Below are 57,671 nucleotides of genomic sequence, written 5' to 3' on the forward strand. Positions count from 1 at the left end.
TTAAGAAGGAATCATTTTAACTGAAGAACAACTTACAGCTTTAGAAAAAGTTAAAGAACAAAGGGAAGCTCATGGTGAAATTGAGACACAACATCCAGGTTATTTGGGTTCTCAAGATACCTATTATGTGGGCAATATCAAAGGTATAGGGCTAATTTATCAGCAGACTTTTGTTGATACTTATTCGAGAGTTGCAATGGTTAAACTTTACACGGACAGAACAGCTATTACAGCTGCAGACCTCCTCAACGATAGAGTTATTCCATTTTTTGATGAGCAGAAAATTCCATTATTACACATTCTAACTGATAGGGGTACAGAGTATTGTGGCAAGCCAGAAAATCACGCTTATCAGTTATATTTGGGAATCGAAAATATCGATCATTCTAGAACCAAAGCCAACTCTCCACAAACCAATGGCATATGTGAAAGATTTCATAGAACCATGCAAGATGAGTGTTACAATATTATCTTTAGAAAGAAAATCTACAATTCTTTGGAAGATCTACAGATTGATGTTGATTATTGGTTGCGTTCTTATAATGAGACAAGGCCTCACTCGGGTAAGTATTGCTATGGCAAAACACCTATGCAAACGTTTTTTGATAGTAAATATATTGCTTTTCAGAAAAACATTAGTAGCATTAAACAAGAGCCTGATATTAGTTTTGACTACCTCAATTCTTCTGTCAGTTAATTCTTGTCTGTCACATTAAATCTTGTCTTTTACAGGCAATTTTATTAATAAATTAAGAAATTACAATAAGTTGGCAAAAAATTGCTACACACTATGCCTTTCCGTGTAATCTTTAAATGCACCTCTGTTAGAGTCAAAATATAGCTTCACACTGCCAATTGGCCCGTTTCTCTGTTTTGCAATAATGAGCTCTGCAACATTTCTAATTTTCTCCATTTTCTCTTGCCATTCTCGATGTTTGTTACTCCCTTCGCTTGGCTGCTTTCTTAGTTCATAATATTCTTCTCTATAGAGAAACATTACTATATCTGCGTCTTGCTCTATGCTTCCTGAATCACGCAAATCAGAAAGTTGTGGTTTTTTGTCATCTCTCTGCTCAACAGAACGAGAGAGCTGAGATAGTGCAACAACGGGAATATTCAGCTCTTTTGCAATTGCTTTCAAACCCTGCGTCACTTCCGAGATTTCTTGTACTCTATTTTCATTACTTCTTTTTGTTGTTCCTCTGATTAGCTGCAAATAATCAATGAATACCACTTCTACATTATACAATTGATATAACAAACGTATTCTAGTACGAAGGGCACTAATTGATAGCGCAGGGGTGTCATCTATGATGAAAGGCAGTTCAGATAACTCTGTACTAGCATTGATAAATTCATGCAATTCAAAATCACTAATTCTCCCGGTTAATGCCTTATAATAACTAATCCCTGAATCTATAGTGATCAACCTTGCGGTTAATTGTTCTGCTGACATTTCAAGTGAGAAAAACGCTACATAGTGTTGTTTATCTGCTCTTTTTTGCAACATCTTACAAGCATTAAGTGCAATGTTTAGTGCCAATGCTGTTTTACCCATAGAAGGCCTTGCAGCTAAAATTAATAAATCAGATTTTTGTAGGCCACCAAGAAGCTGATTTAGATCTTGAAGTCCGGTTGTAACGCCCAGCGCTTCTGGATTATTTTTCAGTGTGCTGATCTTCTCAACTACGTCTTTAATTGAACTTGCAAGTTTTATATATGTTTTCTCACCTTGTTTTTTTACTGCTAAGTTGAACAATTTTGTCATTGCTTGTTCAATTTGCGCCTGTGCAGGATTTTCAATATCGTAGTTGTAGCTATCACCAACTATTTCTTGCCCGAGCTTAATTAAACATCTCCTTAAGTAAGTATCACGGATTATTCTAGTCAAACTATAGATATCAAGTGCAATACTTGCCTTTGCTGCAAGCTTTGCTAAGTACTCTACCCCACCACACTCGGTAAACGCTTGGTCGTTCTCAAAAAACATTTTGAGGCTTAGTTCATTAGCAACTATACCGTGTTTCCTGGTTTTGGATATCTGCGTAAAAATACTTTGATGTAATGGATCATAGAAATTCTCCGCTGTGATTGTGTCTTCAACCGCATCACAGATTCTATTATCACGAATCATTGCACCAATAAGCATCTGTTCAGCTTCTAGATTATGCGGTAATTTACATATTTCCTTGTCTACACTTCTTGAACTGAGGAGACTAGCTAATTCATTCATTTTAAGTTTTGAGAGTAACTGTTGATTATTGTAGAATATTTAGTCCTCATTTGAAAGATGTAAAGGCAAAAAAATTTGACTAATTCCGTGTTGCCTATAGCATTAAAACTTAATGCCCCTGTGGTGGAATGGTAGACACGGCAGACTCAAAATCTGTTGCTTGCAAAAGCATGCTGGTTCAAGTCCGGCCAGGGGCACGTTAAATATTGGAAAGTGTATATATGTTACATAAATTTTTTGATCGTTTATTTTCTATTTTTTCTTCTATAAATGTTATTCAAAAGGTAAAGAAAGATGAAAATGGGATATGTTATGTAACGGGCCTCAGGCGCTATATATCAGTATTGCTTGATTTAATTATTATCGTTTTGTTCTTGCAGTTTTGCAGCCAAGCCTTAAATCAGCTCTTTATGAACTCAGAGGATAGCAAAATATTAAGTCAAATTGCTGCAAAATCCCCAATGCAAGCACCACTGTCTGCGGAAGAAAAGACAACGCAGAGTAGACTTATAAAATTACTAATCCTAAATCAAATAGTCCAGTTTATTATGCTCTTTTGCTATGTAACATATATGTTGGTAAGGTTTGCTGCTACACCTGGAAAACTATTACTTGGGCTTAGAGTTGTGGATGCACAAACTTTCGAAAAGATGACTCTAAGACAAGCAACAAAGAGATTTTTTTCCTTTATATTGTCAGCTGCACCATTATTCTTGGGCTTTTTATGGTCAAATTTCAACAAACGCTGTCAAACTTGGCACGACAAGATCGCAGGCACAGTGGTTGTCACGAGTAAAAGCCTTAGAAGGCAGAACTAAAAACTAAAGAGCTCAAATGAAAGAAGGTAAACTCTAAAGTATACATTTAGTAGCGCTTTCTATGAGAGAAATCGTATTATCTATTCCATAAAGCTTTATGAAAGATCCCATTCTTGGACCGGTTTTTTGGCCAAGTAACGTTTCATATAATAGCTGAAACCAGTCACGTAAGTTGGTATAATCATATTTTTTTCCAATAGAAAATACCTGAGATTGAATTTCTTCAGCAGTAACAGTTGTAGATAGAGAATGTAAAGTGTCCTTCAAATCTAGTAACGCTTCTTTCTCTTTTGCATTTGGAGTTTTATATGATTTTGTTGGTTTGATAAAATCGTGGTAATACTTTACTGCAAAGTCTGAAAGTCTATCAAGCATTTTATTATTTTCTGGTGTGACGTTCGGTGCATAAGAGGATATAAAACCCCATAGGATCTCTTTGTTTTCAGCATTACAAGCCGCTGCTAGGTTTAAAAGTAGTGAGAAATTTATGCCTGAAGTTTCTATATTGGGAACATTGCCCTGGTGGATATGCCAGGCAGGGTTACATAACCTTGCTTCTGATGGCAATTTTATCGTTAAAGCTTGCTTGCGCTCCTCAAATACATTCGAGTATTCTGCGGTGCTCACCTGCACTTCTCCTAGAAATTTCTCATCATAACCAGGTTCTGTATGAAATTTACTATTTGTGTTTTCCCCGTTGTTCTCGTTGTAACGTCTTATAAATTCTAAATATTCATCAGTTGATTTTGGTATCACATCAAAATATAAACGTTTAGCTTTTTTAGGGCTCTGAAAAATGTACAATGCTAAACTCTCTGTTGGTGCGTAAGTTAACCACTCTTCAATTGAAATGCCATTTCCTCTTGATTTTGATATTTTCTTTCCTTCTTTATCAAGGAAAAGCTCGTAGCAAAACAGAAGTGGTGGCTTTTCTCCAAGTATTTCACATATTTGACTTGAAAGCACAGCAGATGGAGTTAAATCTTTTCCGTGAGCTTCATAATTTACTCCAAATGCGGCCCACCTCATTCCCCAATCAGGTTTCCATTGCAGTTTACATTTTCCTTTTGTCACTGGAACTTCTATTTTTTCCCCGTTTGGGTCTTCATACGTGATTGTTCCTTTATCTGTATTTGTTTCAATTACTGGAACTTGTAAAACTTGGGAAGTTTTTGGGCATATCGGCAAGAATGGACTGTAAGTCTGCTGCCTTTCTTCCCGAAATGATGGAAGCATTACGTCCATCACTTTATCATAATTTTTCAGCAGGAGTAAAAGTTTTTCATCGTAAACGCCAGATTTATAACACTCTGTTGCACTCCTAAATTCGTATTCAAATTCAAACAAATCAAGAAATTTACACAACAACGAATTCATGTGATGACCATAACTCTCATGAGTGCCAAATGGATCGGGTATCACAGTCAATGGTTTATTTAAGTGCTCCCTTAGCATCTCTTGATTTGGCACATTATCTGGTATTTTTCGTAAACCATCCATATCATCTGAAACTGCAATGATTTTGGTTTTTATACCAGGAGCTATTTTTTTTAATGCATTTACAACAACTGTAGTGCGAAAAACCTCTCCAAAGGTTCCTATGTGGGGTAAACCAGAGGGTCCATAACCAGTTTCAAATATTATTTCTTTTTTATTAGGAAACTCTTGCAATATTTTTTCTGCTTCTTGAAATGGCCAACTTGTCATTATCTGGGTTAAATTATTAATCAATGTATCTTAACTTAAAGTGCTACTAGTTTCAATGGATTTTAATATAATGATATAGTATTAGTGTTAGAGCTATTATTAGAAGGTTAAAGATATGTCCACAGGTAGTATACAAACAGATCAATTATTTAAAGGTCTTACAAGACCTGCAATGCTCTTTGGTGTGAGTTATATGTTTGCAATATTAAACGTCCTGATTTGTCTGCTAATTTTCATTAATTCAAATGATTTGAGAGTGATTCTCTTAATGTTACCAGGTATACATGGACTTGGCTATATAGCTTCTGCAAAAGAACCGTTGTTTATTGAATTATTTATGGTAAAATTAGGAAAGTGCTCGAAATGTTTAAACCGTTTTTATCATGGAGCCAATTCTTATGATATTGCTTAATGTTGTGTGATGCTGAGGTTTAGGGCTATTCAATCAAAGAGTAAATCTACTCTGAGCAGGGAAGTTCACGCTGCTGAATTTATTCCTTATTCTTGCTATTGGAATAGCACAACCTTGATGACAAAAGAAAATTGGTTGGTTAAGGTTATAAAATTAAGTGGCTTTGCATTTGAAACCGCCGATGACGAGGATTTAGTAATACAAAATAATATCAGGAATCAGATGCTCAGAAGCATTTCATCTCCGGCATTTAGTTTGTATTTTCATACTATCAGACGTAAAAAAAATATTTTTTCTGATGAATTTGCAAGTCAAGGTTTGCCGAATTTTTTCGCTAATCACGTAAATCTAAAATGGAGAGAAAAACACGCAACAAGGCAATCATTTATTAATGACCTATACATTACGATTATCCGTAGAGCAGACACAAAAGGAGTAGAATTTTTGTCATATCTACTAAAAAAATTCGGACATGTAACTTCAAAACATGCTTGGGAAAGTGATATGCGTGCCACGTATGAAGATTTAGAGGAAACGACAAATCGTGTAGTGACAAGCCTTAGAAATTATTCGCCTAAAATTCTTGGAGTAAAAGAAACTCCAGATGGTTTGTTCTGCGAAATAATGGAGTTTCTATCTAGAATCGTAAATTGTGGCTTCGTTACAAATACGCTTTTTCCGCTAAGAACTGAAATATCAAGATACTTACCAGTACATAGGTTATTCTTTGGCCGTAAGATGATACAGGTTGTGACTCATAATGAGAGTAAATATGCTGGAGTAGTTAGTATCAAAGAATATGGAAATCATACTTCTGCAGGAATGCTTGATTCGTTTTTACAACTTCCTTACGAGTTTATAATTACGCAATCTTTTCAATTTATAAACAGGCAAATGGCGATTGGAAAAATGCAGATACAGCAAAATCGAATGATACAGTCTGCAGATAAAGCTATTTCTCAAATAGCAGAAATTTCTCAAGCGCTTGATGACGCAATGAGTGGTAAGATTGCATTTGGTCAACATCACCTGACTATTTTATGTATAGAAAAAAGTCCTAAATCATTGGATAACGCTCTGTCGTTGGTAGAGTCAGAGCTTTCTAATTGCGGTGTTTACCCTGTCCGTGAGAGAGTTAACCTTGAACCAGCATTTTGGGCGCAAATTCCTGGTAATTTCGATTATATAGTGAGAAAAGCTACAATAAGTAGTCTTAATTTGGCTGGATTTGCATCTCAACATAATTATCCTACTGGTAATAAATTCAATAACCACTGGGGAGATGCCGTTACAGTTTTCGACACGACATCTGGTACTCCATTTTTTTTCAACTTTCATATAAGGGATGTTGGACACACTATGATAATTGGCCCAACTGGTGCTGGTAAAACTGTTTTAATGAATTTCTTATGTGCTCAAGCAATAAAATTTTCTCCAAGGATATTCTTTTTTGACAAAGATCGCGGTGCAGAGATTTTCTTAAGAGCACTTGGTGGTATCTATACTGTAATAGAACCAAGAACTAAAACAAATTTTAATCCTTTGCAACTTGATGACACCTCTGACAATAGAACATTTTTAATGGAGTGGATAAAGTCTTTAATTTCGGTATATAATGATAAATTTACTTCAGAAGATATTGTACGAATTAATGATGCAATTGAAGGAAATTTTAAATTAAGAAAAGAAGACAGGTTCTTGAGAAACCTTGTACCGTTTTTAGGACTTGCAGGTCCTGATACTCTAGCTGGGGCAATATCTATGTGGCATGATAATGGTTCTCATGCTGCAATATTTGACAATAAAGAAGATTTGCTAGATTTTTCACGAGCAAGAGTATTTGGTTTTGAGATGGCTAGCTTACTCAAAGATCCTGTTGCCCTTGGACCAGTATTGATTTATTTATTTCATAGGATTAGTATATCTCTTGATGGCACTCCATCTATTATCGTTCTTGATGAGGCATGGGCATTAATAGATAATCCAGTTTTTGCACCCAAGATAAAAGACTGGTTGAAGGTACTGAGAAAACTAAATGCTTTTGTGATTTTTGCTACTCAGAGTGTTGAGGATGCAAGTAAAAGTGCTATTAGCGATACGCTTGTACAACAAACAGCGACACAGATTTTTTTACCAAATCTGAAAGCTACTAGTGTCTATCGGGATGTTTTTATGTTAACTGAACGTGAATATATATTAATTAAGCACACAGATCCAAGTACTAGATTCTTTTTGGTGAAACAAGGAGTTAATGCTGTGGTAGCTAGAATAGACTTAAAAGACCTGGATGATATAATCAACGTATTATCCGGACGTGCAGAAAGTGTTCTATTGTTACACGATATATTAAATGAAGTTGGGGACAACCCAAAAGTATGGTTGCCTATATTTTATCAGAAGGTAAAAAATGTTTAAGACTAAGCTGTCATTGCTATTAATTGCGATATTTTTACTAAATATAGACTTTTTACTCTCATATCCAGTGCTTGCAGATGGAGTAAGTGGTACTGACAAGACAGACTTTGTTAGTAGATTTAATTCTACTGGCAACTTTAGCCGTGCCTCTAACCCTGATTGTGGAGCGTTTAAAACAGCTGCAGCACTTGCTGGAATAGCGATTGCTGTTGGTGCAATATTTACTGGCATTGTTTTGATCGTCTCTTCTGCTGGTTTGTTTACTGCTTTTGTCATTGTTGGAATGATAGCTGCAATTGTTGGGGTTTGGAAAGCGATAGGAGGGCTTGTTGTTTGTGAACATAGTTTTGTTAAACACCCAGTTGCACGTGGTCATGATGGAAAATACAAAAATTTTAAATTAGAAGACACAGGTTATAGTGGCTGTACCAATAAAAATTACCAAACAGAAGATGAATATTTTTCTTGTTTGCAAGATAAAGCTCGGGAAGGCGTGAACAAAAAAGACTATGACGGAAAAAGAGCAGAAAAAGAAGCCTTAAATTCTAACGTTCAGGAGAGTACAGAAAGTTATTACTGGCCAAAAAACGGTGTGCAATACAGTGAATATATAGAAATATGTCATCGAAACCCCTTAACGTTTGGTAATCTTTTTGGTGATATAGACTTTAATGTCAGGGAAAAAGATACTGGATATGAAGGTGGGTCATGGTCTCCGAGGGTTGATGGTGCGCTGGAATGTAAAGTTCTTAAAGCTGGGCAAAGCGAAACCATACATGGGTCAACATTTAAAGCAGTAAGAAAAATGGGCAGGTTGTGTGTGGAGCTGGCAAGTGTGAGCATGCTTGGTATCGAAATGACTCCTTGGCCGCAAGGGGTTGATATGGGATGCACAGAATTGCCACCTGACCCACTTGCTCCTATGTGTGAACAATCTGTGATGATATTCAAAAATAAAGATGGTACAGGAAAGGAAAAAGTTCCTATTGGTAATGATGATGATTATAAAACTACCATAAAAAATAAGGAAAAAGGAGGAAAAGTTTTTGTAGGTTATGATAATGCTGGCTGTTTTAGCTCGTATATCTCTAAAGCTTGCTATAATCAGGCTGGAAGTAAATCATTAGCTCCTATTCCCATCACTTCTATGATAGTGCAATGCATTAAGGAATCGTTAGATAATTTAGTTGCAGGTATTGATTCAAGTGGCAACTCACTTAAGGACAAAAATGGACATGATAAGGGCGGTTTCTTGTCTGTAGCTCAAAAAAGGCTGAAAAATACCGTAACTGCTGTTTTGGTTCTAGCTTTAATACTATTTTCTATAAAAGCCATGTCTGGTGGAGTTCGTAGTCCACAAGAAATGTACATGTTGATTATTAAATTCGCTTTAGTGATTTACTTCACAACAGGTAGTACCATGCCTCATTATTATGGAGAATTAACTCGTCTCTCAAATGGTTTGTCAGAGATAGTGCTAAAAGCGTCATCTGAAAGTAAAGGCATATGTAATTATAAAGCAGGTACAGATTATGAATATACTCGTGCAGGAAAGAAGGTATCTTACAGTTATCTTGCTCCTTGGGACAGGCTTGATTGTAGGATTCTATTCTATTTAGGAGCACCTTTAGAAGGGATCGGTGGCAAAATTGGTACTGGAGGTGTTGTAACGTTAGCAATCTTGCTTGGTGCTGCCCCTGTCTTGTTAGTTGCAGGTTCGATAATCGGTATTATTTTTGCTGGTGGACAAATTTTAGTAGCTATTGTCTGTATATTTATGGCCGTTTTGATGATGATGGTTATTTTGTGGCTGTGCTATGTATTTATTTTATCTCTAGTTGCTTTAAGTGTAATCGTCATTTTATCACCTTTGTTCATTCCTATGGTTTTATTCCAACACACCAAAGGATATTTTGATGGATGGGTAAAAGAATTGATCACCTATAGCCTATATCCAGTTATACTTTTTGCGTTTTTGTCCTTCATGTTCATAGCATGTGATAAAATCTATTTTAAAAATTTGAACTTTGAGCTGGACAAGGAATATGAGGAGAAAATAAAAGCCTCGGGTGGTAGTAAAAAACAATGGTTTAAGTTAAGAGATGGTGAATGTGATAAAAATGAACCTACTCTTGCATGTATGATGCAAAATTATAGCTTTAAAAAGAGCAGCATACTTGGTCTATTCAACTTTACATACATGGAGTTTGGCAGCTCTCTCATCGGGGAATTATTAAAATTGTGTCTGGTATTATTCCTCTTTTACCACTTTTTAAACATTCTTCCTAACATGGCTGCTGAACTTGCCGGTAACCATAGAGCAGCACTCGGTTCTGGTAGTACACCTGCACAAATGGTGAACAAAGCTTTGTCTGCTGCCAAAGCTGCTGCTGGAGGTGCTGGTCAAGCTGCTGCTGCGGCTGTCAAGAAGGCAAGAGGTACTGGTGGAGGAGGTGGAGATAGTGGTAAAGGTTCCAGCGAAACTGTTAAATAAGGTGGCGGTGATGCTAGTTAAGGTGAGTAACAGATGCTTAAACGTTTAAGTAACCAAAACTTGGGTAAGCTATGCATAAGTTTTGTGGTACTTTTTTTATTGTCTGGATGCGGGGAAGGTCACTGTATTAAGCCAGAAAATTTATCAGGTTTGCGTGAAAAACTAGATATAGTGTCAACAGAGCAGAAGTGGGTTGATTCCGGTGTTAATATCTCAGATAGAATAAGAGTAACAGAGATTGACATAGTGCCTAGCAAGGTTAATTTTTGTCCTAAACAGTATGCAGATTTTGCAATTGGGCCTGGGAGAAATGACGTTACATTACCATTTGCACTTAAAAAAGGTGATACGATAAGCTTTAGTGTGATTGGAAGTAAAGTGTGTAAAGATAAAGAGAGTGAGACAAAAATCAGGTATGTAAAAATTGATGAAAAGTGCAGCGAGAAAGAAACGGAACATTTTGCACATGTTTTAAATCGAGAAGGATGTCAAGGTAGTATTCAAGATGGTATATGTCCAAATAAGTATATTATAGGTAATCCACAGTGGTTGAATGGAAAAGAGTACTGGGATCCAAATTTTTCAAAATCAGATCAAGATGAAAAAAGAAAGGAGATTAAAAATATTATTAACTCTATAAAACAAGGAGAAAATATAGACTGCAGCTCGCTTTCAAGTAGTCAGAAAAGCAAAATAGATACGCACATTTTGAATTTACTCTGCAGACGTATATGTAAATTTCCTTCCGACAGCGGAAACAAAGGTTGCGCATATATTGAATACAATAGTATAGAAGGTGAGATATTCAATGCTTTAAATTCTAGTGGTGAATCTGTTATTGCTGAAACTATTAGTAACGTATTAAAGGAAAAACAGGTAAAAACTGACATTACACTATTACGTGTTCACATGGATGGTGAAGATTTTGAATACATTCCAACAGGTGGCATATGTACTAACTGTGATTATAAGATAGAAAAATACCATCGAACACCAAGTTTAACTTTTAGTTTATGTAGTAGAAATGACGAGCACTGCTACGATAGAAATGACAAAGGTGGTTTCAACATAAGAGTAACAAAGAACCATAGCCTAGAAAATAACTTATATATAAGCATTTCTGATAAATTTCCTGAGCGTGAGCCCGATGAAAACCAGGGAGATATACCTGTCGACATTAGCAAAGTTTATGATACTGAGTATATGGAAGGCTTAAAAGAAAAGTTAAAAGACAAAAGTGGCACCATATATTACGGAATAAGAGACCATGGCTGCAATTATAAAAATGAAGGTCAATTTAGTATTAACCTAACAACTAAAGAGCCACCTACGAAAACTTTTAGTGCGATATATAATTTCTTTGATGAAAAAGTGAAAACTGCATTTTTTGGTTCCAGCTACAAAGACTCCAACGCAATTCACTCTGATACTAGTCCTGTAAAGTCTCTTTACGAAAGTTTTATAAAATCAAGCAGAACAAATACCATTAGATCTACAATAATATCGCTACTAGTATTATACATAGTCTTGTATACTCTTTATTACTTTTTTGGGTTAACTCATGTTTCTATATATGAGTTTTTAATTATATGCGTAAAGATAGGAATTATCACCCAGTTGTTGCAAGATGGCAGCTGGAACTTTTTTTATAATAATGCATTTTCTATTTTTGTTAATACTCCAAAACAGTTAATAGAAATAGCAAATTTTAGAGGCACTACATCAAATGTTTTTGAATTCCTTGATTTGCCGCTCAATAGGTTCTTGTCATCGCATTCAGTATTGTTAATAGTATCTCTTATATTTTCCGGCCCTTTAGGCATTGTATCTTTTTGCTTGGTGATCTGGGGTTTAATCACAGTGAGCTTATCTATTTTTAACGCCTTATTTTCTTTTATCACATCTATAGCAATAGTTGCGTTATTGCTATCTTTAGCACCTATCTTTATTATTTGTCTTTTATTTGCGTATACTAGGCAGATGTTTCAAAACTGGGTTAAAAATTTAGCAAGATTTGCAATTCATCCAGTAGTGCTTTTAATTTTTATATCACTGATAAGTCAGGTTATGGATTATATCATATATTCAGTATTTGATTTTGAAGTCTGCTCTACGTGTATACTTAGTATTGACCTAAAGATTTTTAACCCTTGTATCTTCTATGGTTATGCTTCCAAATATACACCTAATATTACCGCTATGATGGCTTTTGTTATCTTAGGTCATGCTATGAAAGCTTTAGTTGAAGCTTCTTCGACAATATCTGACTCGTTGTTTGGTGTTTATGTAGCAAGCGAACCTGGAAGACAGTATCAACAAAGCTTAATGGGAACAGTAGGATTAGATGAGCAAAGTAGCTTTAGAAGAGGATGGGGTGCTTCTCAACAGTCAGGTGCGTCAAGACCTCAAATACCACAAGGGGCTCAAAGGTCAACACCTCAGATACCACAACCAGGGAAACAACAATGATGAGTAAAAGATCACTATTATTGATACTATATCTCGCAATCACTGGTTGTACTATGGATTGTGTTGAGCCTGGGTTGCAGAGCAGAAACACTAGTGTTAACGTGGATGTTCCAGTTCATAAAGCCGATGAAGGAGTTAAGATCCATTGGGTTGATTCTGGTCAAGTAATTAGTCAGGGTGAGAAAATCAAATTTACCCTCGGTGGGTCAGTAAATTTTTGCCCTTCTAAAGAAGGTGAAAATCCAAGGAAAATACTGGTACCTGCTGTATTTTGTGCTGATGGTTCAATACCAAATTACAGTAGTGAGTTAATTAATAATTCTGGTCTTGATGAACGAAAAGCGTGTGGGGATATAGGTTTTGGAAACAAAAATGCCTATAGTAGGAGACGTTATGTTGATACTGGGATTAAAGTAGATCCTGGTGATAAGTTAAGCTTCAGCTTAGTTCCCAGAGAGATGACAATTGATTACGACAATCCAGAGGGAAAAGGCATCAGCTTTGATGACAATTGTTATGACACTCAAGAAGGAAATGAAAAAGCTACGGTAAAAGACATGCTAAATGGAAGAGGGTTCTTTTGTGGAGATAAGGGTAAAAGGACCGCAGTAGAATTTCCACAGCTTAGTAAAGAGAAGATGGAAAAAAGAAAAGCGCTAGTTGGCAATGGTTACACTCCATATGATAATAAGGTACATTTTAATCAATATTATATTCAAGACAACAAACCATGGATGCATGGCTCGCTGCTTGATTTACGACGAGCTAAAATAGGATTGAATGAATTGTGTGATGGAAAAACATGCGATCCTAACGAAACAAAAAAGTACAGCTCTTATGAGCTTAACTGCTACTATCAGAATATATGTTACAACAAAGAAGGTATATGGAATGCTATTTTTCCTAAAGAGAAAAATTGCGTCTCTTCTATAAGGTATAAAAGATATGATAAAGACAATAAATGTGACATGTATTCTCACCTTAAAGAGGTTGAAGATAAGCTTAAGAAGATTGCAGAAAATAAAGGGGATTTTAAGCAGGTTAACATTGGTTTTATATCAAACACCAAAAAAGACACTGAAGATCTCTCCTGGGCTGAAGCTCTTGTTGCAAAAATTGGTGATCTTGATGATCAAGACACTGCTGAAGGTACTCAATGTCTTCCAGAGAAAAAGGGTGCAAAAGGGGATAATGTGTGTTCACAAATTAGTGATAATTTTGAACATTTTTCCTTAAAATTAAATCATGACTATACAATAGATGAAAAAGATGTAGCACCTGGTAGTAATGTGATGCTTGCTATTGCAGATTATGGTAATTATGGAGCTAATAGGGGTGGTTACCATGTTAAAGTGACTAGATCATGTGAATACATTAATGGCAAAAAATTATATGTATATTTAGGCGATGAGCCACCTAAAGATTTGCATAGTGTGGGAACTAATGATTTTAAAGTGGTAGGAGTGAGAGTAAACGGAAAAGATGAGTACACCATATTAGATGTAATAAGCGGAAAACACTTTCGGAACGAAGAATCTAAGAAGATATATTTTGGTATTGATGTAAGCAACGTAGAGAGAGATGACATTACGGACAAAAATGGCAAATATTATGAAAATAATAAGTACACAGTAACTTTATTTGTCAAAAGAAAAATTAATGATTTTATTTCATCAAATATAAACGAGATATTTGATTTTATAACAGGAGCATTTAAAAGCGGCGTTAAAGATTCATATGAAGGATATAGAAGAGGCCTGCTTCAAGGAGTAAGAGCTTTACTTACTCTATACGTTATATTTACTGTTGTTGGCTATATGCTTGGAACAATACAGCTAAGTAAATTTGACTTCATTGTAAGGATGATGAAGATAGCATTTATAGCTTTTGCCTTTAGCGATAAAAGCTGGGAATTTTTTGGTACAACTTTATCCATACTTTTTGTGGATAGTAGCACTTATTTAGTTGATAGTTTTTCTGGCTATATAGGGGAAGGGGGGAGAAAATTTGCATTCTTAGACTTGACAGCAGGAGTATTATTCACAGCAGAAACTTGGTTAAAGTTTTTATCGTTGATGCTCTCTGGTCCTTTTGGCTTTATTGCATTTTTGGCAATACTCTACGCTACTTTTGCGTTTTTAAAATGCATTATTAGCGCTACGTTTAAATATGTAATATCTACTGTTCTAGTAGCGTTTTTACTGTCATTAACACCTTTGTTTATCGTGTTTATTTTATTTCAACAGACTAAACCCTTGTTTGATAACTGGATAAAAACGCTGGCTCACGTTGCAGTACAACCAGTTATTTTATTTTCATCTTTATCTCTTTTAAATCAGTTGATGTATTCAGTTCTATACAATCTCACAAATTTTTCTGTATGCTATCAATGTTTAATTAGCGTAAATTTCTTATCGTATGATCTGTGCTTGATGAAATCAATACTGCCTCTTGGATACAGTCCTGGCACTAATGTTGATGTTGCACTCAGTACCGGAGAAAGGGCTGGTGGGCACTTTGCAGCGTTGCCCATAGATCTGATTCAAGCATTTATGTACTTAATTATTGCTAGTGCAATGGAATCTTTTGTTTCTATATCGGAAGCTATGGCACAAGCGCTGTTCAGCTCTGGTTGGGGAGTTGCTGGCAGTGTTGGTCAAGTTGCCACAAGCGCATCACAATCTATACTGTCGGCTGTTGGCCTTGATAATAAGACCCAAGGTATGATACAGAACATTAGGCAACAAGTGGGTAAAGATCGGACGGAAGTTGACGTGAAGGATAATTCCATGAGCCCTAAATCTGAAATACCAGAACAATCAGGTAAGCAAGAAGGTCCTGATAAAAAGGAGAGGGGGAGCTCTAAACCTGAAGCACCAAAACAATCAGGTCAGCAAAAAAATCCTGATGAAACAATAAGAAGTGATCCTAGTGATAAAGCTAAAAACAAGGAAGGAAATGGAGAGAAGTAAGATATGAATGATGTTATGGAGTAACTAATTAAAAAGATATTTTAAGTAAAATTTTAGAAATTTATTTCTATATTTGGAAAAAGTTTAGATATGCAATCACGCTTAGGCAAATGTTGGTTTAGGGTATTACTTCTTGCAGCTTATATGCTGATCACAGGTTGTAGTAAGAATGATATGCCTTTTCCAAGGTGCATATCTGCTGACTATTTTGGTCCTAAACCTATTGCAGTAAGCGCTCATTTTTCAAGCGACCACGATGCGTTTATTCCAGGAGATGGAGAAGTTATTGATCCTGAAACTGGAGAAATTAATTATGGTTTCCACCATAACCAAGTGGTGAAGTGGAAGGATACCGGACTTGAAACCAATGGAGATAATTTAAAAGTGCGAGTTAATGGTGCATGGACATCTTGGGGTAATAACAATAAGAAAAAATCTGGAGGTAATTATAATTTGCAAGGTTTGGAGCAATTAAGATACGCAACTAAATCTGAAGGCAAGTCAAGTGATAATAGTCTACCTGACTTTCACTTAGTTTGTAATGATTATAAACCTAGCATACAAAAATTTTCAAGTAAGCCTAATCCAAGTTGCACTGTAGATTGCAAGTGCATTAATGAAGATGATAGCGCAAATACAGTATCACGTGGTGCTCCATGTTGGTTTATCAACGGTCATGGTGCTTATCTTCTATTTAAAAGACCCAATGATGATGATCCTAACGAAAGTCTGAAATCTATGCGTAATCCTGAATCTCCTACTGTACATCTAGGTTATAACTCCACAGCTGAGGGCGACAATGGACTTTTTACTTTAGACAGAGATAGCACTAAATTAAAAGACAGAAATTGTGACCCGGTGAAATTAAAAAAGGGATGGAAAATATATGTAAAAATACTAGATAGATATTATCTAGACAATACAGGTGGCTACTCTTTTGAGTTCTTAGGTGGAGTGCAGCAGCCAAGTAGGTCTGGGTTTTTTGATTACATTTATAACTATCTAAAATGTGTATTATTGATTAACGAAAATTGCGAAAAGCATTTTGACAGTAAAGATCCTGCAGCTGCACAAGCTATGTTCGAAAATATAGCTGAAAAAAGTACGAGCTTTCACAATTTTGTTCTTTCCTTGCTTGTTCTATTTGTAATGATTTCATCGCTTCTTTATCTTTTTGGCATGATACGAGAAACTAAGCATGATATGCTCATCAGAATGATGAAAATCACTCTAGTAATAGTGCTTATATCTCCTGGAAGTTTTAGATTTTTCTATGATCATTTTCTCGTTCTATTCGTTAAAGGTCTTGAACAACTGATAAGTATAATTACTAATTTTGCTCCCAACATGAACACCGGAAGTATTGCTCAAGGAGATGAAGCTGCTCGTATTAAGTTGTTTAACTTCATGGAGGGCATGTTCAATAAGTTTTTTGCTTATTCTGTTTGGAAAAAGTTTGCAGCGTTTTTACATTACCAAATGTGGGCAAGCTTACTTATGATACCAGCAATTTTCATAGGGATAGTTTTATATTTCTTGCTGTGCTTATATGCTTACATAATATTTCTCTCTGGTTTTATGGGTATAGCTTTTCTTATAGCTATCATGCCATTGTTCCTGATCTCTATTTTATTTTCACCGCTGAAAAGTCTGTTTGAAGGTTGGATAAAATTCTGCATCAGCTTTTGTTTACAGTCGATTATGATATTTACTCTCTTGTCATTACTGGCTTCCATTATAATGAATACCTTTTATAGGCAGTTAGGTTTTACTGTATGCTACAATAAATGGTTTGAGGTAAGGTTATGTGCTCCAAAATGGGTGTTTGGCGGTTTTTGTATCGTTGATAAGCAGTACTTTGGTTGGACCCCAGGGCAAATTTTCGTACCTTACACTCTTGGAGAAGCTTCTCCGCTGAACGTAGATAAGAACATAGAAGGTATAGAAAAACTAAGCAGAGAAGGTGGTACAATAAAGTTTACTGGCGGCGCTGGATATATCCCTCTTCCACCAGATTACATTAATAAAGGTTTTCGTTATATAGATTATCCTTTCTCTAACCCAGTGCCTGGTACTGAAAAAAATCCAGCAGATCATTATATAGAAGAAAGTGATATAGTAGTTGATGCTGGTTGTAGTGAAAATGAAAAAGATCTAGTGCGTCTAACGAATAGCTTATTACACGCATCAGAAAAGGCTGATATCTTATTGTTGATCAATAGTATAGACAGTAAAATAAGGAGATTTTACTGCAGTTCAGTAGATGAGGAATGCAGCAATCTGGAAATGATACATGATTACAGAAAAGGTATTATTCGACCAAATTTGAAAAGTGAAATAAGGTCTTTAGTGGAAAAGGTGATTAAAAGTGATAAAAGCTGTAAATTGGAAAATTTCTCTGACTTAAATAAAGATTATCAAAATAATAGTGATTACCAAAGGGTGCAAGACATACAGAGAGGTTATTTAATCAATGCAGGGGAAATCTTTATATTATTCTTGCTTTCATTTTTAATGTTCTCTTTACGCGAGTTCGTACAACAAATGGGCTCAAGTATCGCTGGTGGTGGATTCAGCGTTTACAATATATCTAAAATGTATGAGATGCATTCTCCAAGCGCTACTGCACATGGCGACCCAAATGCATCTTTTGTAAGCAAAATCCTATATTCTGGCAAATCAGCAGTGCAAGATGCTATTGGTGGAAGGTTAGATGCTCTAGGTCAGTTCGCTACTGGGCTCCCTAATAGATTAGCTGGGGGTACAGCTAATCTACTGGGTAGGATACCAATAGTTGGAGGTGTACTGAAACACGCCATTGATGTGCCACGTAAATTTGTAGATGCTACTATTGAAGCAACGAAGTTTGCAACATCGCCTGAAAATGATGTTGACAAGCTTGAGGAAAAAATCTACAGGGCGTTTGGAGTTGATAAAGAAGATATTACACATAGAAGGATTGGTAAATATTTAGATTATTATAAAGGATATGTAGGGTCACATTTGGGCTACACAATAGAAGATGCTATGAAGTTTACTTGGGAACATGGCCTTGACTCTATAGGAAAGCATGGCTATGATCATAACCTACTCTATAGAGCAAAAGAATATAGGCGAGATTTCTTAGAGAAGCTTCATGATTACACTATCGGCCGTAAGAGAGAACCAGAAAAAGATAAGCTTGATCAGCCAACAGAAGAAGATAAGCCTAATCAATCAAATGAAGTGACACGAAATTTAGGCACGGAACCAAAAGGTCCAGTTGAAATAGATACTCCAGAAGCTGTAGAAAAACGTGCTGAAAGAGCTAAAAGAAAAAAAGAAAGAGAAGATCGAGAAGGTGAAGTTTATAATCTTAAGCCTTTATTTAAAGAACCAAAAAATCCAGAAAGGAAATTACCGGAACCAATGAAGAAACCAGATGCAAAAGGAGATGAGAAGAGGATTGAAGATGAAGACTAATAAAAATTTCAAAGGCCTTGATTATTATAAATTGCAGCAAGACAAAGATGGCAACATAAAGTTAAATGACTATGATGACATTTTAAATGCTCGTAGGGCAAGAGTTGATATGTTGCTGGATCACACCAAGCAAGATGATCTTAATCTTTCAAAGCTCAATAAAGCTCTTAGTGAGAAACTCGTAGATGATAGAGGGTTATTGTCCGAATTTGATAAGGAAGACAAAGAGATTGCACAAGAAGAACTTAAGGTGTTTAGTATTTTAGAAAGCCTTGAAGACCTTGAAAACGTGAAAAGTGAAGATTTATTAGAGGTTAGCTTATTACTATCAGATCTTAGCTTTATAGAGAGAAATGTTGTACTGAATACCGATCAGAATTCTGATCTCGCAAAGTTTAAAAGTCTATTTATTGAAAAAAAATCATCTGGTGAAGAATATAGTGATGAAGAATGTAAAGATTTCCTCGATGATATAGATAGAATCAATACTATAATTAAGTTAGAGTTAGAAAACAGAATTGAAGGGATCAATCACGATGAAAGAAATGATTATGATGGTTTACAAGATGAGATTGGTCAAGTAATTAATGCAGCAGGCAAATCAGAAAAAAATAACGGATGAGTTTTGTGTTTTTCTTACAAGCGACTCGATGGCTTCTCTCTATTAAACTGCTAAAGCCATATTGACATTAATCATATAGTATTAAATAATTAGTTATTTTGGAGCTTATTTAGTATGCTACGCATCATTGCAGGCAAATATCGCGGAAGAAAAATAACTACAGGTAAGCGTTTAGCTGCACGGCCAACTATGAGTGTTGTCCGAGAAGCAATATTTAGTATACTTTCCTCAAGAAAACCTATTTATAACTTGAATGTACTTGATTTATTCTGCGGAAGTGGCTCTTTTTCATTTGAAGCACTTTCTCGCGGCGCTAAACATGCACTCATGGTGGATTCAGATTATTACAATTTGCAACTGCCTAAAAAAACAGCAGAAGATTTTGGAATTACGAACAATGTCACGCTAATTTGTTGCAGTGCTAACAAATTGCCACAACCTATTTCAAAGTGCGATGTAGTTTTTATAGACCCACCTTACAATAGCAATCTAGTTGAATCAACGTTGAATGGACTAGCTCACTCAGGCTGGTTAAGTAATGATGCATTGATAATTCTGGAAATCAAAAAAGATGAAGATTTTCAATGCAACGAAAATTTTAGTGTAATCTTGGAACGTACTTACGGTATAGCAAGAATAATTTTTCTTTCTCTATTAACTTAAACTTGCATATACCTTTCATTGATGGGTTTCAGTTCTATTTCCGTCAATTTTCCAAAGAAACCACTTTTTCTGTACTTCTCTAGATCAAAATATTTATTAAATTCAGAGTCTATTAAATATTCATGTGCGTCATTAATAAATTGATTTTCTTTTTCTTCGTACTTTATTGCACTACCGTTATCCTTGTAATGAACCAAATGTTCTTTATGATCAGTGTGAATATTTTTATTCTCACAAAGTATTGTAGGATCGTGTTCAAGCACTACATTTCTTCTGAACGTTTCTTTAGTGGATTGATCGTCAAGTTTACCAACAAGTTGTGCTTCTTGTGGAATGACAGTATCGCCTTTCCTACCAACAATTAATACAGGGCATTTCGTATTCTCTACAATTTCCCGTGGATTAAGATCTAATCCGCAACGTCTAAACCAAATGTTCAAGAGCGTCGAGGGAAGCCATTTAACTAAGCTATGAGGAGAATCTTTGACTGTATCCTTAAGTGAACTATAAGAATTGCTGTGAATTAGTGTCAAATGAATACCTTGCTTTTCAAACCTTTTTAAAACTTCTGCTGCAATTCCTCCTCCGAGAGAATTAGTATCCAAAATTATATCGTTTGGATGCACACCTTGTATAAGTAACATGTCTACCATTGCCATTCCAGCTTGAACTAACTTTTCACCATTTGTTAGAAATCCATATAGCGCTACAATTTTCTTTCTTTCCAAGAGGAACTCCACAATATCTTCTATATCTTTATTTTCTCCTAACTCTTGATCGTGAGCTTCTGCATCCACTTCCTTATCGTCACCTACAAGTTCTTTTTTGCAACGCTTTATCCACTCAGGGCTGACTTCATTTTCCAAAAAGCTTTTGATTCTATGTACAACGAACCTTTCCTTAACAAAGTCAAAAAGCATCCATAGGCAAAATACGATAAAACATATGGTAGCCAAAATTGATAGCACTACTGATGCAAAAGCTAACCCTGTAAGTACCTTTTTTGATTTTTGATTCTGGTATGCCAAGTATAACGATACAATAGAAGCAGTGGACAATATAGCAAAACATAACCATAGTGATACTATTCTCCTATTGAATTTTTTTTCTTCAGCATTTAATTCTTTTTGAAAGGATTCTGGATTAACAATTCTAGAGAAATAAGGATAGTCAAAGTAATGCTCAACTACATTAAACTTACTTTCTTGCTTCTTAGGTGCATCTTTATTAAGTGCATTAATCTTAATACAACCAAGTACTCCAAAAAAATTTATCGCATGTTTTGTATTTTCTTTTAGCTCGGTATTACCTTTGGTATGATAAAAAACTCTCATTTTATCGTTAATGAATATTTAGTTATTTTAACATAAAGATTAAAAAAAATCAAGGTGACTTTAGAATATAAGTTATCAAAAAACTAGTATAATAAAAGACCTATAAGAAATTTCCTATGATTCCTTTTAAGCGAGTTTTGAATTTTTGAAATGTCATGACATTGTTGATACGGTTATCAAGAAACGATAAAGTATCCGCAAAATCTTCTGAATAATCATTGATAAAAAAAAGTATCGTACTTAAGTACACTCCAGCTAATATTGCTCTTTTTGTATAGTAGTTAAAATCTGTTGATTGATCATGAATGCCATACCAAATCGCGCTAATAGTTCTGTATAAAAGTTTACTAGAAAAATATGTATTTTTTGGTGATACAGAGAATGATAAAACATTTTTTAAAAGTTCTCTATAATTCGGTAGCTTAGCGTAGTTTGAAAGGCGTATTTGAACAGCTAACTTTACCCGCTCTCGCACTTTCATATCTTCTAAATTGGAATTCCTGAGTTCAGCTTCCATTGAGCTATTTAAGTTCTCTGCTATGTGCTCCAAAGCGCTATATATTCCATTTTGAAATTTGCAAAAGCTATTAGCTAGATTAAGGTCTGTGCAAATTTTTAATAGGGTTTCATCGCTTATCCCTTCAAATGGAATAACCCTAATTAGCTTATCTATTATTAACTTTATTTCATCTTGTTCCACGCAACATTATACTAAACAGCATGTGTGATTGTACCTGAGATTTTCAAACATTCTACAAAATGCTTCACCACGTTCCTCGAAATTTTTCCATTGATCAAAAGAAGCACACGCGGGAGAAAGTAATATAGTTACTTCTTCTGCGCTATTTAAGGCCTCTTCAAAAGCCAATCTGAATGCATCTTCTAGATTGCAACATCTAACATAATCTACTTTATTCTCCATAGTGTTTGCAAAGGCTTCGGTTGATTCCCCAATAAGAAAAGCTTTTCTAATCCTCGTAAAATGCTTGCTTAATGATTCTATTCCACCTTTTTTGCTTCTTCCACCAACGATCCAATTTATGTTTTCATAAGATAAGATCGCCTTTTCGCTCGACTTTGCATTAGTTGCTTTGCTATCGTTCACGAAAAACACATTTCTTATTTTGCCAAGCAGTTCATTCCTATGCCTCAGTCCTGAAAAGGACTTGATTCCATTGATAATAGTGTTGCTATCTACTCCAAGTAGCTTACATACGGCATATGCGGCTGCTATGTTTTCTGCATTTGATATTAGGTTTATTTTCACGTCGCTTACTGATAAGCTATGATTCTCTAGTTTTAACGAGATCTTCTGGATCGGAGTAGCCAAGCACTGGGATGACAAAAGAAGTGGCTGGAATGACAAAGAAGATGACATCGAAGCTGAGATTGGAACTTTGTTTCCAGTGAATTTGTTGAATATGTCAGCAGTAATCTCATTGTCACATCCTATTACGGCAACCTCACTACCGTTTATCAGTTTTAATTTAGTTGCTATGTAGTTCTCCATACTTCCATGCCTATCTATGTGATCTGGTGTAATATTGAGCAGTGCTGAAATGTCCACGTTAATTTCATTCATCAACTCCAATTGAAAAGAGGAAAATTCAATTACATAAATTTCTGCATCTCTTTCTAGATCCAAAACAGGAACGCCTAAATTTCCACCAATAGCTACTTTTTTCCCTGCAGATTTTAATATGTGCCCTATTAGTGATGTAGTGGTTGATTTACCATTTGTTCCTGTGATGCCTATTACCTTCTGGTTCGTAGTTTTAGCTTCAAGAAATAGCTCAATGTCTGATTTTATTTTGCAATCAAATCTCCTTGCAAGTTTTACTATCCAATGTGGCTCTGTTGGCACTCCAGGGCTTAAAACCAATGCACTGATCTCATGCCAATTGTATTCCTTGGGATGAATAAAATTACATTTTTTACACATCATTTTTGCATTTGCTATTTGCTCTTCATGATCATCCCATGCATATATTCTTGCACCACTTTCTATTAGAGCGTTAATGGCGGATAAACCAGTTTTACCAAGACCAAAAACCGCGACGTTTTGATTTTTGTATTTGTTTAGTTGCACTGCTAGATAACTTATGCGAACCATTTTATAAAGATATCGTACAAACTACAACAGACTTCTTGCATAGGTCACAACTGTCATTCAGTAGAAACGAAGAAACTTCCTTGACAAACTCTGCCAGCCCCCTTATCATGAAACTGAAGGTATTCAGTTATCTTCATCTGTGCAGATTAAACAGCAAGAAAACAACGTAGTTGGCGTCTTATTTTTAATTTTTTGCACTATGTGCACCTTATGTCTTCACAACATTTCTGGGTTTTTACCTATATAAGCTGAAACGCGCTTATAAGTCGTTTAAGACAGTATAGTACGCCAATTTGCAGGATTAGAGAGTGACAACTAGCTAACACGGGGTTTCTTTTGCCTTTTTTTCTGCTTAGTAAATTTCTTAAACATTTATGACTAAAGGTTAGTTGCATTAAAAAGCAGCTGAGTCGCGGTTATTAAACGTTTAAAACATAAAAAAACGCCAATACTGAAAATAGACAATGACCAGGGCTTCTTTTGCCTTTTTTTTCGTTTAGTAAATTTCTTAATGTTTGTAGCTAAAGCAATTTAAGAGACCGAAAATGGTGTCATTCCAGCGCGTGACTCTGGAATCTAGTCTTTATTATGCAGCTACTTATTTAAAGTTAAGTTTTCTGGATCCAAGTAGTCAAGCTACTCGGATGACACCTTGACGATTTGAAGAATCGTCATCCCGCTACGTGTTAGCGGGATCTAGAGATACCGTGACGGTATGACGAGGGAGAACAGGCAATGGCGTCAACTTAAGAAAAAATATCAGAGATTGTGTATAAAATTTCTCTCTAAAGTTTTTACCATTAAATTACCCAAAAGCTGCAATAAACAGCACTTTTGTTTCTGTTTTATTTCAACAAAAAAGTTTAAAATGTGTCATTTTTAGGTGAGGCATGCAAAAAGGAAAAGATCTTATCTTACAAATTAAAAATGCAATATACTCGAAAACTTTTCAGAAAATCCATTGTGTTGAGTTTTACACGAACAAGAAAACTTCCTTTGTCGACAGTATTTTCTATAGTTAGTTAAAAAAAGTTTGGAAATAGAATGTGAACTTATGGAGCCATTGACATGTAAAACTCCACCCTCAAAGCAAGCTTTTTCTAAAGCAAGGTATAAATACAGGCTTTCAAGAATTTAAGCATCCAAACAGCCTATCAAGATGAACCTGAGCTGGAGAGGCTATAGACTTATTGCAGCAGATGGTTCTGGTGTGAGATTACCCAGCTCTGAGGAAATTGTATCTGAGTTTGGCCGCTTTAAACCAAATGGAACAACAGGCACCATTGGCAATTTGTTTGTTGATTTGTGTACTTCGCTGATTTGTAGTGCTCGTCTTGCGGCTTGGAATATAGGTGAACAAACGTTGGCGGAAGAGCAATTGCCCGAATCAAATGCGTTCATTAAATCAAATTATTTATCTATGATCGTCTTCAGTAAAATTCATTCAGCAGCATTATGATTTGGAAGTAGATTTTATTTTTCGCTTGCAAAAAAGAAATTATAGCAAGCTATGGGAACAAATTTTATCTGGAGAATTAGATTTTGATTTTATACTAGAAAACAAAAAGCTAGAAAATAAAATGAAAGGACAAAAAGTAAGAGTTATAGCGCTTACGTTAGCCAATGGGGAAACAGAGGACTTCACTTTTTGACCGAGACTTTGGAAGATATCAGCAAAGCTTATGTATTAAGGTGGCATATAGAGGAGTGCTATAAACGACTCAAAATAGGTGCAGAATTAGAGAATTTTTCTGGAATAAATTTAGAGGCTATATTACAAGAATTTTGGGCAAACTTAGTTATGTGTAATATATTATCGCTTCACATGTGTGATGCTCAAGGGCCTTCCCAGACCAAATTACTGAGTATCGTTTAAATTTTTCAGTTTTATTTGGTGTAATGAGGCAGAAACTCTATCAAGTGCTTGTTGCGCCAAAAGATTTTCAAGCCCTTTTTAAGTATACGTGCTAAAGTTAACAGGACAGCCGCAACAAGGTAGATAAGCCCAAACGCCATCATGTCTTTAGGAGAGTTTGCTAATGGAGGCTCTTAAGTTGACTCCATTGACTGTTCTCCCTCGTCATACTGCCGCAGTATCTCTAGATCCCGCTAACACGTAGCGGGATGACGAGCTTATCGTCATGCCACCACGAACCGTCATACCGCCGCGGTATCTCAGCCGCTAACAAGTAGCAGGATGACGGTTGTCATTTAGCTACAAATATTTAAGAAATTTACCAAACGAAAAAAAGGCAAAAGAAGCCCTGGTCATTGTCTATTTTCTGTATTGGCGTTTTTTTAATTCTTAAACACTGCAATTTAGCTGCTTTTAAGTGCAACTCACCTTAGTTCAAATGTTTAAGAAATTTACTAAGCAGAAAAAAAGGCAAAAGAAATCCCGTGTTAGCTAGTTATCACTCTCTAATCCTGCAAATTGGCGTACTATACTGTCTTAAACGACTTATAAGCGCGTTTCAGCTTGTGTAGGTAAAAACCTAGAAATATTGTGAAGACATAAGGTGCACATAGTGCAAAAAATTAAAAATAAGACGCCAACTACGTTGTTTTCTTGCTGTTTAATCTGCACAGATGAAGATAACTGAATACCTTCAGTTTCATGATAAGGGGGCTGGAGAAGGGTGTCAAGGAAGTTTCTTATTTCATTTAAATTGCTTGTAACCTTCTTATACACTCGTCTTTACCAAGAACCACCATGATATCGATGATTCCAGGTGCATCCATTACTCCAGTTATGGGAGCACGTAATGAGTGATATACATCGCTTATTTTCATATCGTGCAATTTTGAAAATAACTTGATCTGAGAAGATAAAAAACCCTTGTTCCAGTCTTCATCACCGATCTTTGACAGAAATGACGCAAGTAACTTGATTATATCAAGGTTAGATTTGATAATTTGACGAGCTTCTTCACTTAAATCAAGTGGTGGATCTTTTATATAAAACTGCGCTAAATCCAGCAGTTCGGTCAAGTAGCTTGCCCTTTTTTTCAGCTCCGTTAGTCCTTGTAATAAATAGCTCTTTTTCTTGTCAGTTAGAGTATTTTCTCTAAGCATTAGAGTCAGAATATCTTCATTGCTCATATTACTAATATAGTGGTTATTCAAATGCTCCAATTTTTTAGAATCAAGCCGTGCAGGTGAACGACCAATACTTTCTAAATTAAACCACTCTATTGCTTGCTCATCGCTAATAATCTCATCGTTGCCATGACTCCAGCCAAGTCTCAGCAAGTAATTACGCATCGCTTTTGGCAATATTCCCATCTTTTCATAATCGCAAACGCTTGTGGCACCATGCCTTTTGGATAGCTTATTCCCATCTTCCCCATGGATAAGCGGCACATGTGCAAAGCGTGGAATGTCAAAATCAAGAGCCTGGTATATTAGCAGCTGTTTAAAGGTATTAGTGAGATGGTCAGAGCCACGTATTACATCAGTTATTCCAGCATCATGATCGTCAACCACTACGGCAAAAATATATGTTGGAGTGTTATCAGAGCGTAAGATCACTATATCATCAAGCTGCTCGCTATTTACTTTGATTTGGCCGTATATTTTATCATCAATGACGATCTCTTGCGAGTCTGGCACTTTAAAGCGGACAACAGGTTTTGCACTTGATGCTAAACTGATACATTTATGCTTATATACTTTTCCTTCCTCTCTTGCTTTTGCCTTTTTTTCTGCAACTTCATCTTCAGGGCAATAACAGAGATACGCCCTACCCTTTCCAACTAAAAGATTTGCAACTTCAATGTGTCTATCTATTCTTTTCGATTGGTATATTATTTCTCCATCATAGCTTATTCTAAGCCATTTCAGCCCATCTGTTATTGCATCAATTGCTTCCTGTGTTGAGCGTTTTCTGTCGGTGTCTTCAATCCTTAGCAAAAACTTACCACCATGATGCTTTGCATAGAGCCAATTAAATAAAGCTGTACGAGCCCCACCAATATGCAAAAACCCTGTTGGTGATGGAGCGAATCTAGTGACTACGTCTGGCATGTTATTGTCACAGTAAAGTATAGGCTATGATACCCAAAATCCACGTTTGTAACAATGTAGAATTTATTTATTCTGAGAGATTAAATTATATTTATTTTCAATAAGTTGTGTTATATAATTTATTATTGGTTAAGTAGTTAGGTAAGTTATGGTTGGATCTACAAATGAGAAAAACACAATAGCAAAATTTCTCGAAGAAAGTAAAGCTAATACCAATGAAATAGCAACATTGCTCTCAGATAATAAAGCTGAAGTCGGTTGGCGTTACACCGGCCCATTTGATAAAACAAAGCAAATAGTGCGGGGAGATAATCTCCTGCATTTAGCTGCAAGAACAGGAAACATTGACAGCTTTTTATTTATTTTCAAGAAAAGTGTTGGAAAAGATGTTTATTTGTTAGAGTACAATGAAGATCATGAAAATCCATTTCATATAGCAGCAAAGATGGGAATATTACTAAGTGTAGTAAAAGGAGTATTTGAGCATTTGGAATCTGAAAAAACTAACCCAAGGTTAGATTCGGAAAAATTAGAAAATGTCAAAAGTTATATTAAAGATGCATTGTCTAATAGATGTGCGTTAGATAAATCTAAAAAGACTCCTCTTGATTGGGTTAGTAAAACAGTTAAGAAGGAGGTAAGAAAAATCGCAGGCATAAAAGACAGTCTTATATGTAATCAGAAGGTTTGCCTGTGCTTATATATAGTAGGAGCTATAGCTTGTATTGCTGCTTTGTGTCTTTCTTTATACTTTTTATTTTTAGTTTCTCAGTCTCTTGCATTGGCTTCGATGGCTGGAATAATTTCTGGTGGGGCTGCGTATCTGTCAGGCAAAGTGTGTAGTGAGATATATGACTTGCATGACGTGAGCACTCCAGTGGAAACTTTTAGTGGTCCGGATCTTGCAAGGGTAGCTGGTGGTGGCTAATATATAACAAAGAGAAAATCACCTGCAGGCAATGATATAGAAATTTACTTTTCCAGCTTAGGAAAGTATACTTATACGATGACAGAAAAGAAGTACAGTAAGATTTTAATAGCAAACAGAGGGGAGATTGCCTGCAGGATTATCAGAACTGCTCATAGGATGGGTATATCTTGTGTGTGCGTATATTCGGATGCAGATGTAAATTCTGTGCATGTAAGGCAAGCAGATGAGTCGAGGTATATTGGCCCTTCGCCATCTTGCCTTAGTTATTTAAACATTGAAAAAATATGCGAGGTAGCAGTTGAAACAGGTGCGCAGGCAGTTCATCCTGGCTATGGTTTTTTAGCAGAGAATCCAGATTTTCCACGTGCTCTGCAAAAACACAATATAGACTTCATCGGTCCCAGTGCAGAAACAATAGAAGTTACAGCCAACAAAATAACAGCAAAAGAAGCGGCAAGAAAAGCTGGAGTGAATGTAGTGCCAGGATATATGGGTAAGATCAGCGATGCTGCCCATGCAGCTCAAGTTGCTGAAGAGATCGGTTTTCCCGTTATGCTTAAAGCTGCATCAGGCGGTGGTGGCAAAGGAATGCGAGTTGTAAATTCCAAAAAAGAAGTTGAACTAGCATTTACATCAGCAACAAATGAAGCAGAGAAAAGTTTTAAGGATGGCAGTATCTTTATAGAGAAATATATAGAACTACCAAGACATATTGAAATACAAATCATAGCAGATAAATATGGCAATATAGTGTGTCTTGGAGAAAGAGAATGCTCGATACAAAGGAATAACCAGAAGATAATAGAAGAAACGCCAAGTCCATTCATTAGTGAAGAAGTAAGACAAAAAATGTATGTCCAATGTGTTTCTCTGGCAAAGCAAGTTGGCTATTTTTCAGCAGGCACTGTTGAATTCGTTGTAGATAAAGACCAAAACTTCTATTTTCTTGAGGTAAATACGAGATTGCAAGTTGAGCATCCAGTAACAGAATTTATAACTGGAATAGACATAGTAGAAGAAATGATTAGAACTTCCTGTGGAGAAAAATTGAGATTCAATCAGGATGATATTAAACTTACTGGTTCTGCAATAGAAAGTAGAATTTGCGCTGAAGACCCATCGAAGAAATTTTTCCCTTCCAGCGGAAGAATAAAATATTACGATAAACCAGGTGGAAATGATTATGTAAGAATAGATGATGGAGTAGCTAGCGGTTCAGAAATTAGCACGTTCTATGACTCAATGATTGCAAAAGTTATAACATATGGAAAAGATAGAGTAGAAGCGATCAGCAGAATGCAAAAAGCATTGTCTGAATGCTATATAGAAGGAGTAACAAATAATATAGAATTTCTAGAATCCATCTTCCATCACCCAAATTTTATCGCAGCAAAGCTCCATACGAGATTCATTCCAGATCATTACCCTAGTGGGTTTCACGGCGATTTTGTTACAGAGGAGTATATTAAAATATTTATTTTCACTGCGTTATATGTTCATTTGGAAAATGAAGAAAGGTACCATCATAAAGCAGTGAATGAAACATCTCAGGTGTCATTCCAGTGCGTGACACTGGAATCTAGTAAAAAAGAAGGGGCACCAGTATCAGCTACTCGGATGGCAGGTGACCGTGCAAGAGATTTATTCATAGTGAATATAAATGACAATGAGTACTCCGTAAGTGCAAGATACCAAGATAATATATTAATAACAGTATATAATCACAATAAATACCCCGTTATAGGCAAGTGGAAATCAAGTTATAGGTTGCTAAACATCACGATTAATGATGATACAGATATAACACTTAAAGTAGAAAAACAAGGCAGCAAATACTTCATAAGACATGCAGGCATGAAAGCTGAGTGTTGTATATTTAAGCCTCATGTAGCTGAATTAAGTAGGTTAATGCTAAATAATGAAACAGAAGGGATTTCAGTAGATGCTGTAAAATCCCCAATATCTGGCTTATTAGTTAAGTTGCACGTAAATATAGGAGATCAGGTGGAAATAGGACAACCTTTATTTGTGGTGGAGGCAATGAAAATGGAAAATATTATATGCGCTGAAGCAGCAATGGTGATAAAAAATATTCCCGTTCAAGAAGGAAAAAATGTGCAGATTGGTGATGTAGTCTGCTTTCTTAAATAACACAAGAAGTATAAACTTGACCCAAACAAGATAAATGAAAACACTTGATGAGCTATGGCAATGGCTATTGGTATGTGCAATAATAGAGTAATTACACCCAAAATGATCTGAATGATAACGGAGAGCAGCATAATATATACCGGTTTTACGCTAGCATTTTTTACTGTGAGTATTACTACCAAAGCTAGTATTAGCAATGCCAGTGCTCGATGTATAAATTGCACTGTCGCTCTGTTCTCAAAGATATTCAGCCATATAGGGTGTAAGAAAAATAAATCTTCTGGAACGATTTGTCCGTCCATTAGTGGAAAGGTATTGTAAATCAAACCAGCATTTAATCCCGCAACAAATGCGCCGAAAATTATTTGTATAGCAACTAGAATCAGAATAAGTATTGTGTAATATATACTACTGTTAGTAGATTGAAATCCTGTCATCCCAGTGCCCAGACACTGGGATCCAGGAAACTTAACTTTAAATAAACATGCCAAGCGGCTGCATAATAAAAGCTGGATCCCAGTGTCAAGCACTGGGATGACATCTTTCTTGGTGAAAGTTACTCTTATATCGCAATGTTCGTGCAATTGCGTGCGTGACGCTGGGATCCATATCTGATAATCAAAAAATTGATATGACAATAATGCAAAGACAATTAATGCTAATAATAAGTGAAGTGCAAGCCTATAGTGGCTAACATGAGGTTCAGTTACTAAACCACTTTTAACCATATACCAACCAGCAAAAGCTTGTAAAGCTCCAAATAATAATGCCATAAATAGCCTTATTGCTACCTTTTTAGATATTTTTCTTCTTAATGTAAAATATATAAATGGCAGGACAAAAACTAAACCTGTTAGTCTTGCAACCAATCTGTGTACATATTCTATTAAGTATATAGCCTGAAATTCCTCCATACTCATACCATAGTTGAATGCTTTATACTCAGGTGTAGTTTCATATTTTAATTTTTCTTGTAGCCAATCTTGTCCACTCAGTGGTGGCAATGTTCCAGTGATGGGTTTCCACTCCGTGATTGACAATCCTGCTTTTGAAAGTCTGGTAAATCCACCAATCCCCACCATGAGAATTACCATAATACAGCAGAGAAAAAGCCAAATAGCTACAGGTTTTGATTCCATAAACCATGCTGAGTTTTGTTCCATCGCTCAGGGTAAAGAATAAATTCCCACAAGGCAAGAAAAGCTGCAACACTATGTAGCAGACTGTAGACCGGAAAAAATATCGATACTATATAAAAATAAAAAGGCATCTTTTGCTGTTTGACAGCTATTACCAAAAGAATCAGGTTAGTAACGTATACCACTACAAAGTAGTACAAAAATAATTCATTTAAAACTTTAGTTAATATCAATGAAAGCAGTAAAAATGGAGTAGTAAAAAATATAAAAGCTGCAGAGCCAATAAAAAGATTCAATAGCAAAATTCCCTTAAATCCAGTGTGTTTATAAAGAGACTTTATATTTTTTAAATGAACAATATAAGTTTGCATATAGCCTTTGATCCAGCGCGCTCTTTGCTTAATCCAAGCAAATACAGCAATTGGTGACTCTTCCAATGTTTCTGAGTCAATCATCCTGGTTTTATATCCCATTTGTGCAAGTCTCAAACCAAGGTCAGCATCTTCGGTAACACTATAAGCATCCCAGAAAAACAATTTTTTTAGAATTTTTACTGAAAAATGATTACTGCTACCACCCAAAGGCATTGGCATGTTCATTTTTTGGAATCCAGGCAATAAGTATTGAAACCAGTTCATATACTCCAGAGAAAAGGATTTTGTGAGAAAATTATAATCACAATTATAGTAATTTAATTTCGCCTGTACACAGGCAAGCTTATCGTCGCCCTTATCAAATTCAATCAGTGCTTTTTTTAACTGCAATGGGTCTGGTTTATCGTCCGCATCATATATTACTGCATACTTTCCTCTAGCAAAGCTCATAGCATAATTGCATGACTTGGCTTTTGTTCTAGGCAAAGAATGAGGCACTTTTATTACTTCAAAATACTGTGGTAAAGTGTACTTTTCTATAGCTGCTAGCGTTTCCTGGTCATCACTTTCTACCTGAAGCTTCACATCTAATTTCGATTTTGGATAATCCAAACTTTCAATGCTTTCGATCAATTGCTCTATCACTGCACTTTCTTTAAAAGCAGGCAATAAAATAGTATATATAGGAAAATCTTCTTCATTCAGCTTACTATAATCCACTTTTTGGTTGGAGGTTTCACATAAGTTAAAAATTGTAGCTATAAACTTGAATAAATAACTAGCACATCCGATTATAAATATCAACATCAAAGCAAAATATGTATATTTCTCTGTTAGTGTTAAAATTGAAGTTACAATAAAGAAAGAAGCAAAAAATATTGAGCTTAGTTTAATGCTTTTAGCTGAAAAATTAGCATTCTTGTAATATAAGTAGTTGCTTGCAAATTCTGAAATACCAAAGTGCGAGTTAAGAAGATTTAAAATCTGTTCGCTATCCACTTTTATTAATACATAGTCAATACCGTAATGAGCTTCGACCCAACGGTTGATATCTCGGCTTGTGTCTTCAACCATAAAAAAAGTAGTATCATTTAATTTTTGCCAAGGAATCATATTAAATTTATAGTAAAAAAGTTTCTCTGGCTCTTTGCACAAACTAGAATCAAACTTAATTTTTTCTACATTATCAGCTTGAAGTATAGGCAATTCTTGCATTAAACCTAATGCAATTTTTTATTTAAGTCACGTGAAAATGAAGATATGACCTCGCTACTACGCTTATCATCTTTACGTTCATGCATTATTTTTTTTACAGCATCAGCAGCTATATTCGCTGTGTTAGTCTGTAAATCTCCAAGAGCTTTTTCAACTTGGTCAGTGACTTTCTTCAAGTTAGAATGGACATTGTTATCTAATGTCTGATCTAGCTGCTGTCTATTGTGCTTAATGATACTATTAGCTTTATCAAGTGCTTCATTCATCATTTTATTAACTTCTGCATCTAATTCTTTGTATTTTTCAGAAGATTTTTTGTAATACTCCAACATATCTTTCCTGAATTTTTCAGTTTCTTCACTTGAAAATTTGCTTTTGTTACGCTTATTGTTAAGCGCATTTTTTATCACTTTCTTTAGCAATTTATACGAAAGGACAAAACTTACCAAGAAGGCAAGACCGATAATCAGTGATGTAGACATAAAAACCCCTAAAATTCTTTGGACACCAAGTCAGCAACAAACTCCTCTTCAATTTCAGAATTGGTCAATTTAGTATAATAAATTAAAGCAATACTAGTAGCCATTTGTTTTAACTGATCAGTATATTCAGATTTAAATTCTGCCACTTTTTCTTCAATAAGCTTGCTCTTTTTTTTGTCTTCCTCTTCTAATATATTCTTAACATTAGCTCTCATTTCTTCTACCTGAGCAAGTGCATCATCTATGATTTTTTTTGCCTGTATTCTAGCTTGGTTTAAAGCGGCATTATACTTGGCAATCTGATCTTCCGTAAGTCTTAAAAGATGAACAGAACCATTAAAAGAACCCAATACTTCTTTACTTCTAGTGCTTATTATTTCATCTAACTTTGGTAAAAACAAACAACTTACTATAAAAAAAAGTGAAGAGAAAAAAATTAAAAACCAAAAAACTTGAGAAAAGAAGGTTGAAACATCAAGCTGTGGCATGTGTTAAGCAACAAATATTAACAATAGCGCAAGTAGAAACGCAAATAATCCCATTGCTTCAACTAAAGCTGCTCCTGTATAGACATATTTTTTCATTTTATCTTCTGATTCAGGGTTTCTTGCAAGCCCATTTAACATAGTAGAAAATATATTTGCCACACCCAAAGCTGCTCCGAGCATTCCAAATATAGAAAAACCAATCGCTACAAATTTTAAAGCTTCTAAATCCATATATTACCTTTAACTATTTCTTTATAGTATTAATTATAAAATATTCTGCAGGTAAGTCAATTATTTTACTGTATCTGATAAATATACACATGTTAAAGAGGTGAATATATAAGCTTGCAGAATTGCAACAAACACTTCAAACCCTATTAATGCGATTATAAATAAAAATGGTATAGGGGTTAGAACCACGTTCATGTTTACGATAAACCCTGCTATTACTTTGATAATTGTATGACCTGCAATCATGTTTGCAGCAAGCCTTATTGATAAGCTTATAGGCCTTGCCAGGTAAGCAAATAACTCAATAAAAATCATCATGGGTGCAAGCCATAATGGAGTGCCTTTTGGCAACAATATACGTAAAAATTCTACTCCCCTTTCCTTAAACCCAACAATCGTTATATAAGTAAAAACTACCATCGATAAAGCGAAGGTGACTATCACATGACTTGTGACCGTGAAACTATAAGGAAGAACACCAACCAAATTACATGATAAAATGAAAATAAATACTGTGAATATCAATGGAATGTGCTGCAAGCCTTTGCTTCCAGTGTTATTTTCTATTATTGAGATAACAAAATCATATACATATTCAACTGCAGCTTGCAAATATCCTGGTATTACTGACCCTTTCCTTATTCCAAAAAGCAAAAAGAGTATCACCAATATCACCGAAATCATCATAAAAAGAGATGAATTAGTAAAGCTTACGTCATATCCAAATAACTTAGGTAACTCTATTATTGTATATACTTTAAACTGTTCTAGCGGATTTAACGCCATTTTGATCCTATAAACCTAAACTGCAACAGTAAATAAAGTATGAATTTTATAGGATAAAGTCAAGAGTTAAGATAGAAAGCTTTATATTATTATAGCATCAACATATTAACAAAGTATGTAATTAGAATGCTAATTATAGTCAGCGCTGTATTTTAAAATTCACTAATTTTGTTAAATTATTCAATATTTTGACTTAACACCTTGTTTTAGTTATAATTTAATTTTTAGTGAGGTATTATTATGAACGAAATAGATTTTATTAACACTAATCATCCTTTAAACTTAGAGCAAGAATTTGGTAGTGGATATATTAGATTCACTGACGGTTATTTTGATGAGAATACCGGTAGTTATGGAATGATAGGTCAAGTATTAGATGAAAATCATAACACGTTAGGACCACTAACCGTTGGCGGCTATGTTTGTCATTTTCACCATGATGACCATAAGGTTAATCTTCAGTATTTCATAGAAGTAAACTTAGAAGGTGATATAGAGAAGATCGATTCTCTTTACAAGAAGATATAAAGTTACAAAAGCTTCTACATCATAAACAATGATGTAGCAGTATTCCACTACAACAAGCTTTAAAAGCACTACATTTTATATTACAATAACTCTTTTATTTCTTTAAAGGTTCATGAAATTCACATTATCTTGGTTATTAGAACACTTAGAAACCGGTGCTAGTTTAGAAGAAATTACTGACAAGCTAACCCATATAGGGCTGGAAGTAGAAGATGTCATTGACAATGCAAAATTGGCTGGGTTTGTTGTTGCAAAAGTATTAGAAGTCGTACCTCATCCAAATGCCGATAAATTAAAATTATGTAAAGTAAATGATGGGAGTAAAATTCTACAAATAGTTTGCGGAGCAAACAATGTTAGAGAAGGTATGAAAACTGTGCTTGCATCTCTTGGTAGCACATTGCCAGAAAGTGATTTCACAATCAAGCCCACAAAAATACGAGAAGTGCTAAGTGAAGGGATGCTCTGCTCTGCTTCTGAACTTGCACTAGTTCAAGAGGAAAGTGAAGGAATAATCGAGCTTTCTGATGATTATAAAGCAGGGGATAAATTTTTCAATTGTGACCCTGTAATTGATATAAATGTTACTCCAAACCGTGGAGATTGCTTAGGCATTTATGGAATAGCTCGCGACCTTGCTGCAACTGGAATTGGGACATTAAAGACTTTAAGCATTCCACAACTTACCAGCTCCATAAATTCACTAATCGATGTTGAAGTTACTGACGGGGAAAGTTTTATTAGTGGAATATACATCGCCAATGTAAAAAATCAAGAAAGCCCAAAGTGGCTAAAAGATAAATTGGAATCGATAGGAATGCGCTCCATTTCTGCAATAGTTGACATTACTAACTATATTATGATATCTTTCAGCCGCCCAATGCATGCGTTTGATGCAAAAAAAATAGAAGGAGAGCTCACAGTACGCAAAGCAAACGACGGAGAAAAATTTGCTGGTTTGAACGGTAAAGAATACTTATTAAACACGGACACAAGCGTTATTTCTGATAGTAAAAATATTCATGGAGTTGCTGGAATTATAGGTGGAAAGTGCAGTGAATGTACTCTTGAAACTACTGATATCTTTTTAGAGTCTGCTTGGTTTGACCCTATATCTATCGCTAAATCTGCAAGGCAGATGAACATCTCCACAGAATCTAGTTACAGATTTGCACGTTCAATCGATCCTGGATTTACCCTTGATGGACTCAATCTTGCAGCTAAAATGATTTTGGATTTATGTGGTGGAGAAGTCTCAAGCGTAGTGTCTGCCGGCAGCTTAGATAAGGCTGACACCAAGGTGAACTTTGATTATCAGGATGTGAACAAGTTTGGAAGTGTGTCTGTATCACCTGATGAGACGTTCGATATCTTAACGAAACTAGGGTTTAATATTGATAAAAAAACCGAAGGCAATTGGAATGCACAAGTACCAAGCTGGAGATCAGACGTGACAATACCTGCTGACCTAATTGAAGAAGTAACAAGGATATACGGCTATAATAAAATAAAGGAAGAGCCACTAGCAGGCGATGTTATGGTAGAAATTGATGCACAGGATGATTTGCGCACTTTAATGACAAGCAGAGGATTTCATGAAGTGATAACCTGGTCTTTCATGAGTGAATCAATAGCTGAAAAGTTTGGTTACTTGGATAAGTTACTTACCATCAGTAATCCGTTTAATAATAACTTTAATATAATGAGACCAAGTATCATACCAAACTTGTTGCAAGTAACTGCTGATAATATTGCCCATGGAGTATCTGATCTTGCAATCTTCGAAATTGGGCCGATTTACGATGGTGAAGCTCAGTTTAAACATGTTTTAAGTGGAATAAGAACAGGAAATAATTTGCCGCGAAACCATTATAATACTGATAGAAAAGTAGATGTTTTTGACGCAAAGGCTGATTGCATAGCGGCTTTGGAGTTTTTTAACGTCAATTGCGATAATTTAACGATAGAGAGAGCAGAAAAAGAACATTACCACCCAGGAAAGTCAGGCACTCTCTCTTTTAAGAATAAAGTAGCAGGTTATTTTGGAGAGTTGCATCCTAATATATTAGATCTTTTTGACATCAAGCAAAAAGTTGTAGGTTTTGAGGTAACACTAGAAAATATTGAAAATTTACCTGCAAGTAGAAAGAAATTTATCGATTATAAATACCAAAGTGTAAAACGTGATTTTGCATTTATTGTAAATAAGGATGTGGAAGTAGGTAACATAATCAATGTGGTAAAAAAAAGCTCAGAGCTCATCACAGAAGTTTTAGTATTTGACGTATACCATGGAAATAATATAGAATCGAATAAGATGTCTATAGCATTGTCAGTTACTTTCTGCTCTCCAATCCACACTTTAACTGAAAAAGAGATCCAAAAAGAATCAAGTGCTATAGTTAATTTAGTATGTGAAAATACCGGAGGAACTTTGAGAACTCATCATTAAGCCGCAATCGTAGTTTCCTGCTTTGGCTGTGTCACGTTTACTTCATCCAATTTACTCCCTATCTTGAATTCAATATCCTTGAAAAATCTATCCCACATTCCATGCAAATGCTCTTCTATTTTAGGCCACACATCATTTTTAAATGTTACCCCATCATCAGAAAATAAATTACCTAAAAAGGCTCCAACACCTTCATAATTTGACTGAAAACATTGAAGAAATGTCTCTCCTTCTTTATAAGTATTATGTGCCACATTTAACGCTTTTCTCTCTGTAGTCTCTTTATAAGCATTTGATGCTCCAATCTTTATTGCACCAAACATAACTTTACTCCAGTTCTTAACTTTCTGTATACAACCTTCACTATTTCCTGGTATATTATTTATTATATCTTTATTTCCTGGTATATTATTTATTATATCTTTTGTCAAATTATCTATCAAAGGAGACAATAAACCTTGATAAAAGTGCTTGATATTATTTTTTGTTTTTATCACAGGACTTTTTATGCATTTTTCTGCCAAATAGTATTCAAGTTCCGCTTCCTCTAACAACTTCTTAACTGCTTCTTCGTTAAAAGTTTCACGCTCGAACTCCTTCAGTAAATCATCCTCTATTATTGCAAACTTTATTTTTTCGCGAGATTCTAGTTCTTCCATATAATCATTTTTTGTTTCTTCATTTATCAATAATCTCTCTTTTTCTGATTCTAATTGTTCTAATGTTTTTAGAATTTCTTGGTTATTTTTCAAGCATAACTCTATTAACTTTATACTTGAAGATTCTTTTTCTTTACTATTTTTCTCAACGTCTAAATCCTTATTCTGCTTTTCTATTATTTCCCTCAATTGCGCAGGTTGTGTTAAATACTCTCCAATTTCTTTTCGACAAGAAACAATCTTGTTTACTAGACGTTTTTCATCTTCTTCATTTTCTTCATTGAATATGCCCGTATTATCTTTTATATTCTTTATACTCTTCTCTTGCTCTTTAAATAACCCTTGAATTCCACATTTTGTTATTTCTGAATGCATTTTTTCTAGCAAGAGATTTACTTTGTGATAAAAACATACATTCACATTTAAATTACAGAATTCATCAAGTAAACTTTGTCTTATATCAATTGTTAAATCTGATTGATTTAACACAACTTTTGCTTTTTTCATCACTGATTTTATCAATCTTTGGTAAACAGCCTGATCAGTAAGTTCAAGCTTAAAAAGATCTTCCAATTTCCTTCTCAAGATACCATCTGTTAAGTTACTTTTTCCTATATCTCCATGTATTTCTTTTAATTTTTCACACACCCCATTATATCTTTTCTGTCCTATTTCTCTTAAATCCTTAATCTCTCTTTCAGCATTATCTAGAGCTTTCTCTGTTTCTTGAGGATGTGTATCATTATAAATATCAATTACTGTTTTTTCAGCTATTTTCCCTTCTCGTATAAGTTTTTTCCATTTTGCTTTAAACACAGGAAACGCATTATCACTTATTTTCACAAGCGCTTCTAATCGATCATCTTCATCAGTCAAATTAAATGCCTCTTTCTTTTTCAGTTCTTTCAAATCTTTTATTATAGTTTCTTTTTCACTTGGTAATTCTTTACCTTGGCTTTTCAATTCTTGCTCTACTAATACTTCTTTCGGTCTTTTTTCTAATAAGAAACCTCCCTTTTTCTCCCTTCTTTTCTGTGCAAATTTAATTGCTTGTATAAAAGCAGCTTGATAGGCGTTGTATATTAAGTGACTTGTCAATTTAGAATCTATACTACTCACCACTTTCAGTCTGAATTCGTTCAACAATTCCTTCAGCTTATCATATGTAATATCTTTTTTTTCTAGCTTCATCAGCTCTTCCATAGTCTTCGCAAACTCTTGAATTGAAGTTGCAAGCACATTCTTGATCTCATTACGTAAAGGCCTAAGGCCGTTTTTTAAGTGGATATTAGCTGATAATTTTAGTATGGTATTATGCTTTGAATCCTGTCTAATATCAACCCAACTATCATTTTTATCTTCGTATAAATCTTTAAGTAATTGTTCAAATTGTGGCGGAAACTTAATCTCCATATACCACACAATGTTTGGCCTAGAAACTTCTGTTTCATGAAAAGATACCTCAATATTTTGGTGCTCATTAGAATACTGCCCCATACTTATTTTGAGAGCAGCAACTAAAGAATGGGATAACTCTCTATTTAAAAGGTAAAAAGTAGCCAAAGCGAGTGTTGCAGGAATAATTAAGGCTACAAGCACAGCTATATTAACAAGAATCACTATTGCAGCAAGAACACCATATGCCAATCTTTTTGTTGTACTTTCACTTACTTCACTTTTTTTCGTTTTATTTTCCTCTGAACTTATTTGTGTCTTATCATTTGTTTTTAATCTATTATATACGGCTAATCCTAACGCAGTGAAAACTATATAAGGGAACATTAAAACTGATAGAGCTGAATTTAATACTTTCTTCTCCGGGCAAGCTCTGTTTATTTCCTTAAATATTTCGCTTGATATATTATACCAGGAAGTAAAAAAATCAGAGTTATAATCTTTATAATGAAATATACTGAGTGGAATGTTAAAATTAGCTAACGGTTCTTGTCTTTCCACAGCATCAAAAAACTCTTCTTCCTCTTCCAAAGTAACAATAGATTCTACTTTACCTAAACCATCACTATTATTATTTAGGTCAACAACTTCTTCATAACCATTTGCAACAGCTTTATTCACATTATAACCTTATCCTAAGCAATCTAAGTGTAGCATAAATAATGACAATTTTCAACTACTTAATAATCTAATGCTTAATACTAACAATTAAATCCTGATATTCCTTAGAATAAAAGTTAGTTCCAATTTCTGTATTAATGTCCAAAGATAAGGCAAGGGTCTGCTCTTTTATATATTCAATCCACGTATTTATTGCTTCCTTAATTTTCTCATCTTCTGTTTTGATTATTACTCTGATTCTATCGGACATATGAAAATCAGCTTGTTTCCTAGTTTCTTGAATAAGCCTCACGGCATCTCTCGCTAGCCCTTCTAGAATCAATTCATCATTTAAAGTAGTGTTCAGAATCACAATTCCTCTGTTATTATCAAACACGGAGGAAAATTCACTGTTTGCTTTTAATAATAGTTCATATTCGCCTTTTTCTATGATATAATTTTCTGACTCGTCTCCCAAAAATATGAGACCTCTTTCTGTCATTTCAGCGCGTGACGCTGGAATCTGCGTCTGGATCCCAGTGTCAGCTACTCGGATGACACCGGATTCAACTTGTTTCCACTTTCCTTGTTTAACATATTGAACCAGTGTCTTAATCTTCTCCGGAATTCTTTTTCCAAGCACAGGGAAGTTGAGTTTTAACTCTAGTGATGCAATATCTTCAAGTCTGTTTACTAACTTCAGTTTTTTTACATTTACCTCATCTTTTATCATCTCTTGATATTCATCTTCAAGAAAACCGCAGGAAGACTTATGATAAATCGTCATACTACTAAGTGGCTGTCTGATACGTATATTAAAAGTGTTTCTAATAGAGAGCGCAGCATTGCATACCTCTCTCACCAAATCCATCTTGGCAATGAGTTCACTATCATATCCCTCTAATTGTGGAAAATCAGCCAAATGAACAGATGTTTCTTTATACTTAAGCCCTTGCCATATAGTCTCTATTATAAGTGGCAATAAAGGAGCTGCAGCCCGAAGTATATAATAAAAAACTGTGTATAGACCATTATAAGCATCAGTTTTGTCTTGATCTAAATCACTTTTCCAAAAACGCTCACGACTGCGACGAATATACCAATTATTTAGCACTTCAAAAAAATCTGTCAGGATTTTGCAAGCCTCTTGGGAGTTATAGCTGTTCATAGAAGTTTGGATACTCTCTACAGCTTCAAAACATTTGGAAATCATGTAGCGATCAATAGTACTTTGATAATCCTTACAAACTTCAGCTTTAATTCCATCTGCATTTGAATACATGGTAAAAAAGTGATAACTGTTCCAAATAGGTTTTATTACGTTTTTCAGAACATCTCGTATTGAGTTTCCTTCTTTATCAAGTAGCAAATTACCACCACAAACAATGGAGCCAGAAAGCATAAGAAAGCGTAGCGCATCAGAACCATATTTATCAAAAACTTCCATTGGATCTGCATAATTATTCAAGCGTTTGGATAATTTTTGTCCCTTTATGTCCAGAACAACACCGTGACATATGCAGTTCTTAAATGGTTCCCTATCAAACAAAGCAGTGGACAATACAAAGAGCGTATAAAACCACCCCCTGGTTTGCGCTATGTATTCAGTAATAAAATCCGCAGATTCAAACCATTCTTTATTTTCAAATGGATAGTGGACTTGTGCAAATGGCATTGAACCAGACTCAAACCAGCAGTCAAATACGTCAGGCACACGGCGCATAACTGATTTTCCTGTTGGATCATCAGGATTTGGCCTCGTTAAAGTATCGATAAATGGTCTGTGCAAATCATCTACTTTAACATTAAAATCTCGCTCTAGTTCTTCTATCGAACCATATACATCCACTCTTGGATATCTTGCATCATCTGATTTCCATACAGGAATCGGAGTACCCCAGAATCGATTGCGTGAAATTGACCAGTCGTGTGCTCCTTCAAGCCATTTTCCAAACTGACCGTCTCTTATATGGTTTGGTATCCAATTAACTCTCTTATTTAGCTCTACCATTCTGCTTTTGAATTTTGTAACGGCAACATACCAAGAAGGCATAGTGCGATAGATCAAAGGAGTGTCAGTTCTCCAGCAGTGTGGATAATTGTGAATATATTGTTCAGTTTTGAACCAGTTTCCTTGTTCTTTCAATTTTTTTATTACTGTATCATTGGTATCAAAAACATGAACCCCTGCCAAATCTGAAACTTCAGCAGTAAATTTTCCACTGTTATCAATTGGACAAATAACTGGAATATCATGGCTTTGGCAAAGGTAAAAATCTTCCTCACCAAATCCAGGAGCAGTGTGTACAACGCCAGTACCATCTTCTCCTGTAACATAATCAGCAACAAAAACACGAAATGCATTCTTTGTATCTTTAAAGTAATCAAACAGCGGCTTATAGGAAAGGCCTGCAAGATCATTCGCTTTAAGTTTTATATTGCAGTTTTCATATGGAATATTGTTTTGTTCAGAGTAGCTGATAAATTTTTCTAGGTAGCTTTCAGCGAAAATATAAATTTCACTGTTCACTGAACTCCTTTCATTAACTTCTGTCATCCCAGTGCTTCGACACTGGGATCCAGAAATAGATTCCAGCGTCACGCGCTGGAATGACACCAAAGAGTAGACTGACACTGCACAATACTTGATGTCCTTTCCTATCGCCAATGCCAGATTGCTAGGAAGAGTCCAAGGAGTTGTAGTCCAAGCAAGTAATTTACATACACTTTTAAACTGCTGTGGGTTTTCTAAAAGCTCAAATGCAACAGTTACAGCTTTGCTAGTCTTTTCTCTATACGCGTTATCAAGCCTTGTTTCAAAATTAGACAATGGAGTTTCGCAAGCCCAACTATACGGAACAACGCGTACTGATTCATACACCAAGCCCTTATCATAAAGCTGCTTAAATGCCCACATGACTGACTCCATGAATGACTTATCCATGGTTTTATAGTCATTATGAAAATCTACCCACCTTGCTTGCCTATTGACATATTTTTCCCACTCTGATGAAAATCTCATTACAGAAGTACGACAATGGTTATTGAATTTTTCAATGCCGAATTTTTCTATCTCAGTTCTACCAGATATTCCAAGTTCTTTTTCTGCACCCATCTCAGCCGGTAATCCATGGCAATCCCAACCAAATCTACGTTCAACCCTTTTTTGCAGCATAGTTTGATATCTTGCAAATGCGTCTTTGATGAAACCAGTGAGTAAATGTCCATAATGCGGAAGGCCATTTGCAAATGGAGGGCCATCATAAAAGACAAAACAATTATCCTTGGAACGTTCTCCAACTGAACGCTCAAAAACTTTATTTTCCTGCCAAAATTTTATGATTTCTTTTTCTAACGACGAAAAATCAGGACTGCTAGTTGTATCAGGATAATGCTTTGACTTCATGTTCGCTACGTAAAACTAAAGAATATAGGGCTTTCTGAAAAATTACAAATTCAAAAATATTTCCGTAGCCCACACCCCAACAAACTATTCTGCCGAGCTTCTAATACCTTTTTTTAAATTTTACTTGCAGTTTTTATTATTTTACTTAACATTAACCTAAGCTTTAAGGGTATTTTATGGATCAGAAGGCAGATAAGTTTCCACGGTTTTTAAAAATACTTTGCTTTGTTGAAATGTGGGAACGTTTCTCTTATTATGGGATGCGGGCGCTTTTAGTCCTATTTTTAACTTCTCACTTAGGTTTTACTGATGAAAGAGCTTTTACTGTTTACTTATTGTTTGCTGCGGTAGGCTATACTCTACCAATGCTTGGAGGTTTTTTAGCTGATAAGTTGATGGGGTTCCGCAACATGGTGTTGCTTGGAGGGATAGTGATGGTAGCAGGGCATGCTTGCATGTCACTAGCCGAGTTCAAACCAGGTTTATTATATCTAAGTTTATCTCTAATAGCTGTAGGTACTGGTATGTTTAAAGGAAATGTAACTAACTTACTTGGTTCATGTTATAGTAAAGACGATCCTGAACGTAGCAGAGGCTTTACTTTATTTTATGTAAGCATAAACATTGGAGCAGTATTGGCTTCTGTTTTATGTGGTTATGTAGCTTATTTGTTTGGCTGGCGCTACGGCTTTGGTTTAGCTGGCATTGGGATGTTTATAGGGCTTATTGCTTTTCTCAAATTTCAGAGTCTTTTAGGAGATAGCGGTCTTTCTCCTTATCCAGAGCTTATGAATAAGCGCATATTAGGGGTTAAAATTTTTGGTATAGTATTGATAGGAAGCTTTCTGTTGTCATCAATAATTGCTAAAATGCTTATACATAGTGAACTTTTTATTAATATGCTTATACTTGTCGGAATAACAGCCCTAGGCATATTTATTTATATAATATTTAAATCATCAGCAGAACAAAGACAAAAACTAGTGGCATTATCTATTCTTGTGGCATTTTTCTTGTGTTTTTTTGCCTTAGAGATGCAGCTTGGCTCTTTAATTAACCTGTTCACTGAGAGAAACGTTGTCGGTAGTATGTTAGGTATAATAATCCCAGCTTCAGCTTCTCAAGCCATAAACCCTTTATCAATTGTAGTACTTGGCTTTCTCTTTGGAACATATATGAAACTTAAGAAAAAGTATGCAACTTCTATATTTACTTTTGGCCTCCTGACAATGGCTATTTGTTTCTTCATACTGTACATAGGGTGCCTAAACTTTAACATTGAAGGTAAAGTAGGATACTTATACTTAATAATTGCTATTTCCTTTGTAGGACTAGGGGAATTATGTATTGCTCCATTAGTTCAAGAACAAACAACTACACTAGCCCCTAAAAACCTTAGAGGGGTGGTAATGGGTATAGTAACGCTAACACTAGCATTTTCTAATCTGGCTGGAATTACAATATCAAAATTTATGTCAGTTCCTTTAGTAGATGGTAAAATAAACTCTTTAGAGTCCTTAGAAATATATAAAGAGGGTTTTTTAAAGATAGGAATATTTAATTTAATGCTCGTTATTGTATTTTTACCTTTCTTTAATTTTGTACATAAAGTTATTACCAGCTCATCTAGTACAAAAAATTGATATAGGTAAGCTCAAGACTACTATTTGTAGGTTTAAGGTACCCGTTCAGCAGAGGTAGCAATTAAACTTTGTAACTTTTGAAAAAGATTATGATTGCATTTTTTCAATACTCTTTGCTTAAGACTTATATTGAACGCTGCTTAAAATCAGTGAAAGGCACACCCCAACAAACTGTTCTGCCGAGCTTCCAACACTTTCACGTTTACTATTTTGTCCCTGTATTTATCTTCAGGATCATCAATGCACACTGATTGCATATATGGGCTTTTACCAATAATTTGGTTTTGGTGTTTACCTTTTTTATCACTGAACAAAGCAGAAATAGTTTTGCCTACCATACTCTGGTTAAACTCAAGTTGTTGCTTACTAATTAATTTCTGTAAACGAAGAAGGCGTTCTGTTTTAACCTCTTCTGGTACTTGATCTTTTCTTTCTGCTCCTGGTGTACCTGGTCTTGGGCTATATTTAAAGCTATAAGCCTGAGCATATCTAATTTTTTCTACTAATTTTACAGTTTCTTCAAAATCTTTTTCGGTTTCTCCAGGAAAACCAACAATAAAATCAGAAGAAAATTCGATTTCAGGTTTCAATTTGCGAAATCTGTCTATTATTTCCAAATACTCCTCTGCAGTGTGCTTTCTGTTCATCGCGTGCAATATTTTATTCGAACCTGACTGCACAGGCAGGTGAATAAATGGCATGAGTTTTGGCTCTTCCGCATGTGCCAAGTAGAGAGATTCATGCATATCTCTTGGATGAGAAGTTGTATAACGAATCCTCTCTAGCTTTTCAATTTTAGCAATATGACTAACTAATTTGCCTAAATCCCACACTTCCCCTTCGCATTTCCCATGGTAAGCATTGACGTTCTGACCAAGCAAATTGATTTCCTTCGCCCCATTTGCAACTAATTTCAATGCTTCACGAAATATTTCATTCACTGGCCGTGAATACTCAGCTCCACGAGTATATGGTACTACACAAAACGTACAAAATTTATCACAACCTTCTTGTATGGCAAGAAACGCAGAAGACCCCTGGCTATTGCCATAGCATTCATCTGGCAATTGATCAAACTTTGCAACTTCAGGAAAATCAGTGTTTATTATATGACCTTTACTTCTGCTTGCTTTGACTATCAGCTCCGGTAAGGTAGCGATACTCTGCGGACCAACAACAATATCAACAAAAGGAGCCCTTCTGAATACTTCTTCTCCCTCTGCTTGCGCTACACATCCAGCCACCACTATAGTAATTTCTTTTCGTGACGAATGAATCTTCCCAAGCTCAGAATAAAGCTTTTCTGCTGCCTTCTCTCTAATGTGACAAGTGTTCAGTATCACCAAATCAGCTTTTTCTGCATCACTAACAACGTTGAATCCTAGAGGCTTAACTATATTCTCCATTAAAACGGAGTCATAAACGTTCATCTGACAGCCGTAAGTTTTAATATACAAACCCTTCATGCTCTTATCATTTTGTATGTCTTTTTCAAAATTTCTTCACTCTACACGTAAATGTCTAACAGACCAGCGCGTGACGCTAGTGAACTTGCTAGCACAATAGATTTTGACAAAATTATACGAAAAACTGGATCCCAGTGTCAAGCACTGGGATGACAAGTTCTCGGCAACCCCTACGTCATACCATCACGGTATCTCTAGATCCCGCTAACAAGTAGCGGGATGACGGTTGTCAGGGTGTCATGAAAGTAGCTAACACTGGCTTCCATCCAAGAGGGCAGTGCCCTCTTCTTGTCATCCCAGTGCTTGACACTGGGATCCAGGAAAAAGAATGGTGTCATGCAAGTAGCTAACACTGGGATCCAGGAAAAAGAATGGTGTCATCCGAGTAGCTTGACACTGGCATCCAGGAAACTTAATTGCAAGTAATGCATTGAGTTTGGTGAGTATGGGTTTTGCGTTATAGAATGAAGCACTTTTGGTGAATTTGTAAAGAAAGCTGGATCCCAGTGTCAAGCACTGGGATGACAAGAAAGGGAGCACTGGAATTTTTATTTCAGTATTGTACATTAGCTATGCATCTGAACAGATACGAGCTTTCTGCTTTTTCTGGGTAAGGTCAGTCAAAAAGGTTTTACAACAACCATAATAACTATAACTATTACCAATACTGTAACTGCTTCATTTAAAACACGAAAATAAACGTGTTTTTTTTCGTTTGAACCCATTGCAAAATTTTTTCTATATTTTGCAAGTAGCATATGAATAATTAACATCAAAAGTATCGCGAATGCTTTTACATGAAACCATCCTTCACGATATGCTTCTCTTATAATCATTAATGTCATTCCCAAACCAAGTGAGAAAAGCATTGCAGGGTTTATGATATATCTAAGTAGCCTCTTTTCCATTGTTTGAAGCAAGCTATCATTTTCCGATCCCGGTTTTACAGTTGCGTGGTAGACATAAAGCCTGGGCAAATAAAGCATACCTGCCATCCACATAATGGCGGAGATAACGTGAAAAGCTTCGAGCCAGTGGTAATAATCCATACAGATACTGTTACAAAATGTTAAAAATTTCTGATATTATGTTAGTTTAATGAAAAAGAAACCAATATGAAAGCAGAAAATTTCACTAAAGAACAGGTGATTGAATTCTACAAAAAAATGCTACTTATACGCAGATTTGAGGAAAAAGCAGGCCAGTTATATGGAATGGGATTAATAGGCGGGTTCTGTCACCTATCAATAGGGCAAGAAGCAGTTGCAGTTGGAACTCAAGCTGCATCAAAATTAGGTGACGCTTTTATCACAAGTTATAGAGACCATGGCTTAATGCTCGCATGTAATTCTGATCCAAATGTTGTAATGGCAGAACTCACTGGCAAAGAAACAGGATGCTCGAAAGGCAAAGGTGGTTCGATGCACGTATTTGACGTTGAAAAAAAATTCTTCGGTGGACATGGAATAGTGGGAGCACAAGTTCCAATTGGCACAGGAATAGCATTTGCTAATAAATATAAGAAAAGAGATAACGTGGTATTCACGTATTTTGGTGACGGTGCTGCAAATCAAGGACAAGTATATGAATCATTTAATATGGCATCTTTGTGGAAGTTGCCTGTGGTTTACATCATAGAAAATAACGAATACGCAATGGGAACTTCTGTGCAAAGATCAACTTTAGTAACAGAGTTATATAAAAGAGGAGAAAGTTTTGGTATTTCTGGAAAACAAGTTGATGGAATGGATTTTTTCTCTGTTTATGCGGCTACAAGCGAAGCAGCGGAACACACACGCAGCGGAAAAGGGCCTATCCTGCTTGAAATGAAGACATATCGATATCGCGGTCACTCAATGTCAGACCCTGCTACTTATCGCTTAAAAGAAGAAGTTGAAGATATGAAGCAAAATCATGACCCTATAAGCACTTTAAAGAAGTACATGATAAATAATAAATTTGCTTCAGAAGAAGAATGCAAAGTAATTGATAAGGAAATACGTGATGCAGTGAAAAAATCAGAGGATTTTGCCAGAAATAGTAAAGAACCAAGCGTTGATGAGTTGTATACTGATGTTTATAAATTTGTTAGCTAATTTTTTTATCCAGAACTGTACGAATTGTATAGTAAACGATGTCATTTAATTCTCCCGTCATCTAAGTCACCTCCTCTTCCTGTCATTCCAGTGCCCAGACACTGTAATCCAGAAAAAAGGATGGTGTCATCCGAGTAGCCCCTTTCTTGTCATCCCAGTGCCCTCTTCTTGTCATCCCAGTGCCCAGACACTGGGATCCAGGAAACTTAATTGCAAGTAATGCATTGGGTTTGGTGAATATGGGTTTTGCGTTATAGAATGAAGCACTTTTGGTGAATTTGTAAAGAAAACTGGATCCAAGTAGTCGAAGCACTGGGATGACACCGTCATAGAGTGAACCAGCATCATGCGCTGACCATTTTCGGTCTCTTAAATTACTTTAGCCATAAATATTTAAGAAATTTACCAAATAAAAAAAAGGCAAAAGAAGCCCTGGTCATTGTTTATTTTCAGTATTTGGCGTTTTTTAAGTCTTAAACACTGCAATTTAGCTGCTTTTAAGTGCAACTCACCTTAGCTAAAATGTTTAAGAAATTTACTAAGCAGAAAAAAGGCAAAAGAAACCCCGTGGTAATTAGTGTTCACTCTCTAATCCTGCAAATTGGCGTACTATACTGTCTTAAACGACTTATAAGCGCGTTTCAGCTTATATAGGTAAAAACCCAGAAATGTTGTGAAGACATAAGGTGCACATAGTGCAAAAAATTAAAAATAAGACGCCAACTACGTTGTTTTCTTGCTGTTTAATCTGCACAGATGAAGATAACTGAATACCTTCAGTTTCATGATAAGGGAGTTGGCGGAGTTTGTCAAGGAAGTTTTTCGTTTCATCCAATGCGCTGCCAAATTATTATGCAAGAAGTCTATTGAAATCGCGTATATCAATCGTTGTAAAATCACACAATTGCTCTGTAGAGCTATGCCCTGTAATAATTACTATACCATTTTGCTCAGAGCGTATTGAGATTAGGTTCAGCACTAATTCACACGTTGCACTATCAAGATTACAAAATGGTTCATCTATCAGCCAAATATTTGCATTAGAAAGCAAGAGACGAGCAAGTGCAACTCTTCTTTTCCAGCCAGCAGAAAGTTCGCTGTATTTAATATTAAGTACAGGCTGCAACTGCAAACAACAAATAGCTGCCATAATCAATTCCCTAGTATTTCGTATTCCTGCCCAGAATTCCATGTTTTGAGCAACAGTTAAGCTATCCTTACAGGCGTTTTTATGCCCTATGTAGACCATAGAAGATATATAGGATTTTGGATCGTCGTATATGTCTTTCCCGCAGTGCCTTATATTGCCTGACACCGGCGGTAAAAGTCCAGATAAACTTCTAATTAAGCTGGTTTTACCACTACCATTTGGACCAGTGATTAGAATCTTTGATTTTGGCTCAGCTTTAAAACTGAGATGTTTAAATAATACTTTGTTATTACGAGCGCAGGATAAATTTTCACATTCGAGCATGAATTATCTGCCCTTCCCCTTATGTTTACCTTGAGTTGAAGCCTGAGCTTTTACAAACAGCTCCCAAAATCCTTTCTGTCCGCCTTCTCTATGTATCAATTGTGCAAAACGCTGCATTAAAACATTACCCATCATAACCATCTTTGTCCATTTACCTAACGGTTTTGCTATGTCAACTATTTCTGGATCCTCTTTGTAAACCTGTATATCTTTTTGCTTCTCGTGTAGCATTTCCTGGTGTTTCATCAACTCTTTTTGCTTATTCTTTTGATATAATTCATTGAATTTTCTGTCTTCTTCCCACTCTTCTTTGAGGACTTTTATAGGAAATATGACTTTTCTAATGCGATTTTTGTATATCTTTCTCAAAAGGAGAAATACTACAGCTACAGCAAGTAACGTTATGCTATATATTATGATCTGTGCAAGTGGCATTTCCTGTATCTAATTCATTAAAAATACCCTTACTATTATACCATAATTATAGAAATTGTGCAATTTTTTTGCGGGTAAAGACAGTATAAAAGTAATACTGCTCTATTTCGTAAATTGGACAAATACAGCTACAGATTAGGTCTCCCTACGTCATACCGCCGCGGTATCTCAGCTGCTAACACGTAGCGGAATGACGGATTTTGCGCTTATCAAATTATAGGTAAACCTGAATTACTTTAGCTATACCCGAATGAATGGGCTTGTATGTAGTAAGGTTTATTTCTATACTTCTTAAAGAATTTAGAAGTAAAACAAATATGAACTGCTACAAGACTCACACGTGCAATGAATTAAGGAAGAATGATGTAGGAAAGGAAGTTACCCTCTCTGGATGGTTATACCGTAAGCGCGATCACGGTAACCTAATCTTTGTTGATTTAAGAGACTTCTACGGAATCACTCAGCTAGTATTTAACAATGACAAAGACTTTTTTGATGAGATTTCAAATTTAAAATCAGAAAGTGTAATTACTGTTGCAGGGATAGTTGAAGCTAGAACTAAAGACACGGTAAACACCTCTATTTCAACAGGAGAAGTCGAAGTTATAGTTAACAATTTGCACGTTGAATCAGAAGTTGAGTTCCACTGTGATGAAGAAATAGCGAAAGAAGAAAGAAGTATATTATCAAGCATTGCCGGTGAACAAGAATACCCAGAAAACATGAGATTTAAATATCGTTTTCTTGACTTAAGGCGTGAAAAATCCCGCAACAATATTATTCTGCGCTCACAAATTATTGCAGAACTCCGCAAGCTCATGATAGAGCAAGGGTTTTTGGAAATTCAGACTCCAATACTTACTGCTTCGTCCCCTGAAGGTGCACGTGATTATTTAGTGCCAAGCAGGCTAAATCCTGGCAAATTCTATGCATTGCCACAAGCTCCACAGATTTTTAAGCAGCTGCTCATGGTCTCAGGGTTTGATAAATATTTCCAAATTGCACCATGTTTTCGTGACGAAGATGCAAGAGCTGACCGTTCTCCAGGAGAGTTCTATCAGCTAGATCTTGAAATGTCTTTTGTGACTCAAGAAGACATCTTTCAGATTATTGAGTCTACCTTATATAAAGTGTTTGCTAAATTTTCTCGTAAGTCTGTCGATAAAGATTTTCCACGTATTACATATAAAGAAGCAATGCTCAAATATGGTTCTGATAAGCCAGATCTGCGTAATCCATTATTAATTAGCGATGTTACAGAGATTTTTCGTGATTCAGAATTCAATATTTTTAAAAGCAATATTGAGCGCGGTATGGTAGTGAGAGCCATCTCTGCTCCTAAAACAGCAGAGGAACCACGTAGCTTCTTTGATAAAAAAATAGAACATGCACAAAAAGAATTTGGTGCCAAAGGGCTTGGATATATAACGTTTGATAAAGATGGCACCGCAAAAGGACCAATTGCTAAATTTCTCGATGACAATAGGCTAAATCACATAAGAGAAATAACGAATGTAAAGCCTGGAGATAGTGTGTTCTTTGCTTCTGATAAAGAGAATGAAGCGGCAAACATTGCAGGAAAAGTGCGCACTCTTTTAGGGTCAGAACTCAGTCTTATAGATGACAATATTTTCAAGTTCTGTTGGATCATTGATTTTCCATATTTTGTATATGACGATAAAAACAAAAAAATCGATTTCTTTCATAACCCATTTTCTATGCCACATGACGGCTTGAAAGATTTAGAGGAAAAGAATCCACTGGATATCCTTGCTTACCAATATGATCTGGTTTGCAATGGAATAGAACTGTCAAGCGGGGCAATTCGTAATAACAAACTGGATATCATGTATAAAGCTTTTGCCATTGCAGGCTACAGCAAAGAAGAAGTTGATACAAAATTCGGTGCGCTTGTGCGTGCATTCAGATTTGGAGTACCACCTCACGGCGGAATAGCACCAGGGGTTGACAGAATGGTTATGCTGCTTGCTGACGAGCCAAATATTCGTGAAGTAATCTGTTTTCCTATGAATCAGCAGGGTGAAGATGTTCTAATGGGTGCTCCTTCTCAGGTGGACAATAAACATTTACGTGAATTATCCCTGCAAGCCATCAGTGAAAACTCTATAGCAAAGTGTACTGATTCGTAGATTAGTCAAACTTAAAAACTATGAATAATATCCAAAAAGCAATACTATCGGGCATAATCTGCAACATGATTATATGGTATGAAGTAACTCTGTTTGGAGTTTTGACGCATATAATAAGCAATGTTTTTTTTCCTTCAGAAAGTAATTATTTAAGCACAATCAAATTTCTTGGCAGTTTTGCGATTGGATTTGGGTTTAGACCACTTGGTGCATTTATTTTTGGCTACATTGGAGATAAATACGGTAGAAGGAAGATTTTGCTGACTTCCGTAATATTAGCTTCGATATCATCTACTGCAATTGCGGTTATACCAAGCTTCAAAGAAATAGGAATATTTTCTCCTATATTACTTCTACTTTGTAGAATAACACAAGGAATGGCAGCAGGCGGAGAAACGAGTATCAACTCAGCTTTTTTAATAGAGCATTCAAGCGATAAAAAAAATCTAGGCTTCTTAGGTAGCATGAAAGCTTTCAGTGGCGCGCTTGGTTCTATCACATGTTTTGTAATGATAGCTATTTGCAAAAAATTTACAGGTGAAGATTATGAAATTTGGGGTTGGAGGTTGCTTTTCTATTTCTGCTTTATTATGGGCGTAATAGGTTTTTTAATAAGATACATAATGGAAGAGAGCTTAGCATATAAAGTGCACGATCAAAATAAAAGCTTATCTCACTCACCATTTTTAGAATTAATTAGAGACTACAAAAGAGCATTCGTGATAGCAATTGGACTTGGTATCGCCCAAAATGCAATTGTCTACTCAGCAATCATGTTCTACAATATATCTGTAAAAGAACTTATTCTCTCAGGCATTGACATTAAAAACGTAGTGAGGATTATGGTTGAAATTACATTTGGAACGTCTGCAGTGCTGTTTGCAATACTGTCTGATAAAGTTGGAAGAAAAAATGTAATGATTCCTACATTAGTAGCTTTAGCTTGCGCCGGTTTGCCGGCACTTTCGCTATTATCGTATGATAATCACTATATTGTAACGCTCACTTTTCTGTTGATAAGTGTGCCGATAGGTGCATCTTTTGGGATATATAATTCTCTTGCCTGTGAGTTATTTCCAACGAAAGTTAGGTGCACCGGCTTTAGTCTCGCACATAACATATCTGCAGGAATTTTTGGTGGCCTTTCTCCTTCTATATGTATGTTTCTCATCGAAACAACCGAAACAAAATTTGCAGCAGGTGCTTATCTTACCATGTGTGCATTGGTTAGTTTGATATCTGTAATGCAGATTAAACCCAAAGACAAAAAAGTTGATTGGTGAAATCGTTTCAGTCGAAAGCAAGTTTCAACAGCACTTCAATAGACTTTTCAATGTGCTTAGGGATAGGAGCGGTAATAGTGATTTCTTTATTGCTTGGTAACTTTAAAGATAAAGAATGCGAATGAAGGTGAATTTTATTTGCTACCCCATTAATAAAAGCTTTTTTACCACCGTATTTACCGTCACCAAGAATAGGGCAATTTATATGAGCTAAATGTGCACGTAACTGATGGGTCCTGCCGGTAATTGGTTGTAATTTTAAATAAGCGACATTATATTCTAACCTTGCTATAATTGAAAAATGCGTAGTGGCATTCTGAGGTGAATTTTCATCAACGACCACTTTTTCTTGACCTGAAACATATTTTTTCACCAATGGATAGTCTATTGTTCCACTATCCTTGCTCGGTATGCCAGAAGTCAATGCCAAGTAAGTTTTTTTTACCCTTCGTCCTTTAAATTCCTCCATAAGGTATCTGGCAACACTAGCATTGCGTGCGAATATTATCACTCCACTCGTATCTCTATCCAGCCTATGGACAATTTTAAATGTTTCTTCCTCTCTTATTTGGTCAAGCAAATCACTAATGCTAATCTTTACTTTTACGCCACCTTGAACGATGACCCCTGCGGGTTTGTTTATAGCTAATATATATTCATCTTCATATAATATGTTCTCTTTTAGTAGATCCACTAACTTTTCATTATATTTGCGATCAGAATTAGCGTTCTCAATATAATTCAAGTGCTTCAGCGTTATAGTTTGTCCAGAATTTACTCTATCACTAGACTTTGCTTTGCAATCATCAACTTTGATTAACCCTTTCCTTAAAGATTTTTCAATTACAGATTGCTTTAGATCAGGAAAGATTCTTCTGATGTACCTATCCAGCCTAACGTTATCGTCTTTTACTGATATGGTTTTTATATTCTCCATTACTTTATTTGGATGTATGCTAATATCAACTGTTTGCATGACATAAAATAAAGTATAGCACAAGATATAAACCCTTCGGCTACATGTGCTATTTATTTAGTAGATTAAATATGAAGTTTAAAACTCTGCTGTCAACTTCCTGCAAAACTAGTGAAAACCAAACTTGCTTAAAACCACTGAATTAGTTATAGTTATAAGTTTAAGGTACAGTAAAATGACAGCTTTTGTCCCTTTGATTATTTTTTTAATCTTGTACCTTGGAAGTGGTGCTTATTTTTCTTTTATCGGAACTGATAATCCACTTCATCAGGTTTCACCAGTAATCTGCTTGTTACCAGCGCTATTTTTTGCTGTCTCACGTGGTACAAATAAAATTCAGCATAACATCGATACTGTTATCAAGGGCATGGGTGACAAAAATACCCTTACTATGTGTTTAATTTTTTTATTTTCTGGAGCATTTTCTGCGGTTACTCAATCAATTGGTAGCGCAGACACTGTTGCTAATTTAATTCTTAATTTCCTTCCAGTAAGATTACTGCTGCCTGGAGTATTTTTGGCTTCTGCTTTTATTTCAACTGCAATTGGCACATCTATGGGAGTTGTTGCGCTGATGGTACCTATAGCTGTTAATCTGGCAAAAAGTGGAGCTTTTGGTCTTGAAATAGGAACTGCAACTGTAGTAGGTGGTGCCGTGTTTGGTGACAACCTCTCAATGATATCTGATACCACCATTGCATCTGTTTCTTCACAGGGAGCTTCAGCAAAAGATAAACTTAAAATAAACTCTAAGGTTGCATTTACTGCAGGTATTATAACACTCACCTATCTGGCAGTGATTTCAAGTAGTACAAAAATTATTTCTATATCAAATTTAGATTATTATTCTATAATAAAAATTATTCCTTATATTTCTTTAATAATCATGGGGCTGCTTGAAGTCACCACTTTAGTAACAATAACTGTAAACATAATTATTGCTGGTATGCTAGGAATAGCTTTTTTTGATTATGCCATCGTTCAATTTCCTCATGACGTGTATGACGGTTTCAAAAAAGTAAACGAAATAGTGATATTTGCTCTATTTATCGGTGGGTTGAGCCATATAATGTACAAACAAGGTCAAAAAGCGTTGCATAAACTCATCGATGAAAGTAATATCACAAAAACTAAAGCTGAATTTGTGATAGCAGGAATTGCGTCTATGTTTACTACCTTAGTTGCCAATAATACCATTGCTATTTTACTAAGTGGTGGCATTGCAAAAAGACTCGCACAGAAACACGATATTGTACCATACCGCAGTGCATACTTATTAGATGTTTTTGCTTGTGCTACAAAAGGCATCTTACCTTATGGTTCTCAACTATTGCTAGCAGGAAGTATAGCTTCTGTATCACCTGTTTCTTTATTAACACAGGTATATTACTGCTTTATTTTAGCAGCAGTTACAATAGGCGAAATAATCATCAACAGCAGAAAAGAGAAACATTGTGCGGCTGCAACTTAGAGTTTCTCTTTTTTTTACCCATAAGAAACGGAATTACTTG

39 protein-coding genes, 1 tRNA gene and 2 pseudogenes (1 of these 42 running past the window's edge) are annotated in these 57,671 nt (G+C 35.5%); 21 read left to right on the top strand and 21 right to left on the bottom strand.

The window, feature by feature from the left end:
- A pseudogene (locus tag ACE38O_RS04340) lies at positions 1-697 on the top strand (IS481 family transposase) (it extends 392 nt beyond the left edge of the window).
- Between the two features lie 84 nt (positions 698-781).
- Here the strand turns inward: ACE38O_RS04340 and ACE38O_RS04345 are convergent.
- On the bottom strand, positions 782-2,233 hold the full coding sequence (locus tag ACE38O_RS04345) for a replicative DNA helicase (RefSeq protein ID WP_374698368.1): 1,452 nt from the start codon (positions 2,231-2,233) through the stop codon (positions 782-784).
- Between the two features lie 114 nt (positions 2,234-2,347).
- Here ACE38O_RS04345 and ACE38O_RS04350 point away from each other — a divergent pair.
- Positions 2,348-2,430 (top strand) — tRNA-Leu (locus ACE38O_RS04350).
- Positions 2,431-2,454: 24 nt separating this feature from the next.
- Positions 2,455-3,051 (top strand): RDD family protein, encoded by a 597-nt coding sequence (locus ACE38O_RS04355; RefSeq protein WP_374698369.1) that lies wholly within the window; start codon positions 2,455-2,457, stop codon positions 3,049-3,051.
- A gap of 33 nt (positions 3,052-3,084) precedes the next feature.
- Here the strand turns inward: ACE38O_RS04355 and lysS are convergent, their stop codons facing one another.
- The gene (gene lysS / locus ACE38O_RS04360; RefSeq protein WP_374698370.1) at positions 3,085-4,758 is read right to left on the bottom strand and encodes a lysine--tRNA ligase; all 1,674 of its coding nucleotides are present in this window, start codon (positions 4,756-4,758) and stop codon (positions 3,085-3,087) included.
- A 115-nt stretch (positions 4,759-4,873) separates the two neighbouring features.
- On the opposite strand from lysS, the gene ACE38O_RS04365 reads away from it, so the two are divergent.
- The 8 genes from ACE38O_RS04365 (at position 4,874) to rsmD (ending at position 20,267) form a co-directional block, all read left to right on the top strand.
- Positions 4,874-5,170 carry a type IV secretion system protein VirB3 gene (locus ACE38O_RS04365; RefSeq protein ID WP_253307377.1) on the top strand — a complete coding sequence of 99 codons (297 nt, stop codon included), beginning with the start codon at positions 4,874-4,876 and terminating at the stop codon, positions 5,168-5,170.
- 9 nt (positions 5,171-5,179) lie between these two features.
- Entirely contained in the window at positions 5,180-7,585 is a 2,406-nt protein-coding gene (locus ACE38O_RS04370) for a VirB4 family type IV secretion/conjugal transfer ATPase (protein ID WP_374699083.1), read from the top strand.
- Complete coding sequence (locus ACE38O_RS04375) at positions 7,578-10,079, top strand: type IV secretion system protein (RefSeq protein ID WP_374698371.1); 2,502 nt, start codon at positions 7,578-7,580, stop codon at positions 10,077-10,079. Before ACE38O_RS04370 ends, ACE38O_RS04375 begins: the two co-directional genes overlap by 8 nt.
- Before the next feature lie 33 nt (positions 10,080-10,112).
- A complete protein-coding gene (locus tag ACE38O_RS04380; RefSeq protein WP_374698372.1) occupies positions 10,113-12,548 on the top strand; it encodes a type IV secretion system protein in 2,436 nt (811 codons plus the stop codon).
- Complete coding sequence (locus ACE38O_RS04385; protein WP_374698373.1) at positions 12,545-15,520, top strand: type IV secretion system protein; 2,976 nt, start codon at positions 12,545-12,547, stop codon at positions 15,518-15,520. Before ACE38O_RS04380 ends, ACE38O_RS04385 begins: the two co-directional genes overlap by 4 nt.
- Positions 15,521-15,610: 90 nt before the next feature.
- Complete coding sequence (locus tag ACE38O_RS04390) at positions 15,611-18,982, top strand: type IV secretion system protein (RefSeq protein WP_374698374.1); 3,372 nt, start codon at positions 15,611-15,613, stop codon at positions 18,980-18,982.
- Positions 18,972-19,604, top strand: a complete 633-nt coding sequence (locus ACE38O_RS04395; RefSeq protein WP_374698375.1) for a hypothetical protein — start codon at positions 18,972-18,974, stop codon at positions 19,602-19,604. The genes ACE38O_RS04390 and ACE38O_RS04395 overlap by 11 nt, the downstream gene beginning before the upstream one ends.
- 114 nt (positions 19,605-19,718) lie before the next feature.
- Complete coding sequence (gene rsmD / locus ACE38O_RS04400; protein ID WP_374698376.1) at positions 19,719-20,267, top strand: 16S rRNA (guanine(966)-N(2))-methyltransferase RsmD; 549 nt, start codon at positions 19,719-19,721, stop codon at positions 20,265-20,267.
- Here the strand turns inward: rsmD and ACE38O_RS04405 are convergent.
- From ACE38O_RS04405 to murD, 3 genes are all read right to left on the bottom strand, one after another.
- On the bottom strand, positions 20,264-21,601 hold the full coding sequence (locus ACE38O_RS04405; protein WP_374698377.1) for a hypothetical protein: 1,338 nt from the start codon (positions 21,599-21,601) through the stop codon (positions 20,264-20,266). The two genes, rsmD and ACE38O_RS04405, sit on opposite strands and share 4 nt — an antisense overlap.
- Positions 21,602-21,701: 100 nt before the next feature.
- On the bottom strand, positions 21,702-22,301 hold the full coding sequence (locus tag ACE38O_RS04410; RefSeq protein ID WP_374698378.1) for a COQ9 family protein: 600 nt from the start codon (positions 22,299-22,301) through the stop codon (positions 21,702-21,704).
- Between the two features lie 6 nt (positions 22,302-22,307).
- Complete coding sequence (gene murD / locus ACE38O_RS04415) at positions 22,308-23,714, bottom strand: UDP-N-acetylmuramoyl-L-alanine--D-glutamate ligase (RefSeq protein WP_374698379.1); 1,407 nt, start codon at positions 23,712-23,714, stop codon at positions 22,308-22,310.
- Between the two features lie 890 nt (positions 23,715-24,604).
- On the opposite strand from murD, the pseudogene ACE38O_RS04420 reads away from it, so the two are divergent.
- A pseudogene (locus tag ACE38O_RS04420) lies at positions 24,605-25,754 on the top strand (IS4 family transposase).
- A 624-nt stretch (positions 25,755-26,378) separates the two neighbouring features.
- On the opposite strand, the gene gltX reads toward ACE38O_RS04420, so the two are convergent.
- The gene (gene gltX, locus ACE38O_RS04425) at positions 26,379-27,740 is read right to left on the bottom strand and encodes a glutamate--tRNA ligase (RefSeq protein WP_374698380.1); all 1,362 of its coding nucleotides are present in this window, start codon (positions 27,738-27,740) and stop codon (positions 26,379-26,381) included.
- 148 nt (positions 27,741-27,888) lie between these two features.
- Between gltX and ACE38O_RS04430 the strand changes: the two genes are divergently transcribed.
- Both ACE38O_RS04430 and ACE38O_RS04435 read left to right on the top strand, forming a co-directional pair.
- Entirely contained in the window at positions 27,889-28,668 is a 780-nt protein-coding gene (locus ACE38O_RS04430) for a hypothetical protein (RefSeq protein WP_374698381.1), read from the top strand.
- A 78-nt stretch (positions 28,669-28,746) separates the two neighbouring features.
- Entirely contained in the window at positions 28,747-30,822 is a 2,076-nt protein-coding gene (locus ACE38O_RS04435; protein ID WP_374698382.1) for an acetyl-CoA carboxylase biotin carboxylase subunit, read from the top strand.
- On the opposite strand, the gene ACE38O_RS06105 is transcribed toward ACE38O_RS04435, so the two are convergent.
- The 6 genes from ACE38O_RS06105 to ACE38O_RS04475 are packed head-to-tail and all read right to left on the bottom strand — an operon-like array spanning position 30,771 to position 35,537.
- Positions 30,771-31,961 (bottom strand): COX15/CtaA family protein, encoded by a 1,191-nt coding sequence (locus ACE38O_RS06105; RefSeq protein WP_410542001.1) that lies wholly within the window; start codon positions 31,959-31,961, stop codon positions 30,771-30,773. The genes ACE38O_RS04435 and ACE38O_RS06105 overlap by 52 nt on opposite strands.
- On the bottom strand, positions 31,943-33,541 hold the full coding sequence (locus ACE38O_RS04455) for a glycosyltransferase family 2 protein (RefSeq protein ID WP_374699086.1): 1,599 nt from the start codon (positions 33,539-33,541) through the stop codon (positions 31,943-31,945). Before ACE38O_RS04455 ends, ACE38O_RS06105 begins: the two co-directional genes overlap by 19 nt.
- A 14-nt stretch (positions 33,542-33,555) precedes the next feature.
- Positions 33,556-34,032, bottom strand: coding sequence for a hypothetical protein (locus ACE38O_RS04460; RefSeq protein ID WP_374698383.1), 477 nt, complete (start codon positions 34,030-34,032; stop codon positions 33,556-33,558).
- 8 nt (positions 34,033-34,040) lie between these two features.
- Positions 34,041-34,520, bottom strand: a complete 480-nt coding sequence (locus ACE38O_RS04465) for a hypothetical protein (protein WP_374698384.1) — start codon at positions 34,518-34,520, stop codon at positions 34,041-34,043.
- Between the two features lie 3 nt (positions 34,521-34,523).
- Positions 34,524-34,751: a F0F1 ATP synthase subunit C gene (locus ACE38O_RS04470; protein WP_265026588.1), complete on the bottom strand. Its 228-nt coding sequence runs from the start codon at positions 34,749-34,751 to the stop codon at positions 34,524-34,526.
- A gap of 60 nt (positions 34,752-34,811) precedes the next feature.
- Positions 34,812-35,537, bottom strand: a complete 726-nt coding sequence (locus ACE38O_RS04475) for a F0F1 ATP synthase subunit A (RefSeq protein ID WP_374698385.1) — start codon at positions 35,535-35,537, stop codon at positions 34,812-34,814.
- 240 nt (positions 35,538-35,777) lie between these two features.
- On the opposite strand from ACE38O_RS04475, the gene ACE38O_RS04480 reads away from it, so the two are divergent.
- Positions 35,778-36,065 (top strand): hypothetical protein, encoded by a 288-nt coding sequence (locus ACE38O_RS04480; protein ID WP_374698386.1) that lies wholly within the window; start codon positions 35,778-35,780, stop codon positions 36,063-36,065.
- A gap of 112 nt (positions 36,066-36,177) precedes the next feature.
- A complete protein-coding gene (gene pheT / locus ACE38O_RS04485) occupies positions 36,178-38,517 on the top strand; it encodes a phenylalanine--tRNA ligase subunit beta (RefSeq protein WP_374698387.1) in 2,340 nt (779 codons plus the stop codon).
- On the opposite strand, the gene ACE38O_RS04490 is transcribed toward pheT, so the two are convergent.
- Together ACE38O_RS04490 and ileS are read right to left on the bottom strand one after the other, a co-directional pair.
- Positions 38,514-41,252: a hypothetical protein gene (locus ACE38O_RS04490; protein WP_374698388.1), complete on the bottom strand. Its 2,739-nt coding sequence runs from the start codon at positions 41,250-41,252 to the stop codon at positions 38,514-38,516. The two genes, pheT and ACE38O_RS04490, sit on opposite strands and share 4 nt — an antisense overlap.
- Before the next feature lie 67 nt (positions 41,253-41,319).
- Positions 41,320-44,637 carry an isoleucine--tRNA ligase gene (gene ileS / locus ACE38O_RS04495; RefSeq protein WP_374698389.1) on the bottom strand — a complete coding sequence of 1,106 codons (3,318 nt, stop codon included), beginning with the start codon at positions 44,635-44,637 and terminating at the stop codon, positions 41,320-41,322.
- 176 nt (positions 44,638-44,813) lie between these two features.
- Here ileS and ACE38O_RS04500 point away from each other — a divergent pair, with 176 nt between their 5' ends.
- The gene (locus tag ACE38O_RS04500) at positions 44,814-46,280 is read left to right on the top strand and encodes a peptide MFS transporter (RefSeq protein ID WP_374698390.1); all 1,467 of its coding nucleotides are present in this window, start codon (positions 44,814-44,816) and stop codon (positions 46,278-46,280) included.
- 146 nt (positions 46,281-46,426) lie between these two features.
- Here ACE38O_RS04500 and miaB read toward each other — a convergent pair whose 3' ends face one another.
- The 3 genes from miaB to hemJ form a co-directional block, all read right to left on the bottom strand.
- Positions 46,427-47,746 carry a tRNA (N6-isopentenyl adenosine(37)-C2)-methylthiotransferase MiaB gene (gene miaB / locus ACE38O_RS04505; protein WP_374698391.1) on the bottom strand — a complete coding sequence of 440 codons (1,320 nt, stop codon included), beginning with the start codon at positions 47,744-47,746 and terminating at the stop codon, positions 46,427-46,429.
- 291 nt (positions 47,747-48,037) lie between these two features.
- Positions 48,038-48,313 (bottom strand): hypothetical protein, encoded by a 276-nt coding sequence (locus ACE38O_RS04515; RefSeq protein WP_147435380.1) that lies wholly within the window; start codon positions 48,311-48,313, stop codon positions 48,038-48,040.
- A 53-nt stretch (positions 48,314-48,366) separates the two neighbouring features.
- Positions 48,367-48,795 (bottom strand): protoporphyrinogen oxidase HemJ, encoded by a 429-nt coding sequence (gene hemJ, locus ACE38O_RS04520; protein ID WP_374698392.1) that lies wholly within the window; start codon positions 48,793-48,795, stop codon positions 48,367-48,369.
- Positions 48,796-48,861: 66 nt separating this feature from the next.
- On the opposite strand from hemJ, the gene pdhA reads away from it, so the two are divergent.
- The gene (gene pdhA, locus ACE38O_RS04525) at positions 48,862-49,842 is read left to right on the top strand and encodes a pyruvate dehydrogenase (acetyl-transferring) E1 component subunit alpha (RefSeq protein ID WP_374698393.1); all 981 of its coding nucleotides are present in this window, start codon (positions 48,862-48,864) and stop codon (positions 49,840-49,842) included.
- An 82-nt stretch (positions 49,843-49,924) separates the two neighbouring features.
- On the opposite strand, the gene ACE38O_RS06110 is transcribed toward pdhA, so the two are convergent.
- The 3 genes from ACE38O_RS06110 to ACE38O_RS04540 form a co-directional block, all read right to left on the bottom strand.
- The gene (locus ACE38O_RS06110; RefSeq protein ID WP_410542002.1) at positions 49,925-50,155 is read right to left on the bottom strand and encodes a hypothetical protein; all 231 of its coding nucleotides are present in this window, start codon (positions 50,153-50,155) and stop codon (positions 49,925-49,927) included.
- Between the two features lie 537 nt (positions 50,156-50,692).
- Positions 50,693-51,316 (bottom strand): heme ABC exporter ATP-binding protein CcmA, encoded by a 624-nt coding sequence (gene ccmA, locus ACE38O_RS04535; protein WP_374698394.1) that lies wholly within the window; start codon positions 51,314-51,316, stop codon positions 50,693-50,695.
- A gap of 3 nt (positions 51,317-51,319) precedes the next feature.
- The gene (locus ACE38O_RS04540; protein WP_374698395.1) at positions 51,320-51,751 is read right to left on the bottom strand and encodes a hypothetical protein; all 432 of its coding nucleotides are present in this window, start codon (positions 51,749-51,751) and stop codon (positions 51,320-51,322) included.
- A gap of 317 nt (positions 51,752-52,068) precedes the next feature.
- On the opposite strand from ACE38O_RS04540, the gene aspS reads away from it, so the two are divergent.
- Together aspS and ACE38O_RS04550 are read left to right on the top strand one after the other, a co-directional pair.
- The gene (aspS, locus tag ACE38O_RS04545; RefSeq protein WP_374698396.1) at positions 52,069-53,901 is read left to right on the top strand and encodes an aspartate--tRNA ligase; all 1,833 of its coding nucleotides are present in this window, start codon (positions 52,069-52,071) and stop codon (positions 53,899-53,901) included.
- Positions 53,902-53,921: 20 nt separating this feature from the next.
- Positions 53,922-55,184 (top strand): MFS transporter, encoded by a 1,263-nt coding sequence (locus ACE38O_RS04550; protein ID WP_374698397.1) that lies wholly within the window; start codon positions 53,922-53,924, stop codon positions 55,182-55,184.
- A gap of 7 nt (positions 55,185-55,191) precedes the next feature.
- On the opposite strand, the gene ACE38O_RS04555 is transcribed toward ACE38O_RS04550, so the two are convergent.
- Positions 55,192-56,160 carry an RluA family pseudouridine synthase gene (locus tag ACE38O_RS04555; protein WP_374698398.1) on the bottom strand — a complete coding sequence of 323 codons (969 nt, stop codon included), beginning with the start codon at positions 56,158-56,160 and terminating at the stop codon, positions 55,192-55,194.
- Positions 56,161-56,335: 175 nt separating this feature from the next.
- On the opposite strand from ACE38O_RS04555, the gene ACE38O_RS04560 reads away from it, so the two are divergent.
- The gene (locus ACE38O_RS04560) at positions 56,336-57,631 is read left to right on the top strand and encodes a Na+/H+ antiporter NhaC family protein (RefSeq protein ID WP_374698399.1); all 1,296 of its coding nucleotides are present in this window, start codon (positions 56,336-56,338) and stop codon (positions 57,629-57,631) included.
- Positions 57,632-57,671: the final 40 nt, after the last annotated feature.

Source organism: Wolbachia endosymbiont (group B) of Limnophora tigrina, from assembly GCF_964263235.1.
Lineage (GTDB): Bacteria > Pseudomonadota > Alphaproteobacteria > Rickettsiales > Anaplasmataceae > Wolbachia.

Excerpts from the sequence above, each read along its gene's own strand:
- ACE38O_RS04345 (WP_374698368.1), bottom strand. The coding sequence starts at position 2,233 with ATGAATGAATTAGCTAGTCTCCTCAGTTCAAGAAGTGTAGACAAGGAA.
- ACE38O_RS04355 (WP_374698369.1), top strand. The coding sequence starts at position 2,455 with ATGTTACATAAATTTTTTGATCGTTTATTTTCTATTTTTTCTTCTATA.
- lysS (WP_374698370.1), bottom strand. The coding sequence starts at position 4,758 with ATGACAAGTTGGCCATTTCAAGAAGCAGAAAAAATATTGCAAGAGTTT.
- ACE38O_RS04365 (WP_253307377.1), top strand. The coding sequence starts at position 4,874 with ATGTCCACAGGTAGTATACAAACAGATCAATTATTTAAAGGTCTTACA.
- ACE38O_RS04370 (WP_374699083.1), top strand. The coding sequence starts at position 5,180 with ATGCTGAGGTTTAGGGCTATTCAATCAAAGAGTAAATCTACTCTGAGC.
- ACE38O_RS04375 (WP_374698371.1), top strand. The coding sequence starts at position 7,578 with ATGTTTAAGACTAAGCTGTCATTGCTATTAATTGCGATATTTTTACTA.
- ACE38O_RS04380 (WP_374698372.1), top strand. The coding sequence starts at position 10,113 with ATGCTTAAACGTTTAAGTAACCAAAACTTGGGTAAGCTATGCATAAGT.
- ACE38O_RS04385 (WP_374698373.1), top strand. The coding sequence starts at position 12,545 with ATGATGAGTAAAAGATCACTATTATTGATACTATATCTCGCAATCACT.
- ACE38O_RS04390 (WP_374698374.1), top strand. The coding sequence starts at position 15,611 with ATGCAATCACGCTTAGGCAAATGTTGGTTTAGGGTATTACTTCTTGCA.
- ACE38O_RS04395 (WP_374698375.1), top strand. The coding sequence starts at position 18,972 with ATGAAGACTAATAAAAATTTCAAAGGCCTTGATTATTATAAATTGCAG.
- rsmD (WP_374698376.1), top strand. The coding sequence starts at position 19,719 with ATGCTACGCATCATTGCAGGCAAATATCGCGGAAGAAAAATAACTACA.
- ACE38O_RS04405 (WP_374698377.1), bottom strand. The coding sequence starts at position 21,601 with ATGAGAGTTTTTTATCATACCAAAGGTAATACCGAGCTAAAAGAAAAT.
- murD (WP_374698379.1), bottom strand. The coding sequence starts at position 23,714 with ATGGTTCGCATAAGTTATCTAGCAGTGCAACTAAACAAATACAAAAAT.
- gltX (WP_374698380.1), bottom strand. The coding sequence starts at position 27,740 with ATGCCAGACGTAGTCACTAGATTCGCTCCATCACCAACAGGGTTTTTG.
- ACE38O_RS04430 (WP_374698381.1), top strand. The coding sequence starts at position 27,889 with ATGGTTGGATCTACAAATGAGAAAAACACAATAGCAAAATTTCTCGAA.
- ACE38O_RS04435 (WP_374698382.1), top strand. The coding sequence starts at position 28,747 with ATGACAGAAAAGAAGTACAGTAAGATTTTAATAGCAAACAGAGGGGAG.
- ACE38O_RS06105 (WP_410542001.1), bottom strand. The coding sequence starts at position 31,961 with ATGGAATCAAAACCTGTAGCTATTTGGCTTTTTCTCTGCTGTATTATG.
- ACE38O_RS04460 (WP_374698383.1), bottom strand. The coding sequence starts at position 34,032 with ATGTCTACATCACTGATTATCGGTCTTGCCTTCTTGGTAAGTTTTGTC.
- ACE38O_RS04465 (WP_374698384.1), bottom strand. The coding sequence starts at position 34,520 with ATGCCACAGCTTGATGTTTCAACCTTCTTTTCTCAAGTTTTTTGGTTT.
- ACE38O_RS04470 (WP_265026588.1), bottom strand. The coding sequence starts at position 34,751 with ATGGATTTAGAAGCTTTAAAATTTGTAGCGATTGGTTTTTCTATATTT.
- ACE38O_RS04475 (WP_374698385.1), bottom strand. The coding sequence starts at position 35,537 with ATGGCGTTAAATCCGCTAGAACAGTTTAAAGTATATACAATAATAGAG.
- ACE38O_RS04480 (WP_374698386.1), top strand. The coding sequence starts at position 35,778 with ATGAACGAAATAGATTTTATTAACACTAATCATCCTTTAAACTTAGAG.
- pheT (WP_374698387.1), top strand. The coding sequence starts at position 36,178 with ATGAAATTCACATTATCTTGGTTATTAGAACACTTAGAAACCGGTGCT.
- ileS (WP_374698389.1), bottom strand. The coding sequence starts at position 44,637 with ATGAAGTCAAAGCATTATCCTGATACAACTAGCAGTCCTGATTTTTCG.
- ACE38O_RS04500 (WP_374698390.1), top strand. The coding sequence starts at position 44,814 with ATGGATCAGAAGGCAGATAAGTTTCCACGGTTTTTAAAAATACTTTGC.
- miaB (WP_374698391.1), bottom strand. The coding sequence starts at position 47,746 with ATGAAGGGTTTGTATATTAAAACTTACGGCTGTCAGATGAACGTTTAT.
- ACE38O_RS04515 (WP_147435380.1), bottom strand. The coding sequence starts at position 48,313 with ATGTACAATACTGAAATAAAAATTCCAGTGCTCCCTTTCTTGTCATCC.
- hemJ (WP_374698392.1), bottom strand. The coding sequence starts at position 48,795 with ATGGATTATTACCACTGGCTCGAAGCTTTTCACGTTATCTCCGCCATT.
- pdhA (WP_374698393.1), top strand. The coding sequence starts at position 48,862 with ATGAAAGCAGAAAATTTCACTAAAGAACAGGTGATTGAATTCTACAAA.
- ccmA (WP_374698394.1), bottom strand. The coding sequence starts at position 51,316 with ATGCTCGAATGTGAAAATTTATCCTGCGCTCGTAATAACAAAGTATTA.
- ACE38O_RS04540 (WP_374698395.1), bottom strand. The coding sequence starts at position 51,751 with ATGCCACTTGCACAGATCATAATATATAGCATAACGTTACTTGCTGTA.
- aspS (WP_374698396.1), top strand. The coding sequence starts at position 52,069 with ATGAACTGCTACAAGACTCACACGTGCAATGAATTAAGGAAGAATGAT.
- ACE38O_RS04550 (WP_374698397.1), top strand. The coding sequence starts at position 53,922 with ATGAATAATATCCAAAAAGCAATACTATCGGGCATAATCTGCAACATG.
- ACE38O_RS04555 (WP_374698398.1), bottom strand. The coding sequence starts at position 56,160 with ATGCAAACAGTTGATATTAGCATACATCCAAATAAAGTAATGGAGAAT.
- ACE38O_RS04560 (WP_374698399.1), top strand. The coding sequence starts at position 56,336 with ATGACAGCTTTTGTCCCTTTGATTATTTTTTTAATCTTGTACCTTGGA.